This window comes from Streptomyces sp. NPDC017991 (assembly GCF_044328075.1).
In the GTDB taxonomy this organism is placed as follows: Bacteria; Actinomycetota; Actinomycetes; order Streptomycetales; family Streptomycetaceae; genus Streptomyces.
In genome coordinates, this window is record NZ_JBIRGP010000008.1 from 229,600 (window position 1) to 285,233 (window position 55,634).

Here is a 55,634-nt window from a genome sequence, read left to right on the forward strand (position 1 = left end):
GTGCGACTGGCGGTGCCGGCGTGAGCGAAGGAAGCACCATGCCCCGAGAAGAACCCACGACCACGGACACCCCTGTGGGCACGACCGCGGACACCACCGCCGCAGACACCCCGGACAAAACTGCGGCCGACACCGCGGAGACCACTGTCACCGCCGACACCACAGACACCGCTGCCGCCCGCGGCGGATCCGCGCCCCACCGGGCGAACTGGTGGCGCATGCTGGGCCGCGACCGCGCGGCGGCCGTCGCAGCCGTCGTCCTCTCCCTGGTCGTCCTCGTGGCGCTCTTCGGCCGGCTCGTCATCGGCGACCGCGCGCAGCGGCAGGACCTGGACGCCTCCCTGCGACCGCCGTCCCTGGGCGACGGGGTGTACGGACTGTTCGGCACCGACGTCCTCGGCCGCAGCGTGCTGGCCCGGCTGATCGACGCCGCCGCGACGACCCTGTCCGTGGCCGTCCCGGCGGTGCTGTGCTCGCTGCTGATCGGCTCGGCGCTCGGCCTGTGGGCCGGCTACCACGGGGGCCGCCGAGAGAGCCTCGCCCTGCGCGTCGCCGACGTGATCCTCAGCTTCCCCTCCCTGCTGATCGCGGTGGTCGTGCTGTACGTGTTCTCGCCGAGCGCGCTGAACATCGTGCTGATCCTCGCGGTGGCCCGTATACCGGTCTACCTGCGCACCGCGCGGGCGGAGGCCGCCGAACTGCGCAGCCGGCTGTTCGTGGACGCGGCCCGCACCTTCGGCACCCCCAGCCGGAACATCATCCACCGGCACATCCTGCCGATCGCCCTGCCGACCCTGCTGACGGTCGCCACCCTCGACTTCTGCTTCGTCATGCTCACCGAGTCCTCGCTCAGCTTCCTGGGCATCGGCATCCAGCCGCCGGACGTCAGCTGGGGCCTGATGGTCGCCCAGGGCCGGCAGTACCTCCAGACCGCCTGGTGGATCACCGTGCTCCCGGGGCTCGCCATCGTGTTCACGACGGTGTCCGCCACGGTGCTCGCCGCCTGGGTCCGCATGGCCACCGACCCCGCCCAGCGCTGGCGACTGACGCTGCCCACCAAGCGCCGCGGTGCCTCCGCCGCCGTACCTCCGGAGCTGATCCCGTGACGACCACCGCCGCGCCCTCGCCGTCCGCCGCCGGTATCCCCGACAACACCCCCGCCCTCGACGTGGAGGGTCTCTGCGTCGACCTGAACACACCCTCCGGGCAGGTACGCGCCGTCGACGGCGTCAGTTTCAGCGTCCGTCGCGGCCGTACCCTCGCCCTCCTCGGCGAGTCGGGCTGCGGCAAGTCGATGACCGCGCTGTCGGTCGTGGGGCTGCTGGACCCCGCGGCCGAGGTGACCGGCGGTGCCGTCCGGGTCAGGGGCAGCGACACCCTGCGGATGAGCCCGGCGGAACGCCGCAAGCTGGCCGGCCCCGTGCTGTCGATCGTCTTCCAGGACGCCCTGACCGCCCTCAACCCGGTGCAGCCGGTCGGGCGGCAGATCGGCGAGCCGTTCCGTATCCACCGCGGACTCTCCCGGCGCGAGGCGCACGAGAAGGCGGTCGAGCTGATGACCCGGGTGGGCATCCCGGAGCCGCGGCAGCGGGCCCGTTCCTACCCGCACCAGTTCTCCGGCGGTATGCGGCAGCGGCTGCTGATCGCGATGGCCGTCGCCCTCGACCCCGACGTCCTCATCGCCGACGAACCCACCACCGCCCTCGACGTGACCGTGCAGGCGCAGATCATGCGGCTGCTGCGGGACCTCCAGGACGAGCGGGAGATGGCCCTCGTACTGATCACCCACGACCTGGCCGTGGTCGCCCAGCGCGCGGACGACGTGGTCGTCATGTACGCGGGCACGGTCGTCGAGAACGGGCCGGTGCGCGAGGTCTTCGCCGCCCCCCGCCACCCCTACACCCGGGGGCTGCTCGACTCGGTACCGGAACACGCCGTGCGCGGGCGCCCCCTGCCCGCCGTGCCCGGCAGCCCGCCCGAACTGAGCGCGGTGCCGACCGGATGCGTCTTCCAGGACCGCTGTCCGCTGGTGCGCGAGCGCTGCGTCCAGGAGCGGCCGTCCCTGCGGGCGTCGGGCGACGGACGCTCGGCCGCCTGCCATTTCTCCGAGGAGCTCGACCGTGCCTGAACGCCGCACGCCTGAAACCCGCATGTCTGAGAGCGGCACGCCCGAAGGCGGCGCCACCACCGCCTCCTCCGCCTCCACCTCCACCTCCACCGACGGACTCCGCGCCGGCGGGCCGGAGGAGTCCGGGCCCCTGCTGGAGGTCAGCGGCGTCACCAAGACCTTCGGCCACGGCCGCCGCCGGCTGACCGCCCTGGACGGGGTGGACATCCGGCTCGGCCGGGGCGAGACCCTCGGGCTCGTCGGTGAGTCGGGCTGCGGGAAGTCCACCCTCGCCCGGGTGCTGCTCGGCCTGGAACGGCCCGACGCGGGCACCGTACGGTTCGACGGCACCGACCCGTTCGCCCTGCGCGGCAAGGACCTGCTGGCCTGGCGGCGCCGCGTCCAGATGGTCTTCCAGGACCCCTTCGCCTCGCTCAACGCGCGGATGTCGGCCGCCGACCTGATCGGTGAGCCCTGGCGCACCCACCGGGACGTCGTACCGGACGCCAAGGCCCGGGAGAAGCGGGTCCGCGAACTCCTCGCCCTGGTCGGGCTGCGCGCCGGCGACGCCCACCGCTACCCGAACGAGTTCTCCGGCGGGCAGCGCCAGCGCATCGGCATCGCCCGCGCGCTGGCCCTGGACCCCGACCTCATCGTCTGCGACGAGCCGGTCTCCGCGCTCGACCTGTCGGTGCAGGCCCAGGTCCTGAACGTCCTGTCGGAGCTTCGGGAACGCCTCGGCGTGGCCTATGTGTTCATCTCCCACGACCTGTCCGTGGTGCGGTACATCTCCGACCGGGTGACCGTGATGTACCTGGGCAAGGTCATCGAACAAGGCGCCACCGAGGAGGTCTTCGAACGCCCCCGGCATCCCTACACCGCGGCCCTGATGTCGGCCGCGCCGGTCCTGGACGCGTCCCGCGCGTCCGGCGACCGGGAGATCCAGCTCAAGGGCGAGATTCCGTCGCCCTTCGACATCCCGTCGGGATGCCGGTTCCGCACGCGGTGTCCGCGGGCGGAGGATCTGTGCGCCTCGCAGGCACCGCCGGCAGTCGAGCGGGGCTCCCACAGCGCGCTGTGCCACTTCCCTTTGGAGGGGGTTGCTGCGCGGGCGTGAGCGGGTGGTTCGTCGCCTGCGGGCCGGTGGGGGCCGGTCGCGCGGTTCCCCGCGCCCCTTGAAGGGCGCCCTTCAGGGGCGCGGGGAACTGCGCGGGTGACCCCCACCGGGGTCGCAGCCGAAGATGCACCCGTCCGCGCTGCTGGGGAGGCCGGGGCGCAGCCCCGCCTCTCAGGGGCGCGGGGAACTGCGCGGGTGACCCCCACCGGCCCGCAGCCGGATGTAGGGTCCGCGGCAGTACTCCCGAAGCCATGAGGAGTGATGCCCGGTGCACGCAACCGACTCCGCCCCCCGCGTGGAACTCACCCCCGCCGCCGCCGAGCTGCTGCGCAAACTGCGGGACGCGCACGGTCCCCTGATGTTCCATCAGTCGGGCGGCTGCTGCGACGGCAGCGCGCCCATGTGCTTCCCGGAGGGCGAGTTCAGGACAGGCGACTCCGACGTGCTGCTCGCCTCGCTGACCGTCGAGGGCGTCGGGGAACCGGTCACGTTCTGGATGTCGCGGAGCCAGTACGAGGTGTGGAACCACACCCGGCTGATCATCGACGTGGTGGCGGGGCGGGGCAGCGGCTTCTCTCTGGAGGCACCCGAAGGGGTACGTTTCCTGACGCGTTCACGCCTCGTCGGCACGTAGTCGTCGTCAAGGCACCCGCTCTGTGGTGAACTCCCCGGTGTCCTGGGCCATTTGAGGAGACAGCGGAGAGCAGGGGCACCGTGACACTACGCACCGGACGACTCAGAACCGCACTGACGGTCCTCGCCGCGTGGAGCGCGCTGGCCGGCGCGGCCCTCGCCGGGGCGCCACCGGCCAGCGGCGCGCCGACCGGCGGCGCACCGGCCTTCAGCCGGATCGCGCCGGGGGTGCGCTATACGGAGTTCGACATCCCGGCCGCCAAGGGTGTGACGCACGCGCATGTACTCAGCGTCGATCTCACCAACCCCGGGGTGAGCGTCGATCTGCTGCACCCGGGCGTGGTCGCGGCCCGCGCGACGGTCTCCCGGCTGACCGACGCCCAGGGCGCGGTCGCGGGCGTCAACGGCGACTTCTTCAACATCACCGAGACCCAGCACCCGGGGGTCGAGGCGACCGGCGCGTCCGTCGGCCCGGCGATCGCGAACGGGCACACCTTCAAGGCGGCGGTACCGGACGGCCAGCGCTTCGGACCCGCCCTGCCACCCGGCACGAGCACCGAGGACGTACTCGGCGTGGGGACGGACCACCGGGCCCGCCTCGACAGCCTGGCCCTCGACGGTTCGGTCGAGACGCCGCAGACGCGGCTTCCGCTCGGCGGCCTCAACCAGTACGCGCTGCCCGTGGGCTCCGTCGGCGCGTTCACCTCGGACTGGGGTCAGGTCTCCCGGGCGCGGGCCACCTGCGGGACGGACACCGACCGGGCCGCGCCCTGCAGCACGGACACCTACGAGGTGACCGTCCAGGACGGCCGGGTCGTGTCGTCGGCCGACACCCCCGGCAGCGGAACCATCGCCTCGGACACCACGGTTCTGGTCGGCCGGGAGGCGGGCGCCCAGCAACTGCGCAAGCTGTCCGTGGGCGAACGGGTCGCGGTGCGGCACCGGCTGGTGGCGGCCTCGTCGAAAACCCCGTACCGCTTCGCGATCGGTGGTTATCCGGTCCTGCGGGGCGGGCAGCCGCTCGCGGGGCTCGACGACGTGACGGCGGCGGTACGGACCGCGGCGGGCATCTCGGACGGTGGGCACCGGCTGCTGTTGCTGGCGCTCGACGGGGCGGCGGAGTTCCGCAGCGGTCTCACCATCGCGGAAGTCGCCACCCAGATGAAGAAGTTGGGTTCGGCGGACGCGTTCAGTCTGGACGGCGGCGGCTCCACCACGCTGGCCGCCCGGGAGCCCGGGTCGACCACCGCGACCGTACGCAACCACCCCAGCGGCGGGGCCGAACGCCCGGTGCCCAACGGCATCGGCGTGTTCTCCAAGACCTGAGGCCCCCCGGTGCCTCGGGCTCGCTAGGGCCTGAGGCTGCTGACGATGTCGGCCGTCGCCGTCATCCCGTCGTGGATGGTCGGCGCCATGCTGGTGCTCGCGAGATAGAAGCCGAGCAGGACGCAGACCACGGCGTGCGAGAGCTTCAGCGCGCCGTTGCGCAGGAACACCACCGTCAGAATCACGAGCAGCAGCACCACAGAGATGGAAATGGCCATCGTCAACCTCCTCCGCCACGCCGCACCGCGGCTTTCGGCCGCAAGTGTGGCGTAGCGGGGGGTTCGTCCGTGCGGCTGACGTGTCCGCCGAACGTGTGTTGACTGCGCGTGACGACACCGGGCCGGGCCCGCGCCCCGGTTACGCCCGCCGGTGGGCGTCCAGGAAGGCTTCCAGGCCGGCGAGGTCGTCGGTGTTGAAGTGGTCGGCGTCCGCGGCGAGCAGTTCGCCCCAGACCGCGTCCCGGGCGGGGCCCGCCAGGTCCGGGGTGGCCCAGAAGCGGACCCTCTGACCCCGGGAGTGCGCGGCCAGGATGATCCCGCGCAGCTTCTGCCGCTCGGCCTCGGGGAACGTGCCGACGCCCTGCCAGGTGAAGTTGAGCGTCCAGTTGTCACTGATCAGCGGAATGAAGGAGGCCGGGGCCGGGACGGGGGCCAGCAGGTCGAGGAGGCGGCCGTCGTAGAAGGCGTGCCGTACGGTCTGGGCCTCCATCGGCACCCGGGCGGCCCGGTCGCCGGAGACCACCGCCGTCACCGCGCCGGGAAGGACACGGCCATGGGCGTACGTCGTGAACAGGTGCCGGTAGCGGCGCAGTCGGCGGTCCAGTTCGAGGTACGTGGCCGAGCCCTCGGTCTTGATGTCGATCAGCAGCTGGAGCGGCTTGCGGTACCCCCGGTACACCGACCCCCGGTTGGCCTTCACGCGGGCGGCGAGGGGCTTGAGGTAGAGCGATTCCAGGGTGCGGGCCGGGTCCAGCTCCACCGGGTCGTGGGCGACGAGGAGTTGGCCGTCGACGAGGTAGATGTCGGCCTCGACACTGCCGAAGCGGTGGTCGAGCGCGTCGAACAGGGGCCGGGGGTGGAGGTAGTCGTTGTGGGCGTGGGCACGCCACAGCGGGCGCGGGCGGTGCCTGTCCTCGCTCGCCTGCGCGTACGCGGGCAGGGCGATACCGCCCGCCAGTCCGGCGGCGAGGGTGGTGAGGGCTCTGCGACGGGTGGTGAGGGCCATGTCTGCCTCCCTGGGAGTGCCGTACGGGGCCGTTGTCCGCCCGGCCGGCGAAGTCGGGACTGGGGAGAGTATGGAGTCTTGGCAGGCCCAAGGAGCAGAGTCGTGCGGTGAGTTGGCCGGACTGCCGTTGGGTGTTCACTTCACCGGGCCACCCGCGCGCGAAGGCCCGCTCCCGTCCCCAGGGGGCAGAAGCGGGCCTTCGTGCGATACGTGCCGGTGAGTCGGTCAGGGGGCCTGGAGGTCCACCAGTTCGGCCAGTGCCTCCCGGTGGCTGCCCGCCGTGCCGTACGCGATCGAGTCGGCCTTGGCCCTCTTCAGGTAGAGGTGCACGGGGTGCTCCCAGGTCATGCCGATGCCGGCGTGCAACTGGAGGGCCTCCTCGGCGGCGTGGACGGCTACGGGCGCCGCGTACGCCTGGGCGAGGGCCACCGCCACGTCCGCGTCCGCGCTCCCGCCGGCCAGCGCGTCGGCCGCGTTGCGTGCCGCGGCGCGGGTGTGGACGGTCTCCAGCCAGAGCTGGGCGAGCCGGTGCTTGAGCGCCTGGAAGCCGCCGACCGGCCGGTTGAACTGCTTGCGCTCCTTCAGATAGCGCACGGTCTCCGTCAACGACCATTCGGCGAGGCCGAGTTGCTCGGAGGCGAGCAGTCCGGCGCCGGCCCGCAGGGCACGCCGTACGGCGGGGGCGGCGTCGCCGATCCGGCGGGCGGGCGTTCCGTCGAGGACGACCTTCGCGACCGGCCGGGTCAGGTCCAGGGACACCTGCGGGGTGATGGTCACGGCGTCCGCGTCGACCGCGTACAGGCCGCCGTCCTCGGCGGGAACGAGCAGCACATCGGCGCCGACAGCGTCCGCGATGCCCGTCAACTCCCCGTGCAGGACGCCGTTCTCGATCCGTACGGTCCGGCAGGCGCCGCCGGGAGCGGTGTTCAGGGCGACGGCGAGGGCGCCGATACGGCGGCCGGACGCCAGCTCGGTGAGGAGGTCGTCGGCGTCGCTCGCCAGCAGCGCCTCGGTGGCGACGACCGCGCTCGTCAGATAGGGCACGGGAGCGACCGCGCGGCCCAACTCCTCCAGGACGACGGCGGCTTCGCGGTGTGTGGCACCCTGGCCGCCCAGCGCCTCGGGCACCAGCAGGCCCGCGAGTCCCATGCCCTCGGCGAGTGCCTTCCACGCCTCGCGGTCGTGCGGCGCACCGGACTCCGTGCGGGCGATCACGTCCGCCGGGTCGCAGTGGTCGGCGAGCAGGTCACGGACGGCGGCGCGCAGCGCCTCTTCCTCCTCCGAGTACAGCAGGTCGGGCTGCGTTGTCATCGGGCCAGGTCCTTCCAGGCGACGTCCTTGTCGGTGCGCGGCTCTGAGGGCAGCCCCAGCACGCGTTCGGCGACGATGTTCAGCAGGACCTCGCTGGTCCCGCCCTCGATGCTGTTGCCCTTGGAGCGGAGGTAGCGGTAGCCGGCGTCACGGCCGGTGAAGTCGACCTTGTCGGGTCGGCGCATCGTCCAGTCCTCGTACAACAGGCCTTCCTCGCCGAGGAGTTCGACCTCCAGGCCGCTGATCTCCTGGTTGAGGCGGGCGAACGCGAGTTTCATGCCGGAGCCCTCGGGGCCCGGCTGTCCCGCGACCATCTGCTGGCGCAGGCGTTCGCCGGTGAGCCGGGCCACCTCGGCCTCGACCCACAGCTTCAAAAGGCGCTGGTGGAGGTCGTGGGTGCGCAGGTCGGGGCGCTCGCGCCAGGTCTTGGAGACCGGGCCGATCATCCCGCCCTCCCGCGGGATGCGCATGCCGCCGATGGAGACCCGCTCGTTCATGAGAGTGGTCTGCGCGACCCGCCAGCCGTCGCCGACCTCGCCGAGGCGGTGCGCGTCGGGGATGCGGACGTCGGTGAGGAACACCTCGTTGAACTCGGCCTCGCCGGTGATCTGGCGCAGCGGGCGCACCTCGACGCCGGGGTCGGTCATGTCGCAGACGAAGTAGGTGATACCGCGGTGCTTGGGCGCGTCCGGGTCGGTGCGGGCGATGAGGATGGCCCAGCGGGCGAGGTGGGCGCTGGACGTCCACACCTTCTGCCCGTTGACCACCCAGTCGTCGCCGTCCTTGACGGCGCGGGTGCCGAGGGCCGCCAGGTCGGAGCCCGCTCCCGGCTCGCTGAACAGCTGGCACCAGACCTCCTCGCCGACCCACAGGGGCCGCAGGAAGCGGTTCTTCTGCTCCTCGGTGCCGAAGCCGAGGACCGTCGGCGCTGCCATGCCGAGGCCGATGCCGATGCGCCGCGGGTCGTTGTCGGGAGCGCCGGCGGCCTCCAGCTCGGTGTCGACGACGGCCTGGAGGGAGCGCGGCGCGCCGAGGCCGCCGAGACCTTCCGGATAGTGCACCCAGGCGAGTCCGGCGTCGAAGCGGGCCTTGAGGAAGTCTGCCGGGTCCGTGCGGTCGACCGGGTGCGCGGCCAGCAACTCCTGTGTGCGGCGGCGCAGTTCGGCGGCGTCGGTCATGCCACGGCTCCGTTCTCGCTCGTGCCCTCAGGGGCGGTCCCGAGGCCGGGCAGCACGGCGACCCGGCCCGTGGTGACACCGTCGGCGACCCGCTGGACGGCGCCGGCGGCGCCGGCCAGCGGCACGCGCTCGCTGACGAGCGGCCTGATCGCCCCTCGGGCGGCCAGCTCGGTGAGCTGCTCGTGGCAGCGCAGGACCAGCTTCGGGTCCTTGGTGTTGTAGAGGCCCCAGTGCAGGCCGAGGATCGAGTAGTTCTTCACGAGTGCGTGGTTGAGCCCCGGGCTGGGGATCGTGCCGCTCGCGAAGCCGACGACCACGATCCGGCCCTCGAAGGCGACGAGCTTGGCGGACTGCGTGTAGGCGTCCCCGCCGACGGGGTCGTAGATCACGTCGGCGCCCCGGCCGCCGGTGGCCTCCCTGACGGCGGCGACGACGTCCTCGGCGCGCCGGTCCACGACGAGGTCGCAGCCCAGCTCGCGGGCGACGGCGGCCTTGTCCGCGCCGCCCACGACACCGATGACGGTCGCCCCCGCGGCCTTCCCGAGCTGCACCGCCGCGCTGCCGACCCCTCCCGCGGCGGCGTGCACGAGCAGCGTCTCGCCGGCCTCAAGGCGGGCCCGCCGGTGCAGGCCGAACCAGCCAGTCTGGTAGCCGATGTGCAGCGCGGCGGCCTCGGCGTCGTCCAGCGCCTCGGGCGCGGGCAGCAGGGCCGCGGCGTCCGCGACGGCGTACTCGGCGAAGCCGCCGTGGGGCAGCGCCGGGTTGGCCATGACCCGCCGGCCGTCCTCGGTCTCGCCGCAGATCTCCACCCCGGGCGTGAACGGCATCGGCGGCCTGACCTGGTACTGGCCGCGGCACATCAGGGCGTCCGGGAAGTTGATGTTCGCCGCGCGCACCTTGAGCAGGACCTGGCCGTCACCGGGGACGGGCCGCTCCACCTCGGCGAGCCGCATCACCTCGCCGGGCTCACCGTTCTCGTGCACTTGCCATGCCTGCATGCGGGGCCTCCACGGGACTGTGTCTGCTGTGTTCGCGCCTCGGGGTCAACCGCATACTAAGCGGTCGCTTGCCGATAGGGGAACAAGCGGGGACCGGTCGACGTCAGCCGGTCCGGTCACCGTCGCGTTTCGGGCGCGCCCGCACGTGCATCCGCTCCCCCTGCCGGCCGAAGAGACTCAGGAACTCCACCGGCCCCTCCCCCGTCGACCCGAACCAGTGCGGCACACGGGTGTCGAACTCGGCCGCCTCCCCGGCGCCGAGCACGACGTCGTGCTCGCCGAGCACGAGGCGCAGCCGTCCGGAGAGCACGTACAACCACTCGTAGCCCTCGTGGACCCGCGGCTCCGGTTCCAGCTTCCGCTTGGGTTCGAGGACCTTGTAGGCCTGCAGGCCGCCGGGCTGCCGGGTGAGCGGCCAGTGGGTGCGGCCGTGCATGACGATCGGCTTGGCCGCCCGGACGCGCGGGTCGCCGACCTGCGGCGCTCCGACGAGTTCGTCGAGGGGCACCTGGTGGGCCCGGGCGATGGGCAGCAGCAGTTCCAGGCTGGGCTTGCGCAGCCCGGACTCCAGGCGGGAGAGGGTGCTCACGGAGATGCCGGTGGCGGTGGACAGGCCCGCGAGGGTGGCGCCGCGCTCCTTGCGGACGCGGCGCAGCCGGGGCCCGACCTCCGCGAGGACGCCCTCCGTGTCACGGTCGCCCGGCTCCCCTGGCTCTTCGTGGTCCTTGTGCTCACTCATACCTGTATTGCAGTTTCGGCAAAGCCATTTGTCAATACGGGTGCTGTGGGGCGATCTTCTCAGTGGAGGTGGTCACCATGACCGATACGTACGAAGTGGTCGTCGTCGGCGGGGGTGCGGCCGGACTGTCCGCGGCGCTCGTCCTGGGGCGCGCACGCCGCAGTGTGCTCGTGATCGACGGGGGCGAGCCGCGCAACGCGCCCGCCGCCCACATGCAGGGCTATCTGACCCGGGACGGCACGTCACCGGCCGAGTTCCTTGCCGCGGGACGCGAGGAGATCGCGCGGTACGGCGTCGAGCTCGTCCGGGACCTGGCGGTGGACGTGGCGCGGGACGCGGACGGCGAGTTCGACGTGACGCTCGGCACAGGGCGCCGTGTGCACGGGCGCCGGCTGGTCGTCGCCACCGGCCTCGCGGACGAGCTGCCGACGGTGCCGGGGGTCGCCGAGCGCTTCGGCAGGGACGTGCTGCACTGTCCGTACTGCCACGGCTGGGAGGTGCGGGACCAGGCCTTCGGCGTGCTCGCCACGACCCCGATGGGCGTACACCAGGCGCTGATGGTCTCCCAGTGGTCCAAGGACGTGACCCTGTTCCTGCACACGGTCGCGGAGGAGGAGCTGGCGGACGAGGATCTGCGCAGGCTCGCGGCGGCCGGGGTCGCCGTGGTGCCCGGTGAGGTGGCGGGGCTCGACGTCGTCGACGACCGGCTCACGGCGGTCCGGCTGGCGGACGGCACGGCCCACGAGCGCTCGGTGCTGTTCGTGGCACCGCGGCCGATCCCCCGCACCGGCCTGCTGGAACAGCTGGGCGCCGCACTGCAGGAGACCCCGTTCGGCTCGTACGCCGCGGTCGACCCGACGGGCCTGACCAGCGTGCCGGGCGTCTGGGCGGCGGGCAACGCGATCGGCTTCGGCGAGCAGGTCGTGAACGCGGCGAGCGGCGGCTACCGGGCGGGCGCCACGATCAACGGCGAACTGCTGCTCGCGGACCTGGACGCGGCGGTGCGGGTGCCGTGACGTGCCCGTCCGGACGTGGCGGCAGGGCCCCGTCCGGGCCGGCGGGCCCGTCCGCCCAGGTGTAGCCGGGGCGTCTCCGTAGCACCATGACTTCATGCTGCTGTCCCGGCTCGCCAACGTGTCCCAGGAGGTCGCCGCCACCTCGGCGCGCTCCCGGAAGGTCGCTCTGCTCGCGGAGCTGTTCCGGGACGCGGAGGCGGACGACGTACCGATCGTCATCCCGTATCTGGCGGGCCGCCTGCCCCAGGGGCGGCTCGGTGTCGGCTGGAAGCTCCTCGGCACGTCCGTGCCGCCCGCCGACGAACCCACGCTGACCGTGCGGGAGGTGGACGGCCGGCTGACCGCTCTCGGCGCCGTCTCCGGCGCCGGCTCGCAGGCGGAACGGGCCCGCATCGTCGGGGAGTTGATGGGCGCGGCCACCGAGTCCGAGCAGCGGTTCCTGCGCGCGCTGATCGGCGGCGAGGTACGGCAGGGCGCCCTCGACGCCGTCGCGGTCGAAGGGCTCGCCCGGGCGACGGGCGCGCCCTCCGCCGACGTACGCAGGGCCGTGATGCTGGCGGGTTCGCTGCAGACCGTGGCCGAGCGGCTGCTGGCCGACGGACCGCGGGCGCTGGAGGCGTTCCGGCTCACCGTCGGCCGGCCCGTACTGCCGATGCTGGCGCACAGCGCCCCCTCCGTCGCCGAGGCGCTCGACAAGCTCGGCGCGTGCGTGGTGGAGGAGAAGCTCGACGGCATCCGCGTCCAGGTGCACCGCGACGGCGACCAGGTACGCGTCTGGACCCGCACCCTCGACGACATCACCGACCGGCTGCCCGAAATCACTCACGCCGCACGGGAGTTGAAGGTCGATCGCTTCATCCTGGACGGCGAGGTCATCGCGCTCGACGGGAGCGGGCGGCCCCGGCCCTTCCAGGAGACCGCGGGCCGCGTGGGCTCCCGGGTGGACGTGGCGACCGCCGCCGCGGCCGTGCCCGTCTCCCCCGTCTTCTTCGACGCCCTGTCCGTGGACGGCCAGGACCTGCTGGACCTGCCGTTCGCCGACCGCCACGCGGAGCTGGCCCGGCTGGTCCCCGAGCCGATGCGCGTACGGCGTCTGCTCGTGCCGGATCCCACGGACGAGTCGGCGCGGGCCGCAGCCGAGCGGTTCAGCACCGACACGCTCGCGCGCGGCCACGAGGGTGTCGTCCTCAAGTCCCTGGACGCCCCCTACAGCGCGGGCCGGCGCGGAGCCTCCTGGCTGAAGGTCAAGCCCGTCCACACGCTCGACCTGGTCGTACTGGCCGCCGAATGGGGCAGCGGGCGGCGTACCGGCAAGCTCTCCAACCTGCATCTGGGCGCGCGCAGGGCGGACGGCTCGTTCGCGATGCTGGGCAAGACGTTCAAGGGCCTCACCGACGCGCTGCTGGCCTGGCAGACCGAGCGGCTCCAGGAACTCGCCGTCGGCCCCGTCGAGGAGAGCGGCTACGTGGTCACCGTCCGCCCGGAGCTGGTCGTGGAGATCGCGTACGACGGTCTGCAGCGCTCCACCCGCTACCCGGCGGGCGTCGCCCTGCGTTTCGCCCGGGTCGTGCGCTACCGCGAGGACAAGACACCCGCGGAGGCGGACACCGTCGAAACGGTGCTCGCCGCACACCCGGGGGTCGCCCCATGACCCCGGCCGCCGCCGCGAAACGCAGCGCGGGCCTGCTCCTGTTCCGCCGCACCGACCGGGGCGTCGAGGTGCTGCTCGGCCACATGGGCGGCCCGTTCTTCGCGCGGCGCGACGCCGGGGCATGGACCGTGCCGAAGGGCGAGTACGAGCCCGACGAGCCGGCCTGGGACGCCGCCCGCCGCGAGTTCCAGGAGGAACTGGGCCTGCCACCGCCCGACGGCGAACCCGTCCCCCTCGGCGAGGTCACCCAGACGAACGGCAAGATCGTCACGGCCTGGGCCGTCGAGGCGGACCTCGACCCGACCGCCATGACCCCCGGCACCTTCACGATGGAGTGGCCCCGCGGTTCGGGCCGCATCCAGGAGTTCCCGGAACTGGACCGGGTGGAGTGGCTGGACATGGACCGCGCCAGAGCGGTCCTGATCAGGGCCCAGACGGAGTTCCTGAACCGTCTGGAAGAACATATGCGCTGACGAGAGGGGCACGCGCCCCCTAAGGGGCGCGGGGAACGGCGCGCCCGGCCCCCACGGACCCGCACCGGACACACAGCATCAGGAGGCCAGAAGAATGCCCATCGCAACAGTGAACCCGGCAACAGGCGAAACCCTGCAGACCTACGACGCCCTCGACGACAAGGAGATCGAGCACCGCCTCGCCACCGCGGAGGCCGCGTTCCGAACGCACCGCACCACCTCGTACGAGGAGCGCGCCCGGCTGATGCACCGAGCCGCCGACCTCCTGGAGGGCGACGCGCAGGACATCGGCCGGACGATGACCATCGAGATGGGCAAACCGATCAAGCAGGCCCGCGCCGAAGCGGCGAAGTGCGCGAAGGCGATGCGCTGGTACGCCGACCACGCCGAGGAACTCCTCGCCGACGAGGAGGGCGCGAAGACCGACGCGGAGGACTCCGGCGCCTCCCGCGTCCTCGTGCGCTACCGCCCGCTGGGCCCGGTCCTCGCCGTCATGCCGTGGAACTTCCCGCTCTGGCAGGTGATCCGCTTCGCCGCGCCCGCGCTGATGGCGGGCAACGTCGGTCTGCTCAAGCACGCCTCGAACGTCCCGCAGACCGCCCTCTACCTGGAGGACCTGTTCCGGCGGGCGGGCTTCACCGAGGGCTGTTTCCAGACGCTGCTCGTCGGTTCGGGCGCCATCGAGGACATCCTGCGCGACCCGCGGGTCAAGGCGGCCACCCTGACCGGCAGCGAACCGGCGGGCCGCGCGGTCGCCTCGGTGGCCGGGGACGAGGTCAAGAAGACCGTCCTGGAGCTGGGCGGCAGCGACCCGTACGTGGTGATGCCGTCGGCCGACATCGACAAGGCGGCGAAGACGGCGGTGACGGCCCGGGTGCAGAACAACGGCCAGTCCTGCATCGCCGCCAAGCGGTTCATCGTCCACACGGACGTCTTCGACGCCTTCGCCGAGCGCTTCACCGAGGCCATGAAGGCCCTCACCATGGGTGACCCGCTGGACGAGGGATCGGACGTCGGCCCGATCGCCACCGAGCAGGGCCGTGACGACCTGACGGAACTGGTCGACGACGCCGTGGAGGGCGGCGCGACCGTGCTGTGCGGCGGTGAGCGGCCCGACGGGGAGGGCTGGTACTACCCGCCGACCGTCCTCGCCGACATCACGCCCGAGATGCGTATCCACCACGAGGAGGCGTTCGGCCCGGTCGCCACGCTCTACCGCGCCGCCGACCTCGACGAGGCGGTGGCCATCGCCAACGACACGCCGTTCGGCCTGAGTTCCAACGTCTGGACCCGCGACGAGGCCGAGACCGACCGTTTCGTACGGGATCTGGAGGCCGGCGGGGTCTTCTTCAACGGGATGACCGCGTCCCACCCGGCGTTCCCGTTCGGCGGGGTCAAGCGGTCCGGCTACGGTCGTGAGCTCTCGGGCCACGGAATCCGAGAGTTCTGCAACATCACCACCGTATGGCACGGAGCGTGAGCCTTCCGCGGCTACGATCCCCAGTGTGAACCGCGAAGTGACCCTGCCTCTGATCGTCGACGACCGCGGGACCCTGCAGGTGGCTGCCGCCGATGTGAGCAAGCTGCTGCGCACGATGGGGGGCCGGTGGCTTCATCTCGTCGAGGCCGGGGAGGACGGGCTCGACGAGGACACGGTGGCCGCGCTCACCATCGAGCTGGCCAAGCTCGCCGACCGGATCGATGTGGCGTGCATCGCGCACAGCAGCGGGGGCGCCTCCGGCTGAGGGGGGCGTTCTTGAGGTCGTCTGCACGCTGCGGGTGCGTGGGGGCCGGCCGCGCCCCGCGGCGGAGCCGCATGCCGATACGGCCCCGCGCCGCTGAAGGCGAAAGGCGAAAGACTGCGCCGTTCCCCGCGCCCCTGAAGGGGCCGCGCCTCTGAAGGGCCGTACGGCCCGTGTCCCCGGTCTGGAGTAGTCCGGCGCGATAAACGGGACTTCTCGGGTGATCGTGGTGGGACCACCCTTCCGCCCGGGAGAGGGAGTTCCCGGCGGGCGAGAGAAGGCGCAGGCACATGGCGACTTTGTGCAGACCCGCGGTCTCCGTTCCGGAATACGTGATCACGATGGAGGAGACGCTTGAGCTGGCGCGCTCCCGCCACCCCGATCACCCCCAACTGCCGCTCGCGCTGCGGCTGATCGAGAACACCGGTGTACGCACCCGGCACATCGTGCAGCCCATCGAGGAGACCCTGAAGCACCCCGGCTTCGAGGAACGCAACAAGGTGTACACGGCCGAGGCGAAGGCCCGTGTGCCGGCCGTCGTCCAGCGCGCGCTCGACGACGCGGAGGTCCTGGCCACCGACATCGACGTGATCATCTACGTCTCGTGCACGGGCTTCATGATGCCCTCGATGACGGCCTGGCTGATCAACTCCATGGGGTTCAGCAGCGACACCCGCCAGATACCCATAGCGCAGCTCGGCTGCGCCGCCGGGGGCGCAGCGATCAACCGGGCGCACGACTTCTGCACGGCGTACCCCGAGTCCAACGCGCTCATCGTGGCCTGCGAGTTCTGCTCGCTGTGCTACCAGCCGACCGACCTCGGCGTGGGCTCACTGCTGTGCAACGGGCTGTTCGGCGACGGTATCGCCGCCGCGGTGGTCCGCGGACAGGGCGGCGAGGGCATCCGGCTGGAGCGCAACGGCTCGTACCTGATCCCCAAGACCGAGGACTGGATCATGTACGACGTGCGGGCCACCGGCTTCCACTTCCTGCTGGACAAGCGGGTCCCGGCCACCATGGAGCCACTCGCCCCCGCCCTGCACAACCTCGCGGGGTTGCACGGCTGGGACGCCTCGGACCTGGACTTCTACATCATCCACGCCGGGGGTCCGCGGATCCTCGACGACCTCAGCAAGTTCCTGCAAGTGGCACCGGAGGCCTTCCGGTTCAGCCGGGCGACGCTCACCGAGTACGGGAACATCGCCAGCGCCGTCGTCCTGGACGCACTGCGCCGGCTGTTCGACGAGGGGGGCTCCCCTCACCAGGCACGCGGGCTGCTCGCCGGCTTCGGGCCGGGGATCACGGCCGAGATGGCGCTGGGCCGCTGGCACCGCACGAGCGAAATGACGGCGTGACATGACCTCTGACCTGACCGTGAACCAAGAGACGGCGGCAGCGCCCCCGGTACGGCACTGGCCCGCCCTGGATCTGACCGGGGTCGACTTCGACCCCGTCCTGTCCGAGCTGATGCGCGAAGGCCCCATCAACCGGATCCAGCTGCCCAACGGCGAGGGCTGGGCCTGGCTGGTCACCCGCTACGACGACGTACGCCTGGTGACGAACGATCCCCGGTTCAGCCGTGCGAAGGTGCTCGGCCGGCAGGTCACCCGGCTGGCACCGCACTTCATCCCGGCGCCGGGCGCGATGAGCTTCGTCGACAAGCCCGACCACGCCCGGCTGCGCAGGGCGGTGAACGCGGCGTTCACCTCGCGCGGGGTCGAACGCCTGCGGGCGAACGCCGAGCGGACCCTGGACACCATGGTCGGCGACATGCTCCGGGACGGTCCCCCGGCCGATCTGATCGACCGGGTCCTGTCCCCCTTCCCGATCACCGTCATCTGCGAGCTGATGGGGGTCCCGGCGGACGACCGGCACACCATGCACACCTGGACGCAGTCGATCCTCTCCTCCAGCCAGGGTGCCGAGGCCAGTGAGCGGGCCAAGCGGGACATGGAGGTGTACTTCGCCAAGCTGATCGCCGAGCGCCGCGGCGCGACCGGCGAGGACGTCACCTCGCTGCTCGGCGCGGCGGTCGGCCGGGGCGACATCACCGAGGAGGAGGCGGTGGCGCTCGCGGGCCCGATCCAGATCGGCGGCGAGGCCGTCACCAACAACACCGGCCAGATGCTCTACATCCTCCTGACCAGGCCGGCCCTCTTCGACCGGCTGCGCGACGAGCCGGCACTGCGCCCACAGGCCCTCGACGAGCTGCTGCGCTACATCCCGCACCGCAACGCCGTCGGTCTGTCCCGGATCGCCACGGAGGACGTCGTCCTGCACGGCGTACGGATCAGGAAGGACGACCCGATCTACGTGTCCTACCTGGCCGCCAACCGGGACCCGGACGTCTTTCCCGACCCCGACCGGATCGACTTCGACCGCGCCGCCAACCCGCATGTGGCGTTCGGGCACGGTCCGCACTACTGCGTGGGCGGCATGCTCGCCCGCATGGAGTCGGAGCTGATGGTGAACACGCTCCTCGACCGGATCCCGACACTGCGGCTGTCCGTCTCGGCGGAGGAGGTGCCGTGGCGGCGCGGCGCGCTGATCCGCGGGCCCGAGGCCCTGCCCGTCACCTGGTGACCGCGCTCACGCCGCCCGAGGGTCTGCTGGTGCCACCGGGGCACGGCCGTACGGTACGGACGCCGGCCCAGCACGTGACCTTCAAGGTGACCGGTACGCACTCCCGGGCGGCGTCCAGCTTCGAGGTGGTCGTGCCGCCCGGCTTCGACGTCGGCGCGCACGTCCACGCGCGCAGCGAGGAGCTGTTCTACGTCCTCGAAGGCGAGCTGGACGTGCTCGCCTTCGAGCCGCTGGTCCGGACGCGCGACAACTGGCAGCGCTGGCAGTCGGGTTCGGGCAACCGGGTGGTACGGGCGACGCCGGGGACGGTGATCGTCGTGCCGCCCGGCTGTCCGCACGCGTTCGCCAATCCGACGGGGGCGCCGGCGAAGATGTTCTTCCAGGCGTCGCCGCCGCCGGATCACGAGCGGTACTTCGACGAACTGCTCCGCATTCTCGACGAGGGGGGTCCGCCGGACGTGGCGGCGATCGAGGAGCTGCGGTCGCGGTACGACATCGAGCAGCTCACTCCGTTGCGCCACGGATAGCTTCCGGTCGGCGGAACAGTGCGGGCCCGGTGGGGGCTGGTCGCGCAGTTCCCCGCGCCCCTGAGAAGCGGGGCTGCGCCCCGGCTTTTCGCCCTGAAGGGGCGCGGGGAACTGCGCGACCGGCCACGACGTGCCCGCAGGTCCCCACAACCCTCAACGAATCGGCATGCCGGACAGCGTGCGAGCAATCACCAGTCGCTGGATCTCACTCGTGCCCTCGAAGATCGTGTAGATCGCCGCGTCCCGGTGCATCCGCTCGACCGGATACTCGCGCGTGTACCCGTTCCCGCCGAGGATCTGAATCGCCTGCCCCGTCACCTTATTCGCCGTCTCGCTGGCGAACAGCTTCGACATCGAGCCCTCCGCGGAGGTGAACTGCTTCCCACTCACCGCCATCCAGGACGCCCGCCACACCAGCAGCCGCGCCGCGTCGATCGACGTACGCATGTCGGCGAGCTGGAAGGCCACGCCCTGGTTGTCGATGATCGGCCGCCCGAACTGCTCGCGCGTCTTCGCGTAGTCGAGGGCCACCTCGTACGCGGCCCGTGCGGTGCCGACCGCCATGGCGCCGACGGCGGGGCGGGAGGCCTCGAACGTGGCCATTGCCGCGTTCTTCAGGCGCTCGCCGTTGCCCGCCCTGGCCCGCTCACGGGCCCGGGCGAGGCGCTCGTCGAGCTTCTCCTTGGCGCCGAGCAGGCAGGAGCCGGGAACGCGGACGTTGTCCAGGACGACCTCGGCGGTGTGCGAGGCGCGGATGCCGTGCTTCTTGAACTTCTGCCCCTGCGACAGACCGGGCGTGCCCCGCGGGACGATGAAGGACGCGTGGCCCTTGGAGCCCAGCTCGGAGTCGACGACGGCGACCACGACGTGCACGTTGGCGATACCGCCGTTGGTCGCCCAGGTCTTCGTACCGTTGAGGACCCACTCGTCCTTGGCCTCGTCGTACACGGCCCGGGTACGCATCGAGGCGACGTCGGAGCCTGCGTCGGGCTCGGACGAGCAGAAGGCGGCGACCTTGACATCGTTGGCGTCGCCGTACATCTGGGGGATCCAGGTGCCGATCTGCTCCTCGGTGCCGTTGGCGAGGACGCCCACCGCGGCGAGGCCGGTGCCGACGATCGACAGGGCGATGCCCGCGTCGCCCCAGAACAGCTCCTCCATGGCCATCGGGATGCCGAGGCCGGTGGGGTCGAAGTACTGCTGGGCGTAGAAGTCCAGGGAGTAGATGCCGACCTTCGCGGCCTCCTGGATGACCGGCCAGGGAGTCTCTTCCCGCTCGTCCCATTCGGCGGCCGCGGGGCGGATCACGTCGGCGGCGAAGCCGTGGATCCAGTCCCGCACCTCCTTCTGTTCGTCGTTGAGCTCCATGGTGAACTCGGCCATGTCCCCTCCAGCGCTGCACTCACGTGTTACTTGCGGTAACGGTAGCCTGTTACCGGTCGGTAGTAAAAGTCAACTCCCCGTTCCAGGTCGGCAGCCCGTTCGAGGCGGGCTCCGCGCATGGTGTTACGTTGCGCAGGCGTCACCGAATCAGCACGGGTGGGGAGAGATCATGGACACCACGCAGCGGACCGATCAGCAGAGGTCCGCCGACCGCCGACGGCGTGAGCTGTTGGAGGCCGCCGACCGGGTGGTGCTCCGCGACGGCCCGGGCGCTTCGATGAACGCCATCGCGGCGGAGGCGGGCATCACCAAGCCGATCCTGTACCGCCACTTCGGCGACAAGGGCGGACTCTACGCGGCCCTCGCCAAGCGTCACACCGACGCCCTCCTCGGCGCGCTGCGCGCCGCGCTCGACGCGCCCGCCGAGCGCCGGGAGCGGGTGGAGGCCACGCTCGACACGTACCTCGCGGCGATCGAGGCCCGCCCGCAGGTGTACCGGTTCCTGATGCACCCGTCGGAGGGCGGCTCGCAGAACGAGCAGGGTTTCGACATGGGGGCGTACTCCTTCCCCCTCCTGCGCCGCATGGGCGAGGAGTTGGCCGACGTCATCGAGGAGCGTGTCGATCTCGGCCCGAACAGCCAGCAGTTGGCCCGGGTCTGGGGCCACGGCATCGTCGGCATGATGCACGCCGCCGGCGACTGGTGGCTCGGCGAACGCCCCTGCGCCCGCGCCGACTTGGTCCGCGCCCTGGCCGACCTCCTCTGGGGCCGCCTGGCAGCAGCAGGCGACAAAGCAGGCGGCCCAGGCTTCTGACCACCGTCCACCCCCTGGGGGCGCGGGGAACGGCGCAATCTTTTGCCTTTGCCCTACAAGGGCGCGGGGAACGGCGCAGTCTTTTGCCTTTTGCCTTTAGGGGCGCGGGGAACTGCGCGACCAGCCACAACGGACCCGCACCCGACAACGAACCCTCAAGCCCCCCAAGCGGCCCGCCCCGCCTGCCAAAGCACCTTCCGCCGCCGCCACCCCGTGACCCGATCCACATACAACCCACCGTCAAGGTGATCGCACTCATGCTGAAGGCACCGGGCGAACCACCCACTCCCATGCACCCGCACCGGCGCCCCGTCCAGGGACACCCCCTCCACCACGGCATGGTCGTACCGCTCGGTGCCCGCCTCAAGGCCAGGCAGCGACAGGCACCCCTCGGGCCCCCGCAGCACCACCCCGTCCGCCTCCACCAGCCGCGGGTTCACCACATGCCCCACATGCCGCCGGTCGTCGTCATCGGGACAGTCGTACACGAAGACCCGCAACGACTCCCCGACCTGATTCGCGGCCAGCCCGACCCCCTCCGCCGCGTACATCGTCGCGAACATGTCCTCGACGAGACGGGCCAGTTGAGGACCGAACTCCGTAACTTCTTCACACCGTGTGTGCAACACGGGGTCGCCGAGCAAAGACAGGGGAAGGACGCGCCCTTTGGCGCCGGGGATCGAGCCGTGTCGCATGGCGGCAAGGGTACGGTCCTCGATGTCGCGCGGACTTCGGAGTGGTGCCGCGGTTCGGGCCTGCGAGTGGATCTCGATAGGCTGAGGGCCAGACGTTGCCGGGGGCAGTGCGCGGCGCCGTACGCAAGGAGGATCGGGAACTGATGGCAGGCAACTCGGACCCGCTGTCGCCGCGGGCCAAGCTCGCCGTGACAGCGGGCAAAGCGGTCGCGGCGGCTTCACGTGCCGCGGGCCGCGGCAGCGGATCGGTGATCGGCGGCCGGGTCGCGCTCAAACTCGACCCCGACCTGCTGGCCAGGCTGGCTCAGCACCTGGACGTCATTCTGGTGTCGGCCACGAACGGCAAGACCACCACGACGCGGCTGATCGCCGAGGCGCTGCGGGCGGCGGGCCCCGTCGTCTCGAACGCGCTGGGCGCGAACATGCCCGCGGGTATCACCTCGGCGCTGGCGGGCGGCTCCGACTCGCGGTTCGCCGTCATCGAGGTCGACGAGAAGTACCTGTCCGGGGTGGCGCGGGACACGGATCCCAAGTGCATCGCCCTGCTCAACCTCTCGCGCGACCAGCTCGACCGCGCGGCCGAGACCCGCATGATGGCCGAGCACTGGCGCGAGGGCCTGGCCGGCTCCAAGGCGGTCGTGGTCGCCAACGCCGACGACCCGCTGGTCGTCTGGGCCGCGTCCTCCTCACCGAACGTGGTGTGGGTGGCCGCCGGCCAGATGTGGAAGGACGACGCCTGGTCCTGCCCGTCGTGCGGCGGCGTGATGCAGCGCCCCGGCGACGACTGGTTCTGCGGCGACTGCGGTTTCCGCCGTCCCGTGCCCAGCTGGGCGCTCTCCGGGGACCACGTCCTGGACCCGCACGGTTCGGCCTGGCCGATCCACCTCCAGCTGCCGGGCCGTGCCAACAAGGCGAACGCCGCCTCGTCGGCCGCCGTCGCCGCCGTCTTCGGCGTACCGCCGCAGGTCGCCCTGGAACGCATGTACCAGGTGCAGGCCGTGGCCGGACGCTACGACGTCGTGCAGTTCATGCAGCGCGACCTGCGCCTGCTGCTCGCCAAGAACCCGGCGGGCTGGCTGGAGACGTTCTCCCTGATCGACCCGCCGCCGACCCCGGTGATCCTGTCGGTGAACGCGCGCGGCGCCGACGGCACCGACACCTCCTGGCTGTGGGACGTCGACTACACCCGGCTCACCGGTCACTCGATCTTCGTTCTGGGCGACCGCAAGCTGGACCTCGCCGTACGGCTGGAGGTCGCGAACCAGCAGTTCCAGGTCTGCGAGAACCTCGACCAGGCCGTGCAGCAGGCACCGCCCGGCCGGATCGAGGTCATCGCGAACTACACCGCTTTCCAGGACCTGAGGCGTCGTGTCGGCAACTGAACCCCGGAGGACGAAGAGAATGAGTGACAACAGCCTTCGGCTGGTGTGGATCTATCCGGACCTGCTGAGCACGTACGGCGACCAGGGCAACGCGCTCGTCGTCGAGCGCCGGGCCCGCCAGCGCGGCCTGGACGTGGCCCGTCTCGACGTACGCAGCGACCAGCCGATCCCCACCTCCGGTGACATCTACCTCATCGGCGGTGGCGAGGACCGGCCGCAGCGTCTCGCGGCCGAGCGGCTGCGCCGCGACGGCGGTCTGCACCGCGCCGTCGGCAACGGCGCGATCGTCTTCTCGGTCTGCGCCGGCTACCAGATCCTCGGCCACGAGTTCATCAACGACCTGGGCCAGCGCGAGCCGGGCCTCGGTCTGCTCGACGTGACCTCCACCCGGGGCGAGGGCGAGCGGTGCGTCGGTGACGTGCTGGGCGACATCGACGCGCGGCTGGGCCTGCCGCCGCTGACCGGCTTCGAGAACCACCAGGGCATCACGCACCTGGGCCCCACCGCCCGCCCCTTCGCGAACGTGCGCCTGGGCAAGGGCAACGGGACGGGCGACGGCACGGAGGGCGCGTACAACGACACGGTCTTCGGGACGTACATGCACGGGCCCGTGCTCGCCCGCAACCCGTTGATCGCGGACCTGCTGCTCAAGCTGGCGCTCGATGTGAACGCCCTGCCGCCGATCGACGACCGGTGGTACGAGGCGCTGCGCTCCGAGCGCATCTCGGCTGCTCAGCAGCCTGCCTGACCCCGTCGGCGCAGCCCATCCGGCGACGTGCCCGCTCACCTGTGCGGGCACGTCCAGCAGGCGGACGCACCCTGCGGATCCGCCCCCTGCCGCCGGTAGGGTGGCGGCGTCCTGCCGGACAGCGTGGTCCGGTTACCGGTCCACGTTGAGAAGGTATTCCGGACTATGCGCATTGGTGTCCTCACGTCCGGCGGCGACTGCCCCGGTCTGAACGCCGTCATCCGGTCCGTCGTACACCGCGCCGTCGTCGACCACGGCGACGAGGTCATCGGCTTCCGGGACGGCTGGAAGGGCCTGCTGGAAGGCGACTACCTCAAGCTCGACCTCGACGCGGTGAGCGGCATCCTGGCCCGCGGCGGCACGATCCTCGGTTCCTCCCGGGTCCAGCCCGCGCATCTGCGCGACGGTGTGGAGCGGGCCAGGGGCCATGTCGAGGAGCTGGGGCTCGACGCGATCATCCCGATCGGCGGCGAGGGCACGCTCAAGGCCGCCCGTCTCCTGTCGGACAGCGGTCTGCCGATCGTCGGTGTGCCGAAGACCATCGACAACGACATCGCCGTCACGGACGTCACCTTCGGCTTCGACACGGCCGTGGGGGTCGCGACCGAGGCGCTGGACCGGCTGAAGACCACCGCCGAGTCCCACCAGCGCGTCCTGATCGTCGAGGTCATGGGCCGCAACACCGGCTGGATCGCCCTGCACTCCGGTATGGCCGCGGGCGCCCACGCGATCGTCGTGCCGGAACGGCCCTTCGACATCGCGGAGTTGGCCGCCAAGGTCGGTGAACGGTTCTCCGCGGGCAAGAAGTTCGCCATCGTCGTCGCCGCGGAGGGTGCGAAGCCCCGCGAGGGCACGATGACGTACGACGAGGGCCGCAAGGACGTCTACGGGCACGAGCGGTTCGCGGGCATCGCCCGGCAGCTCTCCATCGAGCTGGAGGAGCGCCTCGGCAAGGAGGCCCGGCCGGTGATCCTCGGGCATGTGCAGCGCGGCGGGACGCCGACCGCGTACGACCGGGTGCTCGCCACGCGGTTCGGGTGGCACGCGGTGGAGGCCGTGCACCGGGGTGAGTTCGGCAACATGACCGCCCTGCGGGGGACCGACATCGTGATGGTGTCGCTCGCGGAGGCGGTCGAGACGCTGAAGACCGTGCCGGACTCGCGGTACGCGGAAGCGGAGTGCGTGCTTTAGGGGAGTCGCCGACTGCGGGTTTCGTCGTGGCTGGTCGCGCAGTTCCCCGCGCCCCTGACGGGGCACCCTGAACCCGCCCCCGGTCGTAGGTCCGACCGGGGGCGGTTCTAGTCTGTGGGGGACAGACAGCGCGCAACCCGTACGAAACAGGAGCCGGCGGATGGATCACAGCGGGCACGGCACGTCCATGGATCTGCCGCCGTTCACGCTGGGGCGGGGGCTCGAATGGTCCCCGGACCCGTTCTTCCTCGTCGCCTGCCTGGTGGGGCTCGCGCTGTACGGGTGGGGTGTGGCGCGGCTCGTGCGGCGCGGTGACGCGTGGCCGGTCGGGCGGACCGTGGCGTTCGTCGTCGGTGTCCTGAGCGTGATGCTCGTCCTCTGTACCGGCCTGAACGACTACGGCATGGTCATGTTCAGCGTGCACATGGTGCAGCACATGGTGATCAGCATGCTGTCGCCGATCCTGATCCTGCTCGGCGCGCCGATCACCCTGGCGCTGCGCGCGCTGCCGACCGCGGGACGGGGTCGCAAGGGGCCGCGCGAGCTGCTCCTGATGCTGCTGCACAGCAGGTTCATGCGGGTCGTCACGCATCCGGCCTTCACGATCCCGCTCTTCATCGCCAGCCTGTACGCGCTCTACTTCTCGCCGATCTTCGATTTCCTGATGGGGTCGAGGACCGGGCACATCGCGATGATGTGCCACTTCCTCGCCGTCGGCCTGGTGTTCTTCTGGCCGATCATGGGCGTCGACCCCGGCCCGCACCGGCCCGGCTATCTGATCCGGATGCTGGAGCTGTTCGCCGGTATGCCGTTCCACGCGTTCTTCGGTATCGCGTTGATGATGGCGTCCGAGCCGATGGTGGAGACGTACAAGAACCCGGCCGCCTCGCTGGGCATCGACGCCCTCTCCGACCAGAACGCGGCGGGGGGCATCGCCTGGGCGTTCAGCGAGATCCCGTCCGTGCTCGTGCTGCTCGCCCTGCTCTTCCAGTGGTACCGCTCCGAGCAGCGCCAGGCTCGGCGTTCGGACCGGGCCGCGGACCGTGACGGCGACAAGGAACTTGAGGCGTACAACGCCTATCTGGCCTCACTCGACGCACGCGGCCACTGAGTTCCTTTCCACCTCTTTCTGCCTTCCGGTCACACCGCCCCCTTTGATAATTCCCCTTGACTGAAAGGCTTTGCCCTTCAGTAGCATGGCGCGTGACGCCCTGCTTCCGTTCTGCGGGGTTCGGGGGAACCGCAGCCGGGGGGAGCGGTCATGACAATTCACGCATGCTTGCCGAGGGCCGGGAAAACCGTGGTCCGAAGGCTCGCCGTTTTACTGGCCGCTGTGCTGATCCTCAGCGGATGCACCGGACAGCGGCTGTTCGCGGTGCGGGCCGTCGCAGCCGGAATACCGTCGCTCGCGCCCTTTTTCGAAGAGGACGGATCACTGGGCAAGGACCGCAGGGGACTCGCGCCCGAGGAGGCGCACAGCGGTCTGCAGCAGGGCAACACCCCTGGTCTCTACGGGGGAACCCGTGACCAGCAGGTCTGTGACATCGAGCGGCTCAAGGATTTCCTCACCGATCCCGAGAATCGACAAAAAGCCCGGGAATGGGCGCGGATCGTGGGCATTACGCCTGATCGGACCGAGGAGTACCTGGACGATCTCACACCGGTCCTGCTGCGTCACGACACTCTCGTGAAGAACCATGACTACAAAAAAGGCAAAGCGGTCTCCTACGGCTCGTTGCTTGAGGCGGGGATCGCGGTTCTGGTGAACGACCAGGGACTTCCCGCCGTGAAGTGCTCCTGCGGAAATCCACTGAAGGCCTTCGACAAGGATCCCGGGAAGATCTCGGTCACGTTCGAGGACGGCAACAAGAAGTGGGCGGGCTACGAGAAGTCCGACGTGGTGACCGTCGAGCCCTCGCCGCGGCCGCTGGAGCGGATCGCCCTCCTCGATGTGGACGATCCCGGCACGGCCATCAGCCGGCCCGTCGGCACCACGGGCGAACAGGACAGCGTCTTCGACGCGACGAAGCGGCACGAGGTGCCGGACGTGGCGGGGATGACCTTCGACCGGGCCGGTCGGGCGCTGGCCGGGCTGGGCCTGGCCGTGGCGTACTCCGGGGACGAACTCCCACCGGGTGACGCGGCGGTGACCGGCTCCACGCCCGGGCCCGGGACGCCGCTGGCGTTCGGACAGGCCGTGACGCTGAGCGTGGACACGGACTCCGGCGGAACGCCCGTTCCGTCGTCGCCGACCGAGTCGGACGGGTCGGACGGGTCGGACGGGTCGAAGTCGCCGTCGGGCACGTCGACCTCGCCGTCGGCCAAGGAGTCCGAGCCCGGCGGCGGGACGTCGTCGGGCACGGGTTCGACGTCGCCCGGCGGCGGCACACCCACCGTGACCCGGTCCGCGCCGGTCGAGCAGTCACCGGCCCCACCGCCGCCACCGGCTTCGTCGGTCTGGGCCCCGACAGCGGCCGGTACGCCGTCCGCGGCCGGCTCCACCTCCGTGGAGCCCACGCTCAGCGGACCCGCCCCGCCCGGCGGGCCGGGCATCGGCGAGGCGGCCCAGGGCCCGGCGTAGGCCATCAGGAGCAGAACCCCGGGAGTGACCGGATGACATCAGGAACACCGCAGTCGGGAGTCGGCCGGGTCATCGCCGGCCGCTACCTCCTGCTGAGCCCGCTGGGCAGTGGCGGCATGGGCCATGTCTGGCTCGCGTACGACCAGCGGCTGGCCTGCGAGGTCGCGCTCAAGGAGATCGTGTTCCGCGACCCGGGCGAGGCGGACCACGACCGCTCGGCCCGGGTGGCCCGCGCCCGTGCCGAGGCCCGGCACGCGGCGGGTCTGCGCGGACACCCGCACGTCGTGACCGTGCACGACGTCCTGGAGCACGAGGGCCTGCCCTGGATCGTGATGGAGTACGTGGCCGGGGCGCTGGACCTGAGCGCCCTGGTCGCCCGGCGCGGGGCCGTCGCCCCCGCCGAGTGCGCCCGCATCGGGCTCGCCGTGCTGGACGCGCTGACCGCCGGGCACGAGCGCGGGGTCATGCACCGGGACGTGAAGCCCGCCAACATCCTCTTGGCCCCGGACCGCACGGGATCGCCGTACGCCCGGGTCCTGCTCACCGACTACGGCATCTCCGTGCAGCCCGACGGCGACGAGACCCGGTACACGCTGACCTCCGCGCTGGTGGGCACCGCCGGTTATCTGGCGCCCGAGCGGGCCCAGGGCGGGCCGCCCACCGCGACCGCGGACCTGTTCTCGCTGGGCTGCACGCTCTACTACGCCGTCGAGGGGTACGGGCCCTTCGACCGCGAGTCGGGGCTCGCGGCGCTCACCGCCGTCGTCCTGGAGCAGCCGCGGCCCGTGCTGCACGCGGGCGCCCTGGAACCGCTGCTGTCGGCGATGCTCACCAAGGACCCGGTCCGCCGGATCACCGCCGAGGAGACCGAGGCCGCGCTGTCCGCGATCCTGACGCCCCAGCCGCATCCCCGGACCCAGCTCGACCCCGGCTCGGAGCCCCCGTGGGCGGGCGGGATCACCCGTACGGCCGCACCCCGCACACCTGCCGGGCCGCAGCCTTCGGGACAGGCGCCGGGCCCGTGGTCCGGCGGGCGGGGTTTCGGCCCTCCCCCGGCGGCCCCCGGGCGGCGCCGCCGTCCACGCAACCGTGCCCGGACGGCCGTACTGGCGACCGCGCTGGGGCTGGCCCTGGCGGGCGGTGGAGCCTGGTACGCCGTGGCGAACCTGCCGGGGGACGGTGACGCCAGGCCGTACGGGGACGCCGTCGGTCTGTCCGAGCCGCTCGCCGACGGGAACTGCGTCGCGACGAAGTGGACCGGTACCCCCTTCGTCGGGGACCCGCGACTCCGGGTGGTGAAGTGCCTCGGCGAGGAGACGTACGGGCAGGTGATGGCCGTGTTCGAGGCGGCGTCCGCCCAGGACGCCCGCTCGGCCGGCGCCACCCGGTGCGAGCAGCGCACCGAGGAGACCCGCGAGAAGCTCGCGGACGTCCGCTCGTACGCCGCCGTGCCGACCTCGGCGGGGTTCGAGACCGCCGGGCACCGTGTCGCCTGTCTGCTGCTCGACGCGCGCGGCAAACCGCTGTTCGGGCCGATCGGGGACCGTCGCCCTGCCGGAATGCGGTTCAGCGACACGGCCACCATGCAGAAGCGGGACTGTCTCGACCGGATCAACGACAACATCGCCGAACTCGTCCCGTGCCGGGGCCCGCACCAGGAGCAGGTGCTCGATTTCCACCGGATGAGCGCGGACACGACCCTCGCCCAGGCCAGGCGGCGGGCGGCCACGGTCTGCCGGGAGGAGGTGCCGCCCCACGACTACGGCTATGACCCGGACGTCTACACGGGCTCGTCCTGGGTGGGCGACAGCGCCTGGACCTCCGGCACTCATTCCGTCGTCTGTACTGCAATTCGCAGGGACGGGGGCACCATGGAGAAGGACGAACCATGAGGAGGGTGTTGCGATGCCCGGTTCCACGAAGACCATGGGAGTGCTCACCGTCGGCGGCCTGGTGATGGTCACGGCCTACACGGTGGCGCTCGGCAGCAACGGCTGGCTGTGGTTCGGCTGGGTGGTGCTCGGTCTGATCACCTTGGCGATGGTGGCCTCCCGGCCCACCTGATGAGGCACCGCGCGACCGGTTCCCCGGGAGCAGGGCCTGCGGCTCTCTCCCGGGGATTCGTTCGTGCGGTGCCGCTCAGGAACGGCTCATTCGCGGGTCAGGCGCCCCGCCGAGTGCACGCCCGGCTGGTATTTCGGCAACCGGGCGGTGATTTTCATACCCGCGCCCGGAGCGGTCTCGATGACGAGGCCGTAGCCGTCCCCGTAGACCTGCCGCAGCCGGTCGTCGACGTTCGACAGACCGATGCCGTCCGACGGGTCGGTCTCCCCCGCCAGGATGCGGCGCAGCCGGCCGGGGTCCATGCCGGGGCCGTCGTCCTCGATGACGACGAGCGCTTCGGCACCGGCGTCCTGCGCGGTGATGCTGATACGGCTCCTGTCAACGTTGCCCGGACCGCCTTCCAGGCCGTGCTTCACGGCGTTCTCGACGAGCGGCTGCAGGCAGAGGAAGGGCAGGGTCACCGGCAGCACCTCGGGGGCGATCTGCAGGGTGACCGAGAGCCGGTCGCCGAAGCGCGCCCGCACCAGTGCCAAGTAGTGGTCGATGGCGTGCAGTTCGTCGGCGAGGGTGGTGAAGTCGCCGTGCCTGCGGAACGAGTAGCGGGTGAAGTCGGCGAATTCGAGGAGCAGTTCGCGGGCCCGCTCGGGGTCGGTGCGCACGAACGAGGCGATCACCGCGAGCGAGTTGAAGATGAAGTGCGGGGATATCTGGGCCCGCAGCGCCCTGATCTCGGCCTCGATCAGCCGCGTACGGGACTGGTCGAGATCGGCGAGTTCCAGCTGGACCGACACCCAGCGGGCGACCTCTCCGGTGGCCCGTACGAGCACGGCGGACTCGCGGGGCGCGCAGGCGACGAGCGCACCGTACACCCGGTCGTCGACGGTGAGCGGGGCGACGACGGCCCAGCGCAGCGGGCAGTAGGGCTCGTCGCAGACGAGGCGGAAGGCTTCCCCGCGGCCGGTCTCCAGGGGGCCGCCGATCCGCTCCATGATCTGCTCACGATGGTGCTCCCCTGCGCCTTCCCAGGCCAGCACGGTCTCCTGGTCGGTGAGGCAGAGCGCGTCGGTGCCCAGCAGGGTGCGCAGCCGCCGTGCGGACTTGCGGGCCGTCTCCCCGGTCAGGCCCGCGCGCAGCGGAGGCGCGGCGAGCGACGCGGTGTGCAGGGTCTCGAAGGTGGCGTGCTCCACGGGGGTGCCGAGGTCCCCGGGGCCCGGTGAGCGCGCGGTGCGCCGGCCGAACCAGAAGCCGGCCGCCAGCAGCGGCAGCACGGCCACACAGAGTCCCGCCAGGAATCCGCTCACGCCTTGATCTCCTTGATCTCCGTGCTCCCCTTGACCTCCGTGCGTACCTGTCCCCCGGCGAGCTCCTCCGGCAGATGGAAGCGGGCGAGGATCGCCGCCGTCCCGGCCGGTACGCGCCGGGGTGTCGCCAGCGACACCAGCACCATGGTGAGGAAGCCCAGGGGCACCGACCACAGCGCGGGCCAGGCGAGCAGCGCGTGCAGCGAGCCCGTCCCCGGGAAGCCGGCCATGGTGGCCGCGACCGCGAGGAGCGCCGAGCCGCCGCCGACGAGCATCCCGGCGGCGGCGCCGGGCGGGGTGAGCCGGTGCCACCAGATGCCGAGGACGAGCAGGGGGCAGAACGACGAGGCCGACACCGCGAAGGCGAGCCCCACGGCGTCGGCGACCGGCAGTCCGCCCACGAGCATGCTCGCCGCGAGCGGCACGATCATCGACAGGACCGTGCCGAGCCGGAAGTGCCGTACGCCCCGGGAGGGCAGCACGTCCTGGGTGAGCACGCCCGCCACGGCCATGGTCAGGCCCGACGCCGTGGACAGGAACGCGGCGAAGGCCCCGCCGGCCACCAGCGCGCCGAGCAGGTCCCCGCCGAGCCCGCCGATCACCCGGTCGGGCAGCAGCAGGACGGCGGCGTCGGCGTCCCCGGTGAGGGTCAGCTCGGGGGCGTACAGGCGGCCCAGCGCGCCGTAGAGCGGCGGCAGCAGGTAGAACAGGCCGATCAGGACGAGCACGGCGACGGTGGTGCGGCGGGCGGCCACGCCGTGCGGGCTGGTGTAGAAGCGCACGACGACGTGCGGCAGCCCCATGGTCCCGAGGAAGGTGGCGAGGATCAGCCCGTACGTGGCGTACAGCGGCCGTTCCTCGCGGCCCGCGGCGAGCGAGGTGGACATGCCGCCGTTGTCGCCGCGGTCGGCGGCGGGCACGGGGTCGCCCTTGCTGAAGGACAGCCGGGTGCCCTGCTCGATGCGGTGGACGCCCGCGGGCAGCCTGACCCGCCGGTCCTCGTACCGCACGCCGTCGACCGTGCCGTCCGCGGTGACGGTCAGCGGCCCGGCGAGCTGCAGGTCGAGTCCGGCGTCGATGCGTACGACCCGGTGTTCGCGGAACGTGGCCGGTTCGTCGAAGGCGTGGCGCGGCGCCCCGTCGTCCTGCCAGGCGAGGACGAGGAAGAGCGCGGGGACGAGCAGGGCGGTGAGCTTGAGCCAGTACTGGAAGGCCTGGACGAAGGTGATGCTGCGCATACCGCCCGCGGCGACGGTCGCCACCACGACGACCGCGACGATGACACCGCCGAGGGACTTGGACGCCCCGGTGAGCACGTTCAACGTCAGCCCCGCGCCCTGGAGCTGGGGCAGGAGGTACAGCCAGCCGACCCCGACGACGAAGGCTCCGGCCAGCCGGCGCATGCCCTGCGAGGCGAGCCGCGCCTCGGCGAAGTCGGGCAGGGTGTACGCGCCGGAGCGGCGCAGCGGGGCCGCGACGAAGATCAGCAGGACGAGGTAGCCGGCGGTGTAGCCGACCGGGTACCAGAGCATGTCCGGTCCCTGGACGAGGACGAGGCCCGCGATGCCGAGGAAGGAGGCCGCGGAGAGGTACTCGCCGCTGATGGCCGCCGCGTTCAGACCGGGGCCGACCGTGCGCGAGGCCACGTAGAAGTCGGAGGTGGTGCGGGATATGCGCAGACCGAAGGCGCCGACGAAGACGGTGGCGACGACCACGAGGGCGACCGCCGGAACGGCGTAGTTCTCATTCACGTGCTCAGCGGTCCTCCACGAGGCGGACGAAGTCCTTCTCGTTGCGGTCGGCGCGGCGCACGTACCAGCGGGCGAGCAGCACCAGCGGCGGGTAGACGCAGAAGCCGAGCACGATCCATTCGAGGCGCGAACTGTCTCCCAGCACCGTGAACACCAGTGGCAGCGGGCCCACGAGGAGGATGAGTACGGCGAAGACGGTGAGCGCGGCCCGCAGTTGGCTGCGCATCAGGGAGCGGACGTAGGTGTGACCCAGCGTGGTCTGCTCGTCGATCTCGGTCCGCGGCCGGGAGCGGCTCAGCGGGCGCGTACGACGCGGCGGGCCGGTGACGACGACACGGCGATCGGTGGGGACACGGCGGTCGGCGGGGGCACGCCGGTCGCTGGGGACACGCCGGTCGCTGGGGTCGTGGGGCAACTCCGCCTCCTCAGCTCGCGGTCCGGCGCATCAGCAGGTCCCGCAGTTCTCGTGCGTGGCGGCGGCTGACCTGGAGTTCGACCGAATCGACCAGGACGCTCACGGTACCCGCGTCCAGGCGGAGTTCGCTGATGTGACCGAGAGCGACGAGATGGCGGCGGTGGATGCGGACGAAACCGCGCGAGCGCCAGCGCTCCTCAAGGGTGGAGAGGGGGATGCGGACGAGGTGGCTGCCCTGGTCGGTGTGCAGCCGCGCGTAGTCGCCGTGCGCCTCGACGTGGGTGATGTCCTCGACGGCGACGAACCGGGTGACCCCGCCGAGCTCGACGGATATGTGGTCCGGGTCGGGCTCGTGCACGGGTATCAGCGGGGCCGCGTCCCTCTGCTCGACGGCCCGGCGCACAGCCTCGGCCAGCCGTTCCCTGCGGACCGGCTTCAGGACGTAGTCGACGGCCTTGAGGTCGAAGGCCTGGACGGCGAACCCCTCGTGGGCGGTGACGAACACGACGAGCGGCGGCTTGGCGAAACCGGCGAGCAGCCGTGCCATGTCGAGTCCGTCGAGGCCGGGCATGTGGATGTCGAGGAAGACGACGTCGATGCCCTCGTCGCCGTCCGGACCGCTGTCCAGGGCCCGGTTGATCCGCCGCAGCGCCGCCGTGGCGTCGCTCGCGCCCTCGACGCTGCTCACCCGTGGATCGGCGTCCAGCAGATAGAGCAGCTCTTCGAGGGAGGGCGGTTCGTCGTCGACGGCGAGGGCGCGCAGCATGAACCCGGAGTGTAGGAGCAATCCGCGCGCCTGCACATGCGGCGGGCAAGGTCGTCGTGGCCGGATCGTCGCTGGGTACAGTGCCCGCATGAGACCCATGTCCGCGTCTTTCGACGATCTCGACCGGAAGATCGTCACGGCTCTGATGGCGAACGCCCGCACGAGTTTCGCCGAGATCGGCGCGGCGATCGGACTCTCCGCCACCGCGGTCAAGCGCCGGGCCGACCGGTTGCGTGAGACGGGCGTGATCACGGGGTTCACGGCGACGGTGAAACCGGTGGCGCTGGGATGGCGCACCGAGGCGTATGTGGAGGTGTACTGCGAGGGCGCGGCGCCGCCCCGGCGGCTCGCGGAGGTGGTGCGCAACCATCCGGAGATCACCGCCGCGATGACGGTGACCGGCGGGGCGGACGCGCTGCTGCACGTGCGGGCCCGGGACGTGGAGCACTTCGAGGAGGTGCTGGAGCGGATCCGGGTGGAGCCGTTCATCCGCAAGACGGTCAGCTTCATGGTGCTGTCGCATCTGCTGCCGGAGAGCCCGGAGGCGGGGGCGAACCAGCCGGCTCCGGAGGCGTGAGCCCGGCGTTCCCCCACCCGTTCGGGTCAACCGCGCACTGATCGTGCGCCGACCGGCCCCACGACGCAGCATTTCTTCGGCAGCGCGCAATTTCTGACGCTTGTCACGCCTCTCCCCCGTTTTCTACCGTTGAGGTATCCCACCCGACACCTCAGGAAGGCGGAGGAACCCCTCTGTGCCCATGAGCCGTGTGCCGCGCCCCAGGCGGTTTCTGGTCTGCGAACCCAGACACTTCGCCGTGCAGTACGCCATCAATCCCTGGATGCACGAGGACACGCAGGTCGACGTCGATCTGGCCCGGGGCCAGTGGGCGGAGCTGATCTCCGCCTACCGCGCCCACGGCCACACCGTCGACAGCGTGGAGCCGGTCGCCGGTCTGCCGGACATGGTCTTCGCGGCGAACTCGGCGCTGGTCGTGGCCGGCCGGGTCTTCGGCTCGCTCTTCCACGCACCGCAGCGCCGCCCGGAGTCGACCGCGTACGAGACGTGGTTCACGAGCGCGGGCTTCGACGTCCACCATCCCGAGTCGGTGTGCGAGGGCGAGGGCGACCTGGTGTTCGCCGGCCGTCATCTGCTGGCCGGCACCGGGTTCCGTACGGCACGGTCCGCCCACCACGAGGTGCAGGAGTACTTCGGCGTCCCCACGGTCAGTCTCACGCTGGTGGACCCCCGCTTCTACCATCTCGACACCGCGCTGTTCGTGCTCGACGACGGACCCGGGGCGAACATCGCGTACTACCCGGAGGCCTTCTCCGCGGGCAGCCGCGAGGTGCTCCGCCTGCTCTTCCCGGACGCGGTGGTCGCCACCCACGAGGACGCGATGGCGTTCGGGCTGAACTCCGTCTCGGACGGCCGCCACGTCTTCATCGCGCCGCGCGCCGAGGCCCTTGCGGGCGAACTCGACCGCCACGGCTATGTTCCCGTCCCCGTCGACCTGTCGGAGTTCCAGAAGGCCGGCGGCGGCATCAAGTGCTGCACACAGGAGATCCGCTCATGACTGTCGCGCCCAGCCGTTCCCTGCGCTCGTCCGCCGAGCTGATCGGCGCCGAGGAGCCCGTCCTCGCGCACAACTACCACCCGCTGCCCGTGGTCGTCGCCCGCGCCGAGGGCGCCTGGGTCGAGGATGTCGAGGGCCGCCGCTACCTCGACATGCTGGCCGGCTACTCGGCGCTCAACTTCGGGCACCGCCACCCGGCCCTGATCGAGGCCGCGCACCGCCAGCTCGACCGGCTGACGCTGACCTCGCGCGCCTTTCACCACGACCGGCTGGCGCAGTTCGCCGAGTCCCTGGCCCGGCTGACCGGCCTGGACATGGTGCTGCCGATGAACACGGGCGCCGAGGCCGTGGAGAGCGCTGTCAAGGTGGCGCGCAAATGGGCGTACGAGGTGAAGGGCGTCCCCGCCGACCGGGCGACCGTCATCGTGGCCGCCGACAACTTTCACGGCCGTACGACGACCATCGTCAGCTTCTCCACCGACGAGACGGCCCGCGCCGGGTTCGGCCCCTTCACACCGGGGTTCCGGGTGGTCCCGTACAACGACCTGGCCGCGCTCGAAGCGGCGATCGACGAGACGACCGCGGCCGTGCTGATCGAGCCGATCCAGGGCGAGGCGGGGGTCGTCATCCCGGACGACGGCTATCTGCGGGGCGTGCGCGAGCTGACCCGGCGGACGGGGTGCCTCTTCGTCGCCGACGAGATCCAGTCGGGCCTGGGCCGTACGGGCCGCACGCTGGCCGTCGAGCACGAGGACGTCGTCCCGGACGTGGTGCTGCTCGGCAAAGCACTCGGCGGCGGCATCGTGCCGGTCTCCGCGGTGGTCGCGCGGCGCGAGGTGCTGCGGGTGCTGCGGCCGGGCGAGCACGGCTCGACGTTCGGCGGCAACCCGCTGGCCGCGGCGGTCGGCTCCGCCGTGGTGGAACTGCTGGAGACGGGCGAGTTCCAGCGCCGGGCGGAGCAGGCGGGTGTGCTGCTGCGGGACGGCCTGTCGGCCCTCGTGGGCCAGGGCGTCCGCGGCTTCCGGGCGCGCGGGCTGTGGGCGGGCGTGGACATCGACCCCGCGATCGGTACGGGCCGCGAGATCAGCGAGTCCCTCATGCGTGAGGGAATCCTGGTGAAGGACACCCACGGCTCCACGATCCGGCTGGCCCCGCCCTTGACGATCACGGACGAGGACCTGCACAGGGCCCTTGGCACCCTGGAGAAGGTCCTCCGGAGGGGTGCCTGAGCCCCGGGCCCCCCAGGGGCGCGGGGAACGGCGCAATCTTTTCGTCTTTAGCTTTTAGGGGCGCGGGGAACTGCGCAGTCTGTTCGTCTTTGGCTTTAGGGGCGCGGGGAACTGCGCGGCAAGCCCCCACCGGCCCGCAGCCGACGCTCGACCGGCCCCGCCCCCACGGGTGGGCGCCGCGGGCAAGGGCGGGTCGTATGTCGGGTGCGGCCCGGTGGGGGCCGTTCGCGCAGTTTCCCGCGCCCCTTAACGGGGCCGGTGGGCGGTCAGGGTTTCAGGAGGGTCTTGACCATTCCGTCCTCCTTCGCCTGGAACATCGCGTACGCCTTCGGCGCGTCCTCCAACGGCATGGAGTGCGTCTTGAACGTATCCACGCCGAGCGGATCCTCGTCCGTCAGCAACGGCAGGATGTCGTCCACCCAGCGCCACACATTCGCCTGCCCCATCCGCACCTGGATCTGCTTGTCGAACATCGTCAGCAGCGGCATCGGACTGACAGCCCCGCCGTAGACCCCGGAGATGGACAGCGTGCCGCCACGGCGCACCAGCTCGATGCCCGCGTACAGCGCGCTGAGCCGGTCGATCCCCGCCTTCTCCATCATCGGCTGCGCCACCGCGTCGGGCAGCAGGCCGGTGATCCACTGGGCCGCCTTGGCGAACGGCGTACCGTGCGCCTCCATGCCGACGGCGTCGATGACCGCGTCGGTCCCGCGCCCGTCGGTGAGGTCCCGCACGGCGGCCGCGAGGTCCTTGCCGTTCATCCGGGCGTCGAAGCACGTGACCCCGTGGGCACTGGCACGGGTGAGGCGCTCCTTGACCAGGTCCACCCCGATGACCAGGCCGGCGCCGCGCTGCCGGGCGATCCGGGTGGCCATGTCGCCGATGGGCCCGAGCCCCAGCACGGTGACGCTGCCGCCCTGCGGAATCGCCGCGTACTCCACCGCCTGCCAGGCCGTGGGCAGGACGTCCGACAGATAGACGAAGCGGTCGTCGGGCGGCCCCTCGGGCACCTTGATGGGCAGCTTGTTGCCGAACGGCACCCGCAGGAACTCCGCCTGCCCGCCCGGCACCTGCCCGTACAGCTTGGTGTATCCGAACAGGGAGGCGCCGCTGCCGCGCTCGCGCACCTGGGTCGTCTCGCACTGCGACTGGAGCCCCTGGTCGCACATGTAACAGTCGCGGCAGGAGACGTTGAAGGGGATGACCACCCGGTCGCCGGGGGCGAGGGCGGTGACGTCCGGCCCCACCTCCTCCACGATGCCCATCGGCTCATGCCCGAGGATGTCGCCGGGGTCGATGAAGGGGCCGAAGAGTTCGTACAGGTGGAGGTCGGAGCCGCAGAGGCCGGTGGAGGTGATCCTCACGACGATGTCGTCGGGCTTCTCGATGCGCGGATCCGGGACGGTCTCCACCCGGACGTCCCGCTTCCCCTGCCAGGTCAGTGCGCGCATGGTATGACTCCTCCAGCGATCGTGATCGTGGTTCTCTGCCATCGCCCGAGTCCCCTTTCTCCGCATTACGACACTCCGGCCGGTACTCCCTCGGCAGGAAGAGTGACCGTCCCCCTGTCCGGGTACCTGGGCCGGGCGCCGCCCACCACTTTCGAGGGGTCTGCGCCGAGACGCGGCGAAAGAAAGGGAACGTCACTTGTGGAACGCCCTCACCAGGGAAGCCGCCGCCGTAGGGCGTTCGGTGCACAAATGTTTCACCGAGTCCGGGCCCGAGCGCGACACGGCGGTCCAGTCCCTCAAGGCTGCGGGTGCCGCTCTGCTGGCCTGGGCCCTCGCCGGCTGGTGGTGGAACGCGCCGATGGCGCTCCTGGCACCGTGGACCGCGCTGTTCCTGGTGCAGAGCACCGTCTACCGCTCGCTGCTGACCGCCCTGCAGCAGGTCGTGGTGGTCGTCACGGGCACCCTGCTCGCCACCGCCGCCCTCGCACTGACGCATGACACGATGGCCGCGATGGCGCTGGCCCTGCCTCTGACCGTGCTGCTCGGCAACTACGCGCGGCTCGGCACGCAGGGCTTCTACGCCCCGACGGCCGCGCTCTTCGTCCTCACCTACGGTTCCTACAGCGGCTTCGACATACTGCACCGGCTGCTGGAGACCCTGCTCGGAGCGGCCATCGGAATCGCCGTGAACGCGAGTGTCCTGCCTCCGGTCCACTCCGGCCGCGTCCACCATCTGCGCGCCCGGCTGCCGCAGGACTGCGCCCGCTTGCTGCACGAGGTCGCCGACGGCATCGAGACGTCGTACGACAAGGAGCGGGCCCGCGGCTGGTACGACAGCGCGGTGCGGCTGGCCGACGTGGTGACGGAGTTGCGGACCGCGCGCCGGTGGTCGGACGAGAGCCGCCGCTTCAACCCGGGGCGCAGACTGCGCCGTTCGGCCGCCGCACCGCCGCCCACCGAGTGGGACTTCACCTGGGACCGGATCACCGAGCACATCAGGGCGCTCACGCGTTCGCTGTCCGAGGCGGTCTCGCTCCCGGAGTCGGCACCCGGCGTACCGGGCATCCTGTCGCCGCTCCTGCGGGCGGCCGGTGACGTCCTCGACTGCCGGAACGGTACGGCCGACGAGCGCCACCGGGCCCGCCAGGCACTCCGGGCGGCCGTCGCGGCCCACGGCCGGCTGGCCTCGGTCCTCGCGGACGGCCGTCAGGCGGCCACGCCCGCGCTCGGCGGTCTGACGGCGGACACCGAGCGGCTGCTGGACGACCTGACCACGGTGGTCGACTCATGGGACGACGAGACCTCACGGACCGACACCTCACGGGCCGACACGTCACGCGCCGACACGTCACGCGCCGAAAGCTCACGGGCCGACAGCCCACGGGCCGACCGGCGGGCCGGCCGCCGCCGCTGAGGGCGCGGGGGGGGGGGGGCTCGGGGTGCCTGGGTTCCACTGGTTCCGTCGGGAACCGGCCACCCGCCGCCTCGGCGGGTGGTGCGGCCAGGGCGCACCGGTCCAGCATGAGTCCGTTCAGGGACGGTTACAGGGGCCGGGGCCTGCATTTACACTGGCGTCCCGCAGCACACCTGTTTGACCAGCCAGGACCTGTCCGGTCGATCCGGCGAAGCGAGGAGCGACCCGTTGTTCTACTACGTTCTCAAGTACGTGATCCTGGGACCGCTGTTGCGGCTGGTGTTCCGGCCCCGGATCGAGGGCCTGGAGCACGTACCGGCGACGGGAGCGGCCATCGTCGCGGGCAATCACCTGTCGTTCTCGGACCACTTCCTGCTGCCCGCGATCCTCAAGCGGCGCATCACGTTCCTCGCCAAGGCCGAGTACTTCACGGGTCCCGGCATCAAGGGCCGGCTGACGGCGTTCTTCTTCCGCAGCGCCGGGCAGATCCCGGTGGACCGCTCCGGCAAGGAGGCGGGCAAGGCGGCGATCCGTGAAGGGCTCGGCGTCCTGAGCAAGGGCGAACTGCTCGGCATCTACCCGGAGGGGACCCGCTCGCACGACGGCCGCCTCTACAAGGGCAAGGTGGGTGTCGCGGTGATGGCGCTCAGGGCCGAGGCCCCCGTCGTCCCGTGCGCGATGATCGGCACCTTCGAGGCCCAGCCCCCCGGCCGGAAGATCCCCAAGATCCACCCGGTGGCGATCCGCTTCGGGGAACCCCTCGACTTCTCCCGCTACGCGGGCATGGAGAACGAGAAGGCGATCCTGCGCGCCATCACCGACGAGATCATGTACGCGATCCTCACCCTCTCCGAGCAGGAGTACGTGGACCGGTACGCGGCCGATGTGAAGGCGGCGGAGGCCGCCGAGAAGGCGAAGTCCCGCAAGTTCCCGCGCCTGCCGCAGCGTTGACGCTCCGCGCACACCACCCGTGACACCGTGCCGCCCGCGCCGCCATTCTCCCGCTGGCCGATCCGGCACTCTGCCGCCAGCTGATCGCCTGGGTGTCGGTGGGACGTCGTTGAGGATCAGGACGTGAGAAGGGGGCGGCCGTTGAACGGCCGCCCCCTTCATTCTGCCGCTGTCGGCTGCCGTTGCCGGCTGCCGTTACCGGGCCGCTACGGCTTGGGTGTGGCGTGCGGGGTGCACGTCACGTCGGCCGCGTCGACCTTGCCGGTGAGCAGGTAGGTGTCCACCCGCTCGTTGACGCACGGGTTGGCCAGCCCCGTCACGCCGTGCGAGCCCGCGTCCTTCTCGGTGATCAGACGGGAGCCCTTGAACCGCTTGTGCAGTTCGACGGCGCCTTCGTACGGAGTAGCGGCGTCACGCGTGGACTGCACGATCAGGACCGGCGGCAGGCCCTTGCCGGTCTTCACGTTCACCGGGGTCTGCTGCTTGGCGGGCCAGGTCGCGCAAGGGAGGTTGAGCCAGGCGTTGGCCCAGGTCATGAACGGGTAGTTCTTGTGCAGCCTGCTGTTGTCGCGGTCCCACTTCTTCCAGCTGGTGGGCCACTTGGCGTCGGTGCACTCGACGGCCGTGTAGACGGCGTTGCCGTTCTCCGAGGCGATGTTGCCCGCGGTGTCGGTGAGGTCCGGCGCGGCGGCGTCGACGAGGGCCTGGGTGTCACCGGCGACGTACTTGCTGAAGACGGTCGCGACCGGCACCCACGACGAGTCGTAGTAGGGCGCGCTCTGGAAGAAGCCGATGAGCTCGGCCGGGCCGACGACACCGCCGATGGGGTTCTTCTTGGCGGTGGCACGCAGCTTCAGCCACTGGTCCTGGACCTCGGCCCGGGTGTCGCCGAGGTGGAAGGCGGCGTCGTTCTTGGCGACCCAGTCCTGCCAGTCCTTCCAGCGCATCTCGAAGGCGACGTCCTGGTCGAGGTTGGCCTCGTACCAGATCTTCTCGCGCGACGGGTTGACGACACTGTCCGCGATCATGCGGCGGACGTGGGTCGGGTACATCGTGCCGTAGACGGCGGCGATGTACGTGCCGTACGAGACACCCAGGAAGTTGAGCTTCTTCTCGCCGAGCGCGGCCCGGATGACGTCCAGGTCACGGACGGTGTTGGGGGTCGTCATCTGCGGCAGCATCTCGCCGCTGCGCTCGGCACAGCCGTCCGCGTACTCGGCGGCGAGCTTGCGCTGGACGCGCTTGTCGGCCTCGGAGTCCGGCACCGGGTCCATCTTGGGCGCCTTCACGAACTCCTGCGGGTCGATGCAGGAGATGGGCGCCGAGTGGCCGACACCGCGCGGGTCGAAGCCCACGAAGTCGTACGCCTTCGAGGTGTTCACCCACAGCGGGTTCTTGTTGGTGACCCGGGTCGGGAAACGCAGTCCGGAGCCGCCGGGGCCGCCCGGGTTGTAGACGAGGGCGCCCTGGCGCTCCGCCTTGGTGCCCGTGTTGCCGATGCGGTCGACCGCCAGCTTGATCTTCTTGCCGTTGGGCTTCGCGTAGTCGAGCGGCACGGTGACCCAGCCGCACTGGATGGGCTTCGCGATCCCCCAGTCCGCCGGACAGTCCTGCCAGTCGATGCCGGCCCCGGCCGCGCGGGCGGCGGCGATCTCGGCGCCGCGTGCCGGGCTGACGTGGCTGCCCTGACCGTGGCGGGATTCCGCGCTGGCCGTCGGAGCCGCGACGGCACCGGCTATGAGTGTCGCGGTGACGAGCGCTCCGGCCGAGCCGAACGCCGTCACCTTTCTCATACCTCTCAAGAGAGTTCTCCCCCTACTGTCGTCGTGGTCAGTACGGGGGATCCTTTCGGCTGTGAGGTACCTGAGAACAGGGGCGATGTGTCTTCTTTGCCAATCCGATAACCGGAACAACTCTGTCCGGTGAGCGGTGATGTTCGTTTCGCGGGTGCTGCAGCCCGTGCTTCAGCCCGTGCCGCGGCCCAGTACGCGCAAGGCCTCGTCGAGGGTGCGGCGCAGCTGGAGCGCGTCTGCGGCGACGGCGGTCACCAGGGCGCCCGGCCCGGCGAGCGGGGTGAGCGCGGCGTACTCGCCCAGCAGCCGCGGCTCGACCGGCCGCGTCACATACTCCGGCCGTACGACGAGGAGCTGGCCGAGCGCGCGATGCCCCCCGAGCACGGCGGGCCCGTCCCACCCGCCGGGCGCGCCGGGCCCGCAGGAGAGCTCCTGGTCGAACAGCGGCCGTCCGCCGAGCAGGACGGTGAGCCGACTGCTGAGCCGCCCGGGTTCCTCACCGACCCGCCCGAGAACCTGCTCCTCGCGCAGAGTCAGCCGCGCCCCGGCCGCAAGCTCGACACGGGTGGCGAGGCGTAGATCGCTCCCCTCGGCGGAGATCAACTGCTCGGGAAGCCAGCACAGTTCACCGCCGTCCTCCACCGTGAGGCGTACGTCGTAACGCGCCTCCCCCTTGGCCTGCCCCGGCAGCGCGATGGTGGCGGCGGCCGACCCGACGTGCAGGCGTGCCCCGCCGGCCACCTCGGCCGTCACGGTGAAGTGGTCACCGCCCAGCGGCCCGCTCATCGCGCCGACCAGCATGACGCGGGCCTCGGAGCCGCCGGCCCGCGTCCGCCGCAGGGCGAGCGGGCCCCCGCTCTCCAGGGTCGGGAGCGCGGTGCCGCCCCGCCCGTCCGGACGGGCACCGATCCGCGCGGTGGCCCGCACCCCGGACGCCCCCGGCACCACCGTCGTCACGGCCGCCCCGGACGCCCCGGACGTCACGCCGCCCACGCGGCGAGTCGCGCCCGCACCCAGGCGGCGACGTCCTTGACCCCGTCCTCGGCGCGCAACGACTGGAAGACGACCGGCAGTTCGGCCCGCTGCGCCTTCGCGTCGGCGGCCATCCGGCCAAGGTCCGAGCCGACGTACGGCGCGAGATCGGTCTTGTTCACCACCAGCAGGTCGGCGGTGGTGACCCCGGGCCCGCCCTTGCGCGGGATGTCGTCCCCGCCCGCGACATCGATCACGAAGATCTGCGCGTCGACGAGCCCCTTGGAGAAGGTCGCCGTGAGGTTGTCGCCCCCCGACTCGACGAGGATCAGCTCCAGCGGCCCGACCTCGTCCTCCAGGTCCTCGACCGCTTCGAGGTTCGCGGAGATGTCGTCACGGATCGCCGTGTGCGGGCAGGCCCCGGTCTCCACGGCGGTGATCCGCTCGGGCGGCAGCACCGCTTCCCGCAACAGGAACTCGGCGTCCTCCCGCGTATAGATGTCATTGGTGACGACGGCCAACGACCACTCGTCGCGCAACGCCCGGCACAGCGCGGCCACGGTGGCGGTCTTCCCGGACCCCACGGGCCCCCCGAGCCCGATCCGCAGAGCCCGCCGACGCCCGTCGGCCCGATGGGCATCGGCACTGACGGCGGCGGGCCCGTCGTGGGTGTGACGGTGATCGAGATGCATGACTACGACTCCAACTGTTGTCTTCCGGCCGGTCGAACACCCGGGCCTCACAGCCCTCCCGGCGATTGCCTTCAGCCCGTCCGCGACGCTTTCAGCCCGTCCGGCGTTTGAGGACGAGCGCGCAGCGCGATTACGGGGGCGAGGGGGCGAAGCCCCCATGCGTGGACGGGAACGGGTAGGGGCGGCGGGGGCGAACCCCCTAGGACGCAAACAACCGCACAGCCCAAGCAGCATGCACCTCCGCCCCGATCTCCAACAGCGGAGCACCCCCCGCCGGCAACACCCCCACCCCACCCCCACCCTCAACCGCCCACCGCGCCCCCTCAACAGCCCGCCGCGCAACAACATCCAGCTCGGGAGCCAACCGCGCCAACATCCCCGTCGCATCGAACGGATCAAGGCTCAGCAACCGCACCACCGCACTCGCCGGCCCACTGACACACTCGTACAAGGAGCAGTACGCCGCATCGTCCGCCCCGAGCCCGGCGGCCCTCGCGACCACCCCGAGCACCACCGGCTGATGTGCACCCTTGGGAAACCGCCCCGCCAGCGCGTCGAGTTCGGCGGACGGCCAGGTCGCCCGCCCGGCCCGCATCAGCTGCCGCCCGAGCTTGCGCGCGGCAACTCTCAGCGCGGACGAAGGCGTACGGGCGTCCGCGGCGCCGTCGAGTTCCACCGGATCGAGCCCGAGCGCGGCAGCGGCGGCGAGTGAGGCGGACACCAGCCCGGCCGTGTGCAACCGCCCCCGGCAGAACTCCTCCAGGTCCGCCGCCCCGGTGATCCGGCCGGCCTTGACCGCCGCCTCGGCCCCGCCGGAGTGGGCATGCCCCCCGGCGGGAAACCGGCCGTCGGCCAGTACGAGCAACGCAGCACGCGACATGACGAACCTCAGAACGCTAAGCCGATATCGGGCCGGAACCAGCACCGGAACCAGGGCCGAAGCGGACCCGGCCCCGTCCTGGTGGCCTGCCCTCAGAACAGGAAATACCGTTGAGCCATGGGCAGTTCGGCCGCGGGCGTGGCCTCCACCAGCTCCCCGTCGATCGTCACGGCGAAGCTGTCGGGATCGACGCGTACCCGCGGTCGCGCGTCGTTCTCCCGCATGTCCGCCTTGGTCACCCCGCGTGTCGACTCGATCGGCACGAACCGCTTCCCGAGCCCGAGCCGCTCCGGCAGCCCGTCCTCGATGGCGATCGGTGCCACGAAGTTGAACGAGTTGGACGCGGGGGCCCGGCCGATCGCGCCGAACATGGGCCGCGGCAGGATCGGCTGCGGGGTGGGGATGGACGCGTTGGCGTCGCCCATCTGCGCGTACGCGATCTGCCCGCCCTTGACCACGAGGTGCGGCTTGACCCCGAAGAACGCGGGCTCCCACAGCACGAGGTCGGCGAGCTTGCCGGTCTCGACGGAACCGATCTCGCGCGCCAGACCCTGAGCGACGGCCGGATTGATCGTGTACTTGGCGACATAGCGACGTACGCGATGGTTGTCCGCCCGCCCGTCCCCGGGCAGCGCTCCCCGGCGCCGCTTCATGACGTGCGCGGTCTGCCAGGTCCGCATGATGACCTCGCCGACGCGCCCCATCGCCTGGGCGTCGGAGGAGATGATCGAGATCGCGCCGAGGTCGTGCAGGATGTCCTCGGCCCCGATGGTGGTGGGCCGGATCCTGGATTCCGCGAACGCCAGGTCCTCCGGCACGGCGGCGTTCAGGTGGTGACAGACCATCAGCATGTCGAGGTGTTCCTCGGCGGTGTTGACGGTGTAGGGCCGGGTCGGGTTGGTCGAACTGGGCAGCACGTGCGCCTCGGAGACCACGGTCATGATGTCCGGCGCGTGCCCGCCTCCCGCACCCTCCGTGTGGTACGCGTGGATCGTGCGCCCCGCGATGGCGGCGAGCGTGTCGGCCACGAACCCGGCCTCGTTGAGGGTGTCCGTGTGGATGGCGATCTGCGCGCCGGTGCGGTCCGCGACGGTGAGCGCGGCGTCGATGACGGCGGGCGTGGAGCCCCAGTCCTCGTGGAGCTTGAGCCCGAGCGCGCCGCCACGCAGCTGCGAGAGCATCGCCTCCTCGGAGACGGTGTTGCCCTTGCCCAGCAGCCCGAAGTTGAGCGGGTACTGCTCCATCGCCTCCAGCATCCGGGCGAGGTGCCAGGGCCCGGGGGTGACGGTGGTGGCCTTGGAGCCCTCGGCGGGGCCGGTGCCGCCGCCGACGAGGGTCGTGATGCCGGAGGCCAGCGCCTCGTCGGCGATCTGCGGGCAGATCAGATGCACGTGCGCGTCGATGGCACCGGCCGTCAGGATGCGTCCGTTGCCCGCGATGATCTCGGTCTCCGGGCCGATGACCAGGTCCGGGTGCACCCCGTCCATGGTGTCGGGGTTGCCCGCCTTGCCGATGCCGGTGATCCGGCCGTCGCGGATGCCCACGTCGGCCTTGATGATCCCCCAGTGGTCGACGATCACCGCACCCGTGACGACCGTGTCAGGGGTGCCCTCGGCACGCGTGGCAGGTGCCTGCCCCATGGACTCCCGGATGACCTTGCCGCCGCCGAACACGGCCTCGTCACCGGCGCGGCCGGGCCCGCCGGAACGGTCCTCCTCGATCTCGATCAGAAGGTCGGTGTCGGCCAGCCGGATCCGGTCGCCGGTGGTGGGGCCGAACAGGTCGGAGTAGGCGGCACGCGAGATCTCAGGCATCGAGGGGTCCTCCGGTCTCGCCGCGCAGGCCCGGCACGATCCGGGCGCCGGCGATCGGGACGAGTTCGACCTCGACGGGGATCCCCGGCTCGAAACGCACGGCGGTGCCGGCGGCCACGTTGAGCCGCTTGCCGTGTGCGGCGGCGCGGTCGAAGTCGAGACCGGGGTTCGCCTCGGCGAAGTGGTAGTGGGAGCCGACCTGGACGGGCCGGTCGGCTGCGTTGAGGACGGTGAGCCGGGTGACGGCGAGGCCTTCGTTGAAGGCGACCGGCCCGTCGGCGAACAGGATCTCTCCGGGAATCATGGCTGCCGCTCCCCCGTCAGACGATCGGGTCGTGGACGGTGACGAGCTTGGTGCCGTCGGGGAAGGTCGCCTCGACCTGTACGTCGTGGATCATCTCGGGGATGCCTTCCATGACGTCCTCGCGGGCGAGGACCCGGCGTCCGGAGGCCATGAGTTCGGCCACCGTCCGGCCGTCCCTGGCACCTTCGAGGATGTGCGAGGTGATCAGTGCGACGGACTCGGGGTGGTTCAGCTTCAACCCCCGGGCCCGGCGCTTCTCGGCCACGTCGGCGGCCACATGGATGAGCAGCCTCTCCTGCTCGTGCGGCGTCAGTTGCACGGCTTCCCACCTCACAGTCCTCGCTCCGGACCGTGCGGGGTCCGGATGCCGCAGCCACCATGCCGGATCCGACCGCAGTACGTACCTGCCGTGACTGCGGCACACGGCCGGAACGCGCGCCTCGACGCACCCTCCGCCCCGAAAACCCCTGGTGACGTGGTGGTGCAGGCTAGTTCCGCCGAGTTTCAGACACGTTAACCGCCGCGCGGGGACCACATTTCCGCACCACGGGAACGGCCCGACCCTCCGAGCGACGCGGGAAACGCCGCAATCTTTTCGGGGCGCGGGGAACGGCGCAGTCCTGCAGGGGCGCGGGGAACGGCGCAGGGTCCTCAAGGGGCGCGGGGAACGGCGCAATCTTTGAGGGGCGCGGGGAACGGCGCGGACGGCCACAAGCAACCCGCACAGGACTACCCCGGCGCCCGCATACTCATCAACGCCCGCAGCCCATCCTGCAACACCTCCGCCGGCGCGGTACCGAAGAGCGCCTGCTGAGCGGCAAACCCCTGCGCCGCAGCGATCAAGGTCCGCGCGACATGCTCCGCCGGGATGTCCGCCCGCATCACCCCGGCCTCCTGATACCCCTCGACGACCTTCACCCAGGCGTCGCGCACCGAACCGAACCCCTCCCGCAGCAGCGCCGACAGCTCACCGTCACGAAGCGTCTCCGTCCAGACCTGGACCATCAGCCTGGGGAAGGAGGCCTCCCCCTCCCAGGTCAGACCGTGCTTCCCCGTACCCCCCATCCCGAGCACCTGGGTCATGACCGACCCCACCAGTACGTCGGGCATCGGCGGCGGGGTGTGCCGGGCGGCGTCCTCGAAGGCCTCCCGGATGCCCCCGAGGACCTCGGTGACGATCGCCGCGATCAGCTCGTCCTTCCCGCTGAAGTAGCGGTAGACGGCCCCCGCCGAGAGGTTCACCTCCTTCAGCACGTCCTGCATCGACGTGGCATGGAACCCGTTGCGGGCGAAGCAGCGGGCCGCGCCGTCGAGGATCTGGCGGCGACGGGCGTCGAGGTGTTCCTGGGATACGCGAGCCATGCACGAAAACTAAAACGAACATTCCTTCTTGACAAGCCCGGACACCGGCGAGACAGTGGCCCCATCGCTAAAACGAACGATCCTTCTTTTTACGCACCCTCCGAATCGATCAAGGAAAGAAGCATGTCCGCCACGTCCGCCACCCCCGAGTCCACGTCCACGTCCACACCCGCGCCGTCGATGTCGGCCGCGTCGGCACACCACCCCTCACGACAGCCGTCGCAGCGCCGCCACATCGCAGCCGTCGTCCTGCTGGTCCCGGTCCTGGCGGCCCTCGCGCTGTGGGCCTTCGCCTGGCCCGCGGCCCGTACGGCTCCCCACGATCTGCCGCTCGGCGTGGCGGGCCCGGCGACCGCGACCGCCCAGGTGCAGAAACAACTCGCAGCCCACGAGGGTGCCTTCGAGTTCCACCACTACGCGGACGAGGCCGCCGCCCGGGACGCCATCGAGGACCGGACCGTATACGGCGCGGTCGTCGTCACCGGGCAGGGCCCCAAGCTGCTCACCGCCTCGGCGGCGAGCCCGCTCGTGGCGCAGTCGCTCCAGCAGGCCGTGGCGCAACGGGCCGACGGCGCCCCGATGGAGACCGTCGACGTCGTACCGGCGTCCGCGGACGACCCGCGCGGCTCGGTCCTGACGTCGAGCGTGCTGCCCATGACGCTGGCCGGAATCGCCGCGGGAGCGGTGGTGACCCTGCTGGGTCTGCGCGGCCGGCGCGCGGTCGCCGCGCTGATCGGCGCGGCGGCGGTGGTCGGTACGGTGGCCGCGCTCATCGCGGGCAGCTGGCTCGGGGCGCTCACCGGGAACTGGTGGGCCGGGGCGGGCGCGCTGGCGCTCTCGACGCTGGCCGTGAGCGCCGCCGTCGCGGGACTCGCGGCGCTGCTCGGCACGCCGGGGATAGGGCTCGGCGCGTTCGTCGTGATGATGCTCGGCAATCCGTTCTCCGGTGCGAGCTCGGCGCCCGAGATGCTGCCCGCGCCGGTCGGCGTGATCGGCCAGTGGCTGCCGCCGGGGGCCGGGGCCTCGCTGCTGCGCTCGGTCTCCTTCTTCGAGGGGGCGGCCGCGGCCGGGCCCGCGCTGACGTTGGCGTGGTGGGCCGCGCTGGGGTTGGGGGCGGTGTTGCTGGGCAGCGCGCTGCAGCGACGCAAGGCATCCGGCCGGGGGCCGGCCCACACGCCGTGACCGCCCGCACCACAGACCGACCGTGCACCCCCGCAGTAGCGGACGGGGGTGCACGGTCCGTTCGGCTTGCTCACACTTCGACACCGTCTGCAGGCCCGGTGGGGGCCGGTCGCGCAGTTCCCCGCGCCCCTAGGTGAGTGACGGCTCTGCAGCCCGCCGACCCCCGCCCCCTCGTACTTCAACACCGGGTGCAGGCCCGGTGGGGGCTGATCGCGCCGTTCCCCGCGCCCCTGGGTGAGTGACGGCTCAGGGACCGCGTCAGTTGGCCCCGGGTGGGTGGACAGCACACAGCACGTGGCTGGACGGCTCGTCGACCAGGGGCCCGGGGTGCTGGACATCCGCCGTCACCCCACCTACCCAGGGGCGCGGGGAACTGCGCGGCCCACCCCCGCCGGGCCCGCGCCCGACGACGAAGCCCACCCACCCCCAGGGGTGCGGGGAACGGCGCGCCCGGCGACAGACCTACGACGCCCCCGGCCCCCGATGCTCCGCCGCGATCCCGAACCGCTGCCGTTCGCCGGAGGCGGAGGCGGAGGCGGAGGCGGAGGCGGAAGCCGACGACACCCCGCGGACCCCGGACACCGAGCTGATCACCTGCTCGTCCCCCACCGCGTCGAGCTTCTCAAGTCGCTCCAGGTCAGCCGCGGAGACCAGCGCGACAAGGGGCTTTCCGTGCCGCGTCACGACGACGCGTTCCGCGCCGTACACCACGCGGTTGATCAGGTCGGCGAGTTCAGCCCTGGCTTGCGTCACCGGAATCTCGTAGGCCATGCTCCCTAGCTTACGGGGCATCCGTGGAGTCCATCAGTTCCACTGGGCGCAAGGAAAGACCAGGTCAGACGCCTCTCGGCTGCCGCCTCTCCTACAGTCCGTGAGAAATGCGTGAGAGGCGACAGCCGTCTGTCAGCCCTGCTCCCCCGCATTGGCCGGGCATCGCGTCTTGCCGTCGACGACTGCGTCGTACCCGTACCGGTACCGGTGAGGATGAGCTCACTGCCACACTCGCGGCGCCGCCATCTCCGCCGGTCATCCATCTCAACCTCGCGAGCGTCCACATCCACCTCGTGACCGAGTGACGCAAACCACCCAATCCGGCCTCCGCGATCCGCGCGTTCCACTCTCTCGTCACCGAAGAGGACATCACCCTCGTGGAGTGGCCCATGGTCACCTTCAACGAGACGGTCCGCAGCGGATTCAGGGCTCACTACCTGGAGAAGGATGGCGTCCGCCTCCTCATCGTCAGCGTGATCCGCTCCCCGAGAACGGCCGGCCCGGTGATCCCGGTCATCCCTTGTCGACGGGACAGGACGGACGATACGCCGGGTTTTTCTGAGCACCTTGCTGACCTGCGCCCCCGCGGGCCAAATCGGGCTGTGACCTGCTAGTTCGGGTTGCAGAGACGTTTACAGGCAGCCACTTGAGGCCCCGGACAGGCATCGACCACCGACAGGTCTCCGGCCCAGGTCTCGGCTCAGGTCTTCAGCCGATCGGCATCGTCCTGGAGCATGTCGCGACGTTCCTGTTCGCGCTTTGAGTAGGCAGCCGCCCGGATCGCCTCGTCGCTCTCCAGGCCCGACCCCAGAGCTCCGCCCACTGTGGCGACCGAGGCTACGAACCAGGACAACGTCCAATAGTCCGCCGCGTCCAGCGGAGTTCGTGTCATGGAAGCGAATACCTGGTCGTTCAGGATGAACAGTGCCCAGACCAGGCTGATGACCATCAGACCCGCGTAGCACACGACCACACCGATACCCACGGTCAGGACTGTGGAAAAGTTGTAGAGCCTCATCCTCTGCCTCGCCTCCGGTGAGCTCTCCGCCGATCGATGCCACAACTGCGCGTCCACGATCAGCCAACCGATCATGAGCGAGACGGATCCGACCGTGGCGATCACGAGACGCGGCGCGCTCAGGGCCTCAGCCAAACTCCAGACGGTGGAGTTCACGGTCGCAACCGCTCCCGTGGCCAGTGCGGCCGCCAGGGCTTTGGACAGACCTGGCACCAAGCGCCACGGCCGGTTGGCGCGGACCATACCGACGAGCACCCTGAGATATCCGCGCGGCCCGCTGAGGACGTACCGAAGATCGCTGGTCTCCTCCTCACCGACCGCGCCCGGGTGGACAGGCGCGAGACGACTGACGAAGCGGCCCTGGAGCGGCTGCCCCTGGGGGGGCTCCTCAGCCCCGTCGGACGGCGGATCTGCCAAGCCGAGCACGGCTTCTTCCACGGCCCGCTGAGCCCTCGTCCGCAGCCGCAGGCCCCCGAGTGTAGGAAGAGACAAGAGGGCGACGCGGTTTTCATGGCTCAGGTCCACAACGAGTTTGTGCCCGTGTGAGTGCAGCGGAAGGTCGGTAAGGGCCACGACGATGTCCCAGTTCTCCGCTTCTGCGCGGTCCGTGATCCGGCGCATCAAGGTGGGCGGGTCTTCCGTCCCCGCGGTGAAGGGCTCACTGACTACCTCGATGTCGAACCGTCGCCCCCGCCCCGATTTGTCGGCGAGCCGTGTCGGAAGCAGGCGGGCCACCCGCCGCGCGATGTCCGTGGGCGTGTCCGGATCCGCCAGGAGAGCCACGACCGTCACGTCCTGGGGCGGTACTCGCATGACTGGACCTTTCTCGTCGGCTGCCCCCCGCGTAGGCGGATGCTCACAAGATGCCCCCGTAAGAACGCTCTCACCGCGTGACACGCTGTCCCCACCAGCAGGCGGCACGGCCGGATCTCTTCGTGCCCGCACGCCGCACCACCGGCCCCGGCGATGTGTTGGGCACTCGTCGGAGAGGACGACCGTAATGGTAGGTCTGGCCGGGGACGGTGAGGGGGCATCAGCGCCAGGACACGGACCTGCCCGGCACCGGTCGAGACCCTTCCGGGCTTGCGGTGCGGGTCGGGTTGCCCGTGCTTTCCCTGTGTTCGTGCACGAGGCGGATCGCCATGGCACCCTCACCGGCCGCCGAGGCCACCCGTTTGACCGAGCCGCTCCTGACGTCACCAACGGCGAAGACCCCGGGAAGGGTGGTCTCCAGCAGCAACGGAATCCGGCCGAGCGGGTCCCACCGGGACACGTCCGCCGCCGCCTGGGCGTCGGCGCCGGTGATGACGAAGCCCTTGTCGTCCAGGGCCAGCACGCCCCTGAGCCAATCCGTGCGCGGCCGGGCCCCGATGAACACGAACAGCGCCGCGGCCGGCAGTTCGCGTCGCTGACCGCTGGCGTTGTCCTCCACGGTCAGCGACTCCAGGTTCTCCTGTCCGCCGACTGCCCGGACCTCGCTGTGGAGCAGCACCTCGATCTTCGGGTGCCGTTCGACCTGGTCCACCAGGTAGCGCGACATATCCGCGCTGAGGTCACTGCCACGGACGAGGAGGTGGACCCTGGACGCGTGGTCGGCGAGGAACAGCGCCGCCTGCCCGGCGGAGTTCCCCCCGCCGACCACGGCAACGGGCTCCGCCCGGCAGAGACCGGCCTCGTGGACGGTCGCCGCGTAGTAGACGCTGATGCCCTCCAGGCGGTCGATGCCGGGCACTTCGAGCCTGCGGTACCCCACGCCCGAGGCGAGGACCACGGCGCTCGCCCGTACGCGGGACCCGTCCGTGAAGGCCACCACGTACTCGCCGTCCTGTGGGGTGAGCCCGTCGACCTGGGCCGGCACCATGAGGCGAGCCCCGAACTTGTGGGCCTGGAGCACGGCGCGTTCGACGAGCTCGCCCCCGGAGATGCCCGATGGAAAGCCGAGGTAGTTCTCGATGCGGGACGAGGTACCGGCCTGGCCTCCGGTGGCCACCGCGTCGACCGCGACCGTGGCGAGGCCGTCGGAGGCGCCGTACACGGCGGCAGCCAGTCCGGCAGGTCCCGCACCGACCACCATCACGTCGCACCGCCCGGCCTGCGGCGAGGGGGCGGGCAGCCCGATGAGCCGAGCGAGGTCCGCGTTGCCCGGATTGCGCAGCACCCGCTCGCCCTTCCAGATGACCACAGGGGTCTCCTCGGGAGAGATGGAGAACCGGCACAGCAGCGCCTCAGCCTCCTTGTCCTTCTCCAGATCCAACCAGCGGTGGGGCAGCCGGTTGCGGGCGGCGAACTCACGCAGCCGCAGCGTGTCCGGTGAATAGCACGAGCCCAGGATGCGGAAACCGGCGCCGCTGCCGATGAGCACGTACCGGCGGCCCAGGTAGGCGCGGAGGATCAGGTCGCCCAGGACGGGGTCGCGGCCCACCAAGGCGCGTTGGCGCTCCACCGGTACGGCCAGGATCACACCCGCCTCGCGGACCACGGCGGTGTCGAACGCCACCTCGCCCTCCAGCAGTCCGAGTTCCCCCAGGAACCTGCCGGGTCCGTGCACCGCCACCGTGTGCTCCTCGGGCCCGCCGTGGTCCTGGACGATCTCGACGGTTCCGCCGAGGATCGCGAGGAACTCCCGGGACGGCTCTCCCTCGCGGTACAACACCTCGCCACTGACGGTTTCGCGGCGCTCACCGTGCACAGTCAGCACTTCGAGCTGCTCCTGGGTCAGGCGCGGGAACGCCCCGTCCCGGTCCGGTGTCTCGCGGACCGGCCCCTTGTAGTGCTCGGCCGTGCTCATCAGACCAGGGCCTCGTGGACGTAGCACCAGCGCCACTCTTCGCCCGGCTGGAAAGACCGTACGACGGGGTGGCCGGCGCTGTCCGCGTGTCGCCTCGCGTGCTTCAGGGGCGAGGAGTCGCAGCAGCCGACGTGCCCGCAGGTGAGACAGAGCCGCAGGTGCACCCATGGGGAACCCTCGCGGAGGCACTCCTCGCAGCCTTGCGGGGTACGCGGTGTCACAGGGCGCACCATCGCCAGGTGGGGGTCGGGAATCGTGGCCATGAGGTTTCTCCTTCCGTGAACGTGGTGTTCACCCCTGCGCGGTGGTTCGCCGGTCGGCCATCGCCTGCTCGACCCACGAGCGCAGGGCCTGCGCGGGTGCCGCGCCGGCCTGCCTGGCGAGCGTCTCGCCCCGCTCCAGAACGAGCAGGGTCGGTACGGCCTGTACCTCGAACCGCCGGCTGAGCCGTGGATTGTTGTCGACGTCGACCTTGACGAGCTTGATCCGTCCGGCGAGGTCGCGGGCTACCTTTTCCAGGGCCGGACTGACCATGCGGCAGGGGCCGCACCATGTGGCCCAGAGGTCGACGACGACGGGAACAGTGGCCTGCTCGGCAACCTCGGCGAAGTCGTCGTCGCCCGCGTCGACCATCCAGGGCAGAAATTGCTTGCAGTGGCCGCATCGGGGGCGTCCCTCGGCGGCCACGGGAATCCGGTTGCCTCGCCCGCAGTGGGTGCAGGTGACCGTCGTCGTCCGGGTGGTGTTCACGCCGCTCTCGCCTCCCCGGGCCCCTCCTGTTGGTCGTAGGTGACCACGAGTTCTCCGTGCTCGGCGTCGACGCGTACCGTCGCGCCGTCCTGGACATCGCCGCGCAGCAGGGCGCGCCCGACCAGTGTCTCGACCTCGTGCGAGATGTAACGCCGAAGCGGCCGGGCCCCGTACACCGGGTCGTATCCCTGGTGGGCGATCAGCTCGCGGGCGGCGTCGGTGAGTTCCACGGCGATGCGGCGTTCCACGAGTCGCTGCCGCAGTTCGTCGAACTGCAGCTCCACGATCCGCTCGATCTGCCGCTCACCGAGCGGCTTGAACAGCACGATGTCGTCGACGCGGTTGAGGAACTCCGGGCGGAAGTGCCCGCGCAACTCGCCCATCACCAGTGCTCGGGCGTCCGGCTTGATCTCACCCTCGCTGGTGGCTCCGTCGAGGAGGTGCTCGGAGCCGATGTTGGACGTCATGATGATCACGGCGTTGCGGAAGTCGACCGTGCGGCCCTGCGCATCGGTGATGCGGCCGTCGTCGAGGATCTGCAGCAGGGTGTTGAAGACGTCCGTGTGTGCCTTCTCGATCTCGTCGAACAGCACCACCGAGTACGGCTTGCGGCGTACGGCCTCGGTGAGCTGGCCGCCTTCCTCGTAGCCGACGTAACCGGGGGGTGCGCCCATGAGGCGGCTGACGGTGTGCCGCTCCTGGTACTCGCTCATGTCGAGGCGGACCATGCTCTCCTCTGAGTCGAACAGGGCCCGGGCGAGGGTCTTGGCCAGTTCGGTCTTCCCGACGCCGGTGGGGCCGAGGAAGATGAACGAGCCGATGGGGCGGCGCGGGTCGCGGATGCCGGAGCGGGCGCGGATGATGGCGTCGGCGACGAGCTTGACGGCCTCGTCCTGGCCGATGACACGCTCGCGCAGGATCTCGTCAAGGCGCAGCAGTTTCTCGCGTTCGCCCTCCTGGAGACGGGCGACGG

The 55,634-nt window shown here is 71.2% G+C and carries 55 protein-coding genes (2 of these 55 only partly in view); 28 read left to right on the forward strand and 27 right to left on the reverse strand.

What is annotated here, in order from left to right:
- The 6 genes from ACH4DZ_RS24155 to ACH4DZ_RS24180 all read left to right on the forward strand — a co-directional run.
- Positions 1-24 carry the 3' portion of an ABC transporter permease gene (locus ACH4DZ_RS24155; RefSeq protein WP_398289373.1) on the forward strand. The gene continues 906 nt to the left of window position 1, outside the view, so only the last 24 of its 930 coding nucleotides appear in the window; its start codon lies beyond the left edge, outside the window; its stop codon occupies positions 22-24.
- A gap of 14 nt (positions 25-38) precedes the next feature.
- On the forward strand, positions 39-1,106 hold the full coding sequence (locus tag ACH4DZ_RS24160; RefSeq protein ID WP_398289374.1) for an ABC transporter permease: 1,068 nt from the start codon (positions 39-41) through the stop codon (positions 1,104-1,106).
- Positions 1,103-2,128 carry an ABC transporter ATP-binding protein gene (locus tag ACH4DZ_RS24165; protein ID WP_398289375.1) on the forward strand — a complete coding sequence of 342 codons (1,026 nt, stop codon included), beginning with the start codon at positions 1,103-1,105 and terminating at the stop codon, positions 2,126-2,128. Before ACH4DZ_RS24160 ends, ACH4DZ_RS24165 begins: the two co-directional genes overlap by 4 nt.
- A gap of 22 nt (positions 2,129-2,150) precedes the next feature.
- Positions 2,151-3,224, forward strand: coding sequence for an ABC transporter ATP-binding protein (locus ACH4DZ_RS24170; RefSeq protein WP_398289376.1), 1,074 nt, complete (start codon positions 2,151-2,153; stop codon positions 3,222-3,224).
- Positions 3,225-3,492: 268 nt separating this feature from the next.
- Entirely contained in the window at positions 3,493-3,858 is a 366-nt protein-coding gene (locus ACH4DZ_RS24175; RefSeq protein WP_398289377.1) for a DUF779 domain-containing protein, read from the forward strand.
- 80 nt (positions 3,859-3,938) lie between these two features.
- Complete coding sequence (locus ACH4DZ_RS24180; RefSeq protein WP_398289378.1) at positions 3,939-5,183, forward strand: phosphodiester glycosidase family protein; 1,245 nt, start codon at positions 3,939-3,941, stop codon at positions 5,181-5,183.
- Between the two features lie 23 nt (positions 5,184-5,206).
- Here the strand turns inward: ACH4DZ_RS24180 and ACH4DZ_RS24185 are convergent, their stop codons facing one another.
- The 6 genes from ACH4DZ_RS24185 to ACH4DZ_RS24210 all read right to left on the reverse strand — a co-directional run bounded on the left by ACH4DZ_RS24185 (position 5,207) and on the right by ACH4DZ_RS24210 (position 10,633).
- Positions 5,207-5,401, reverse strand: a complete 195-nt coding sequence (locus ACH4DZ_RS24185) for a hypothetical protein (protein WP_107018929.1) — start codon at positions 5,399-5,401, stop codon at positions 5,207-5,209.
- Between the two features lie 139 nt (positions 5,402-5,540).
- Entirely contained in the window at positions 5,541-6,407 is an 867-nt protein-coding gene (locus tag ACH4DZ_RS24190) for a phosphatidylinositol-specific phospholipase C/glycerophosphodiester phosphodiesterase family protein (protein ID WP_398289379.1), read from the reverse strand.
- A gap of 225 nt (positions 6,408-6,632) precedes the next feature.
- Positions 6,633-7,718 (reverse strand): acyl-CoA dehydrogenase family protein, encoded by a 1,086-nt coding sequence (locus ACH4DZ_RS24195; protein ID WP_398289380.1) that lies wholly within the window; start codon positions 7,716-7,718, stop codon positions 6,633-6,635.
- Positions 7,715-8,896, reverse strand: a complete 1,182-nt coding sequence (locus ACH4DZ_RS24200) for an acyl-CoA dehydrogenase family protein (protein ID WP_398289381.1) — start codon at positions 8,894-8,896, stop codon at positions 7,715-7,717. The genes ACH4DZ_RS24195 and ACH4DZ_RS24200 overlap by 4 nt, the downstream gene beginning before the upstream one ends.
- Entirely contained in the window at positions 8,893-9,894 is a 1,002-nt protein-coding gene (locus tag ACH4DZ_RS24205; protein WP_398289382.1) for an NADPH:quinone oxidoreductase family protein, read from the reverse strand. The genes ACH4DZ_RS24200 and ACH4DZ_RS24205 overlap by 4 nt, the downstream gene beginning before the upstream one ends.
- A gap of 103 nt (positions 9,895-9,997) precedes the next feature.
- On the reverse strand, positions 9,998-10,633 hold the full coding sequence (locus tag ACH4DZ_RS24210) for a helix-turn-helix domain-containing protein (protein ID WP_398289383.1): 636 nt from the start codon (positions 10,631-10,633) through the stop codon (positions 9,998-10,000).
- A gap of 77 nt (positions 10,634-10,710) precedes the next feature.
- Here ACH4DZ_RS24210 and ACH4DZ_RS24215 point away from each other — a divergent pair, with 77 nt between their 5' ends.
- The 8 genes from ACH4DZ_RS24215 to ACH4DZ_RS24250 all read left to right on the forward strand — a co-directional run bounded on the left by ACH4DZ_RS24215 (position 10,711) and on the right by ACH4DZ_RS24250 (position 18,625).
- Positions 10,711-11,649, forward strand: coding sequence for an NAD(P)/FAD-dependent oxidoreductase (locus tag ACH4DZ_RS24215; RefSeq protein ID WP_398289384.1), 939 nt, complete (start codon positions 10,711-10,713; stop codon positions 11,647-11,649).
- Between the two features lie 94 nt (positions 11,650-11,743).
- Positions 11,744-13,300 (forward strand): ATP-dependent DNA ligase, encoded by a 1,557-nt coding sequence (locus ACH4DZ_RS24220; protein WP_398289385.1) that lies wholly within the window; start codon positions 11,744-11,746, stop codon positions 13,298-13,300.
- Positions 13,297-13,773 carry an NUDIX domain-containing protein gene (locus tag ACH4DZ_RS24225; RefSeq protein ID WP_398289386.1) on the forward strand — a complete coding sequence of 159 codons (477 nt, stop codon included), beginning with the start codon at positions 13,297-13,299 and terminating at the stop codon, positions 13,771-13,773. Before ACH4DZ_RS24220 ends, ACH4DZ_RS24225 begins: the two co-directional genes overlap by 4 nt.
- 94 nt (positions 13,774-13,867) lie before the next feature.
- Positions 13,868-15,253: an NADP-dependent succinic semialdehyde dehydrogenase gene (locus ACH4DZ_RS24230; RefSeq protein ID WP_398289387.1), complete on the forward strand. Its 1,386-nt coding sequence runs from the start codon at positions 13,868-13,870 to the stop codon at positions 15,251-15,253.
- Between the two features lie 25 nt (positions 15,254-15,278).
- Entirely contained in the window at positions 15,279-15,518 is a 240-nt protein-coding gene (locus ACH4DZ_RS24235) for a DUF6213 family protein (protein WP_107018811.1), read from the forward strand.
- A 287-nt stretch (positions 15,519-15,805) separates the two neighbouring features.
- Positions 15,806-16,870 (forward strand): type III polyketide synthase, encoded by a 1,065-nt coding sequence (locus ACH4DZ_RS24240; RefSeq protein WP_398289388.1) that lies wholly within the window; start codon positions 15,806-15,808, stop codon positions 16,868-16,870.
- 1 nt (position 16,871) lies between these two features.
- Positions 16,872-18,098 (forward strand): cytochrome P450, encoded by a 1,227-nt coding sequence (locus ACH4DZ_RS24245; RefSeq protein ID WP_398289389.1) that lies wholly within the window; start codon positions 16,872-16,874, stop codon positions 18,096-18,098.
- Positions 18,095-18,625 carry a cupin domain-containing protein gene (locus tag ACH4DZ_RS24250; RefSeq protein ID WP_398289390.1) on the forward strand — a complete coding sequence of 177 codons (531 nt, stop codon included), beginning with the start codon at positions 18,095-18,097 and terminating at the stop codon, positions 18,623-18,625. The genes ACH4DZ_RS24245 and ACH4DZ_RS24250 overlap by 4 nt, the downstream gene beginning before the upstream one ends.
- Positions 18,626-18,778: 153 nt before the next feature.
- Here the strand turns inward: ACH4DZ_RS24250 and ACH4DZ_RS24255 are convergent, their stop codons facing one another.
- The gene (locus tag ACH4DZ_RS24255; protein ID WP_398289391.1) at positions 18,779-20,008 is read right to left on the reverse strand and encodes an acyl-CoA dehydrogenase family protein; all 1,230 of its coding nucleotides are present in this window, start codon (positions 20,006-20,008) and stop codon (positions 18,779-18,781) included.
- 169 nt (positions 20,009-20,177) lie between these two features.
- On the opposite strand from ACH4DZ_RS24255, the gene ACH4DZ_RS24260 reads away from it, so the two are divergent.
- The gene (locus tag ACH4DZ_RS24260) at positions 20,178-20,822 is read left to right on the forward strand and encodes a TetR family transcriptional regulator (RefSeq protein ID WP_398289392.1); all 645 of its coding nucleotides are present in this window, start codon (positions 20,178-20,180) and stop codon (positions 20,820-20,822) included.
- Positions 20,823-20,977: 155 nt separating this feature from the next.
- Here the strand turns inward: ACH4DZ_RS24260 and def are convergent, their stop codons facing one another.
- Positions 20,978-21,517 (reverse strand): peptide deformylase, encoded by a 540-nt coding sequence (gene def, locus ACH4DZ_RS24265; protein WP_398289393.1) that lies wholly within the window; start codon positions 21,515-21,517, stop codon positions 20,978-20,980.
- 143 nt (positions 21,518-21,660) lie between these two features.
- Between def and ACH4DZ_RS24270 the strand changes: the two genes are divergently transcribed.
- The 7 genes from ACH4DZ_RS24270 to ACH4DZ_RS24300 all read left to right on the forward strand — a co-directional run bounded on the left by ACH4DZ_RS24270 (position 21,661) and on the right by ACH4DZ_RS24300 (position 29,483).
- Positions 21,661-22,899: a MurT ligase domain-containing protein gene (locus ACH4DZ_RS24270; protein WP_398289394.1), complete on the forward strand. Its 1,239-nt coding sequence runs from the start codon at positions 21,661-21,663 to the stop codon at positions 22,897-22,899.
- 19 nt (positions 22,900-22,918) lie between these two features.
- Positions 22,919-23,647: a type 1 glutamine amidotransferase gene (locus ACH4DZ_RS24275; protein WP_398289395.1), complete on the forward strand. Its 729-nt coding sequence runs from the start codon at positions 22,919-22,921 to the stop codon at positions 23,645-23,647.
- Positions 23,648-23,812: 165 nt separating this feature from the next.
- On the forward strand, positions 23,813-24,838 hold the full coding sequence (locus ACH4DZ_RS24280) for a 6-phosphofructokinase (protein ID WP_398289396.1): 1,026 nt from the start codon (positions 23,813-23,815) through the stop codon (positions 24,836-24,838).
- Between the two features lie 160 nt (positions 24,839-24,998).
- Positions 24,999-25,949: a cytochrome c oxidase assembly protein gene (locus tag ACH4DZ_RS24285; RefSeq protein ID WP_398289397.1), complete on the forward strand. Its 951-nt coding sequence runs from the start codon at positions 24,999-25,001 to the stop codon at positions 25,947-25,949.
- Between the two features lie 222 nt (positions 25,950-26,171).
- Positions 26,172-27,419 (forward strand): DUF6777 domain-containing protein, encoded by a 1,248-nt coding sequence (locus ACH4DZ_RS24290; RefSeq protein WP_398289398.1) that lies wholly within the window; start codon positions 26,172-26,174, stop codon positions 27,417-27,419.
- A 32-nt stretch (positions 27,420-27,451) separates the two neighbouring features.
- On the forward strand, positions 27,452-29,311 hold the full coding sequence (locus ACH4DZ_RS24295; protein WP_398289399.1) for a protein kinase: 1,860 nt from the start codon (positions 27,452-27,454) through the stop codon (positions 29,309-29,311).
- A 13-nt stretch (positions 29,312-29,324) separates the two neighbouring features.
- On the forward strand, positions 29,325-29,483 hold the full coding sequence (locus ACH4DZ_RS24300) for a hypothetical protein (protein WP_267024354.1): 159 nt from the start codon (positions 29,325-29,327) through the stop codon (positions 29,481-29,483).
- 86 nt (positions 29,484-29,569) lie between these two features.
- On the opposite strand, the gene ACH4DZ_RS24305 is transcribed toward ACH4DZ_RS24300, so the two are convergent.
- The 4 genes from ACH4DZ_RS24305 to ACH4DZ_RS24320 are packed head-to-tail and all read right to left on the reverse strand — an operon-like array spanning position 29,570 to position 33,716.
- Entirely contained in the window at positions 29,570-30,784 is a 1,215-nt protein-coding gene (locus tag ACH4DZ_RS24305; protein ID WP_398289400.1) for a histidine kinase, read from the reverse strand.
- Positions 30,781-32,535: a cation acetate symporter gene (locus ACH4DZ_RS24310; RefSeq protein WP_398289401.1), complete on the reverse strand. Its 1,755-nt coding sequence runs from the start codon at positions 32,533-32,535 to the stop codon at positions 30,781-30,783. The genes ACH4DZ_RS24305 and ACH4DZ_RS24310 overlap by 4 nt, the downstream gene beginning before the upstream one ends.
- A 4-nt stretch (positions 32,536-32,539) precedes the next feature.
- Positions 32,540-32,950 (reverse strand): hypothetical protein, encoded by a 411-nt coding sequence (locus tag ACH4DZ_RS24315; protein WP_398289402.1) that lies wholly within the window; start codon positions 32,948-32,950, stop codon positions 32,540-32,542.
- Positions 32,951-32,960: 10 nt separating this feature from the next.
- The gene (locus ACH4DZ_RS24320; protein ID WP_398289403.1) at positions 32,961-33,716 is read right to left on the reverse strand and encodes a LytR/AlgR family response regulator transcription factor; all 756 of its coding nucleotides are present in this window, start codon (positions 33,714-33,716) and stop codon (positions 32,961-32,963) included.
- A gap of 88 nt (positions 33,717-33,804) precedes the next feature.
- Between ACH4DZ_RS24320 and ACH4DZ_RS24325 the strand changes: the two genes are divergently transcribed.
- The 3 genes from ACH4DZ_RS24325 (at position 33,805) to rocD (ending at position 36,519) form a co-directional block, all read left to right on the forward strand.
- Positions 33,805-34,293, forward strand: a complete 489-nt coding sequence (locus tag ACH4DZ_RS24325; RefSeq protein WP_398289404.1) for an Lrp/AsnC family transcriptional regulator — start codon at positions 33,805-33,807, stop codon at positions 34,291-34,293.
- Between the two features lie 175 nt (positions 34,294-34,468).
- Complete coding sequence (ddaH, locus tag ACH4DZ_RS24330) at positions 34,469-35,290, forward strand: dimethylargininase (RefSeq protein ID WP_398289405.1); 822 nt, start codon at positions 34,469-34,471, stop codon at positions 35,288-35,290.
- Positions 35,287-36,519, forward strand: coding sequence for an ornithine--oxo-acid transaminase (gene rocD, locus ACH4DZ_RS24335; protein WP_398289406.1), 1,233 nt, complete (start codon positions 35,287-35,289; stop codon positions 36,517-36,519). Before ddaH ends, rocD begins: the two co-directional genes overlap by 4 nt.
- A 266-nt stretch (positions 36,520-36,785) precedes the next feature.
- Here the strand turns inward: rocD and ACH4DZ_RS24340 are convergent, their stop codons facing one another.
- The gene (locus ACH4DZ_RS24340; protein ID WP_398289407.1) at positions 36,786-37,970 is read right to left on the reverse strand and encodes an alcohol dehydrogenase catalytic domain-containing protein; all 1,185 of its coding nucleotides are present in this window, start codon (positions 37,968-37,970) and stop codon (positions 36,786-36,788) included.
- 196 nt (positions 37,971-38,166) lie between these two features.
- On the opposite strand from ACH4DZ_RS24340, the gene ACH4DZ_RS24345 reads away from it, so the two are divergent.
- Both ACH4DZ_RS24345 and ACH4DZ_RS24350 read left to right on the forward strand, forming a co-directional pair.
- Positions 38,167-39,384, forward strand: coding sequence for an aromatic acid exporter family protein (locus tag ACH4DZ_RS24345; RefSeq protein WP_398289408.1), 1,218 nt, complete (start codon positions 38,167-38,169; stop codon positions 39,382-39,384).
- A 228-nt stretch (positions 39,385-39,612) separates the two neighbouring features.
- A complete protein-coding gene (locus ACH4DZ_RS24350) occupies positions 39,613-40,335 on the forward strand; it encodes a lysophospholipid acyltransferase family protein (RefSeq protein ID WP_398289409.1) in 723 nt (240 codons plus the stop codon).
- A gap of 206 nt (positions 40,336-40,541) precedes the next feature.
- On the opposite strand, the gene ACH4DZ_RS24355 is transcribed toward ACH4DZ_RS24350, so the two are convergent.
- The 8 genes from ACH4DZ_RS24355 to ACH4DZ_RS24390 form a co-directional block, all read right to left on the reverse strand.
- The gene (locus ACH4DZ_RS24355) at positions 40,542-42,128 is read right to left on the reverse strand and encodes an alpha/beta hydrolase (protein ID WP_398289410.1); all 1,587 of its coding nucleotides are present in this window, start codon (positions 42,126-42,128) and stop codon (positions 40,542-40,544) included.
- A gap of 171 nt (positions 42,129-42,299) precedes the next feature.
- Complete coding sequence (locus ACH4DZ_RS24360; protein ID WP_398289411.1) at positions 42,300-43,121, reverse strand: urease accessory protein UreD; 822 nt, start codon at positions 43,119-43,121, stop codon at positions 42,300-42,302.
- A complete protein-coding gene (ureG, locus tag ACH4DZ_RS24365) occupies positions 43,109-43,792 on the reverse strand; it encodes an urease accessory protein UreG (protein WP_398289412.1) in 684 nt (227 codons plus the stop codon). Before ureG ends, ACH4DZ_RS24360 begins: the two co-directional genes overlap by 13 nt.
- A gap of 199 nt (positions 43,793-43,991) precedes the next feature.
- Positions 43,992-44,672 carry an urease accessory protein UreF gene (locus ACH4DZ_RS24370; RefSeq protein ID WP_398289413.1) on the reverse strand — a complete coding sequence of 227 codons (681 nt, stop codon included), beginning with the start codon at positions 44,670-44,672 and terminating at the stop codon, positions 43,992-43,994.
- A 92-nt stretch (positions 44,673-44,764) separates the two neighbouring features.
- On the reverse strand, positions 44,765-46,486 hold the full coding sequence (locus ACH4DZ_RS24375; RefSeq protein ID WP_398289414.1) for an urease subunit alpha: 1,722 nt from the start codon (positions 46,484-46,486) through the stop codon (positions 44,765-44,767).
- Positions 46,479-46,790 carry an urease subunit beta gene (locus ACH4DZ_RS24380; RefSeq protein ID WP_398289415.1) on the reverse strand — a complete coding sequence of 104 codons (312 nt, stop codon included), beginning with the start codon at positions 46,788-46,790 and terminating at the stop codon, positions 46,479-46,481. The genes ACH4DZ_RS24375 and ACH4DZ_RS24380 overlap by 8 nt, the downstream gene beginning before the upstream one ends.
- Before the next feature lie 16 nt (positions 46,791-46,806).
- Positions 46,807-47,109 carry an urease subunit gamma gene (locus tag ACH4DZ_RS24385; RefSeq protein WP_398289416.1) on the reverse strand — a complete coding sequence of 101 codons (303 nt, stop codon included), beginning with the start codon at positions 47,107-47,109 and terminating at the stop codon, positions 46,807-46,809.
- A 410-nt stretch (positions 47,110-47,519) separates the two neighbouring features.
- Positions 47,520-48,152, reverse strand: coding sequence for a TetR/AcrR family transcriptional regulator (locus ACH4DZ_RS24390; protein ID WP_398289417.1), 633 nt, complete (start codon positions 48,150-48,152; stop codon positions 47,520-47,522).
- Positions 48,153-48,332: 180 nt separating this feature from the next.
- Between ACH4DZ_RS24390 and ACH4DZ_RS24395 the strand changes: the two genes are divergently transcribed.
- A complete protein-coding gene (locus tag ACH4DZ_RS24395) occupies positions 48,333-49,334 on the forward strand; it encodes an ABC transporter permease (RefSeq protein WP_398289587.1) in 1,002 nt (333 codons plus the stop codon).
- A gap of 462 nt (positions 49,335-49,796) precedes the next feature.
- On the opposite strand, the gene ACH4DZ_RS24400 is transcribed toward ACH4DZ_RS24395, so the two are convergent.
- From ACH4DZ_RS24400 to clpB, 6 genes are all read right to left on the reverse strand, one after another.
- Positions 49,797-50,105 carry a type II toxin-antitoxin system Phd/YefM family antitoxin gene (locus ACH4DZ_RS24400; RefSeq protein ID WP_398289418.1) on the reverse strand — a complete coding sequence of 103 codons (309 nt, stop codon included), beginning with the start codon at positions 50,103-50,105 and terminating at the stop codon, positions 49,797-49,799.
- A gap of 700 nt (positions 50,106-50,805) precedes the next feature.
- A complete protein-coding gene (locus ACH4DZ_RS24405; protein ID WP_398289419.1) occupies positions 50,806-51,936 on the reverse strand; it encodes a hypothetical protein in 1,131 nt (376 codons plus the stop codon).
- Positions 51,937-52,156: 220 nt separating this feature from the next.
- Positions 52,157-53,911 carry an FAD-dependent oxidoreductase gene (locus ACH4DZ_RS24410; protein ID WP_398289420.1) on the reverse strand — a complete coding sequence of 585 codons (1,755 nt, stop codon included), beginning with the start codon at positions 53,909-53,911 and terminating at the stop codon, positions 52,157-52,159.
- Entirely contained in the window at positions 53,911-54,174 is a 264-nt protein-coding gene (locus ACH4DZ_RS24415; RefSeq protein WP_398289421.1) for a UBP-type zinc finger domain-containing protein, read from the reverse strand. The genes ACH4DZ_RS24410 and ACH4DZ_RS24415 overlap by 1 nt, the downstream gene beginning before the upstream one ends.
- A gap of 28 nt (positions 54,175-54,202) precedes the next feature.
- Complete coding sequence (trxA, locus tag ACH4DZ_RS24420; protein WP_398289422.1) at positions 54,203-54,661, reverse strand: thioredoxin; 459 nt, start codon at positions 54,659-54,661, stop codon at positions 54,203-54,205.
- A protein-coding gene (gene clpB, locus ACH4DZ_RS24425; RefSeq protein ID WP_398289423.1) for an ATP-dependent chaperone ClpB crosses the window boundary here: on the reverse strand, positions 54,658-55,634 show its 3' portion. The gene runs 1,663 nt beyond the window's last position; 977 of the gene's 2,640 nt are visible here — the last part of the coding sequence; its start codon lies off the right edge, out of view; it ends in the stop codon at positions 54,658-54,660. The genes trxA and clpB overlap by 4 nt, the downstream gene beginning before the upstream one ends.

Excerpts from the sequence above, each read along its gene's own strand:
- ACH4DZ_RS24280 (WP_398289396.1), top strand. The coding sequence starts at position 23,813 with ATGCGCATTGGTGTCCTCACGTCCGGCGGCGACTGCCCCGGTCTGAAC.
- ACH4DZ_RS24225 (WP_398289386.1), top strand. The coding sequence starts at position 13,297 with ATGACCCCGGCCGCCGCCGCGAAACGCAGCGCGGGCCTGCTCCTGTTC.
- ACH4DZ_RS24295 (WP_398289399.1), top strand. The coding sequence starts at position 27,452 with ATGACATCAGGAACACCGCAGTCGGGAGTCGGCCGGGTCATCGCCGGC.
- ACH4DZ_RS24270 (WP_398289394.1), top strand. The coding sequence starts at position 21,661 with ATGGCAGGCAACTCGGACCCGCTGTCGCCGCGGGCCAAGCTCGCCGTG.
- ACH4DZ_RS24400 (WP_398289418.1), bottom strand. The coding sequence starts at position 50,105 with ATGGCCTACGAGATTCCGGTGACGCAAGCCAGGGCTGAACTCGCCGAC.
- ACH4DZ_RS24275 (WP_398289395.1), top strand. The coding sequence starts at position 22,919 with ATGAGTGACAACAGCCTTCGGCTGGTGTGGATCTATCCGGACCTGCTG.
- ACH4DZ_RS24375 (WP_398289414.1), bottom strand. The coding sequence starts at position 46,486 with ATGCCTGAGATCTCGCGTGCCGCCTACTCCGACCTGTTCGGCCCCACC.
- ACH4DZ_RS24195 (WP_398289380.1), bottom strand. The coding sequence starts at position 7,718 with ATGACAACGCAGCCCGACCTGCTGTACTCGGAGGAGGAAGAGGCGCTG.
- ACH4DZ_RS24220 (WP_398289385.1), top strand. The coding sequence starts at position 11,744 with ATGCTGCTGTCCCGGCTCGCCAACGTGTCCCAGGAGGTCGCCGCCACC.
- ACH4DZ_RS24185 (WP_107018929.1), bottom strand. The coding sequence starts at position 5,401 with ATGGCCATTTCCATCTCTGTGGTGCTGCTGCTCGTGATTCTGACGGTG.
- ureG (WP_398289412.1), bottom strand. The coding sequence starts at position 43,792 with ATGCATCTCGATCACCGTCACACCCACGACGGGCCCGCCGCCGTCAGT.
- ACH4DZ_RS24390 (WP_398289417.1), bottom strand. The coding sequence starts at position 48,152 with ATGGCTCGCGTATCCCAGGAACACCTCGACGCCCGTCGCCGCCAGATC.
- ACH4DZ_RS24395 (WP_398289587.1), top strand. The coding sequence starts at position 48,333 with ATGTCGGCCGCGTCGGCACACCACCCCTCACGACAGCCGTCGCAGCGC.
- rocD (WP_398289406.1), top strand. The coding sequence starts at position 35,287 with ATGACTGTCGCGCCCAGCCGTTCCCTGCGCTCGTCCGCCGAGCTGATC.
- ACH4DZ_RS24215 (WP_398289384.1), top strand. The coding sequence starts at position 10,711 with ATGACCGATACGTACGAAGTGGTCGTCGTCGGCGGGGGTGCGGCCGGA.
- ACH4DZ_RS24210 (WP_398289383.1), bottom strand. The coding sequence starts at position 10,633 with ATGAGTGAGCACAAGGACCACGAAGAGCCAGGGGAGCCGGGCGACCGT.
- ACH4DZ_RS24260 (WP_398289392.1), top strand. The coding sequence starts at position 20,178 with ATGGACACCACGCAGCGGACCGATCAGCAGAGGTCCGCCGACCGCCGA.
- ACH4DZ_RS24415 (WP_398289421.1), bottom strand. The coding sequence starts at position 54,174 with ATGGCCACGATTCCCGACCCCCACCTGGCGATGGTGCGCCCTGTGACA.
- ACH4DZ_RS24160 (WP_398289374.1), top strand. The coding sequence starts at position 39 with ATGCCCCGAGAAGAACCCACGACCACGGACACCCCTGTGGGCACGACC.
- ACH4DZ_RS24410 (WP_398289420.1), bottom strand. The coding sequence starts at position 53,911 with ATGAGCACGGCCGAGCACTACAAGGGGCCGGTCCGCGAGACACCGGAC.
- def (WP_398289393.1), bottom strand. The coding sequence starts at position 21,517 with ATGCGACACGGCTCGATCCCCGGCGCCAAAGGGCGCGTCCTTCCCCTG.
- ACH4DZ_RS24170 (WP_398289376.1), top strand. The coding sequence starts at position 2,151 with ATGTCTGAGAGCGGCACGCCCGAAGGCGGCGCCACCACCGCCTCCTCC.
- ACH4DZ_RS24370 (WP_398289413.1), bottom strand. The coding sequence starts at position 44,672 with ATGTCGCGTGCTGCGTTGCTCGTACTGGCCGACGGCCGGTTTCCCGCC.
- ACH4DZ_RS24340 (WP_398289407.1), bottom strand. The coding sequence starts at position 37,970 with ATGCGCGCACTGACCTGGCAGGGGAAGCGGGACGTCCGGGTGGAGACC.
- ACH4DZ_RS24325 (WP_398289404.1), top strand. The coding sequence starts at position 33,805 with ATGAGACCCATGTCCGCGTCTTTCGACGATCTCGACCGGAAGATCGTC.
- ACH4DZ_RS24230 (WP_398289387.1), top strand. The coding sequence starts at position 13,868 with ATGCCCATCGCAACAGTGAACCCGGCAACAGGCGAAACCCTGCAGACC.
- ACH4DZ_RS24380 (WP_398289415.1), bottom strand. The coding sequence starts at position 46,790 with ATGATTCCCGGAGAGATCCTGTTCGCCGACGGGCCGGTCGCCTTCAAC.
- ACH4DZ_RS24355 (WP_398289410.1), bottom strand. The coding sequence starts at position 42,128 with ATGAGAAAGGTGACGGCGTTCGGCTCGGCCGGAGCGCTCGTCACCGCG.
- ACH4DZ_RS24190 (WP_398289379.1), bottom strand. The coding sequence starts at position 6,407 with ATGGCCCTCACCACCCGTCGCAGAGCCCTCACCACCCTCGCCGCCGGA.
- ACH4DZ_RS24200 (WP_398289381.1), bottom strand. The coding sequence starts at position 8,896 with ATGACCGACGCCGCCGAACTGCGCCGCCGCACACAGGAGTTGCTGGCC.
- ACH4DZ_RS24205 (WP_398289382.1), bottom strand. The coding sequence starts at position 9,894 with ATGCAGGCATGGCAAGTGCACGAGAACGGTGAGCCCGGCGAGGTGATG.
- ACH4DZ_RS24405 (WP_398289419.1), bottom strand. The coding sequence starts at position 51,936 with ATGCGAGTACCGCCCCAGGACGTGACGGTCGTGGCTCTCCTGGCGGAT.
- ACH4DZ_RS24300 (WP_267024354.1), top strand. The coding sequence starts at position 29,325 with ATGCCCGGTTCCACGAAGACCATGGGAGTGCTCACCGTCGGCGGCCTG.
- ACH4DZ_RS24285 (WP_398289397.1), top strand. The coding sequence starts at position 24,999 with ATGGATCACAGCGGGCACGGCACGTCCATGGATCTGCCGCCGTTCACG.
- ACH4DZ_RS24255 (WP_398289391.1), bottom strand. The coding sequence starts at position 20,008 with ATGGCCGAGTTCACCATGGAGCTCAACGACGAACAGAAGGAGGTGCGG.
- ACH4DZ_RS24245 (WP_398289389.1), top strand. The coding sequence starts at position 16,872 with ATGACCTCTGACCTGACCGTGAACCAAGAGACGGCGGCAGCGCCCCCG.
- ACH4DZ_RS24240 (WP_398289388.1), top strand. The coding sequence starts at position 15,806 with ATGGCGACTTTGTGCAGACCCGCGGTCTCCGTTCCGGAATACGTGATC.
- ACH4DZ_RS24320 (WP_398289403.1), bottom strand. The coding sequence starts at position 33,716 with ATGCTGCGCGCCCTCGCCGTCGACGACGAACCGCCCTCCCTCGAAGAG.